Annotated in this window: 54 protein-coding genes, 1 tRNA gene and 1 other RNA gene; 54 read left to right on the forward strand and 2 right to left on the reverse strand. The window is 40.4% G+C overall.

Features of this window, described 5'->3' with window-relative positions; translation table 11 throughout:
* Positions 1–450: 450 nt before the first annotated feature.
* The 23 genes from ftsE (at position 451) to ABRT01_RS07020 (ending at position 25,492) form a co-directional block, all read left to right on the forward strand.
* The gene (ftsE, locus tag ABRT01_RS06910) at positions 451–1,137 is read left to right on the forward strand and encodes a cell division ATP-binding protein FtsE (protein ID WP_269411822.1); all 687 of its coding nucleotides are present in this window, start codon (positions 451–453) and stop codon (positions 1,135–1,137) included.
* Positions 1,127–2,020, forward strand: a complete 894-nt coding sequence (gene ftsX, locus ABRT01_RS06915) for a permease-like cell division protein FtsX (protein ID WP_367746686.1) — start codon at positions 1,127–1,129, stop codon at positions 2,018–2,020. Before ftsE ends, ftsX begins: the two co-directional genes overlap by 11 nt.
* Positions 2,021–2,160: 140 nt before the next feature.
* Complete coding sequence (locus tag ABRT01_RS06920; RefSeq protein ID WP_367746688.1) at positions 2,161–3,537, forward strand: murein hydrolase activator EnvC family protein; 1,377 nt, start codon at positions 2,161–2,163, stop codon at positions 3,535–3,537.
* Positions 3,538–3,796: 259 nt separating this feature from the next.
* On the forward strand, positions 3,797–5,251 hold the full coding sequence (locus ABRT01_RS06925) for a S41 family peptidase (RefSeq protein ID WP_367746691.1): 1,455 nt from the start codon (positions 3,797–3,799) through the stop codon (positions 5,249–5,251).
* A gap of 150 nt (positions 5,252–5,401) precedes the next feature.
* Positions 5,402–6,619, forward strand: coding sequence for a PDZ domain-containing protein (locus ABRT01_RS06930; protein WP_367746693.1), 1,218 nt, complete (start codon positions 5,402–5,404; stop codon positions 6,617–6,619).
* A 176-nt stretch (positions 6,620–6,795) separates the two neighbouring features.
* Positions 6,796–8,781: an excinuclease ABC subunit UvrB gene (gene uvrB / locus ABRT01_RS06935; RefSeq protein ID WP_269411826.1), complete on the forward strand. Its 1,986-nt coding sequence runs from the start codon at positions 6,796–6,798 to the stop codon at positions 8,779–8,781.
* Between the two features lie 288 nt (positions 8,782–9,069).
* Entirely contained in the window at positions 9,070–11,946 is a 2,877-nt protein-coding gene (gene uvrA / locus ABRT01_RS06940; protein WP_367746694.1) for an excinuclease ABC subunit UvrA, read from the forward strand.
* A gap of 154 nt (positions 11,947–12,100) precedes the next feature.
* Entirely contained in the window at positions 12,101–12,451 is a 351-nt protein-coding gene (locus tag ABRT01_RS06945) for a YojF family protein (RefSeq protein WP_269411828.1), read from the forward strand.
* A gap of 28 nt (positions 12,452–12,479) precedes the next feature.
* A complete protein-coding gene (bshB2, locus tag ABRT01_RS06950) occupies positions 12,480–13,145 on the forward strand; it encodes a bacillithiol biosynthesis deacetylase BshB2 (RefSeq protein WP_367746695.1) in 666 nt (221 codons plus the stop codon).
* Positions 13,146–13,286: 141 nt separating this feature from the next.
* Positions 13,287–13,484, forward strand: coding sequence for a PspC domain-containing protein (locus ABRT01_RS06955; RefSeq protein WP_269411830.1), 198 nt, complete (start codon positions 13,287–13,289; stop codon positions 13,482–13,484).
* Entirely contained in the window at positions 13,484–13,840 is a 357-nt protein-coding gene (locus ABRT01_RS06960) for a phage holin family protein (protein WP_269411831.1), read from the forward strand. The genes ABRT01_RS06955 and ABRT01_RS06960 overlap by 1 nt, the downstream gene beginning before the upstream one ends.
* Before the next feature lie 368 nt (positions 13,841–14,208).
* Entirely contained in the window at positions 14,209–15,144 is a 936-nt protein-coding gene (gene hprK / locus ABRT01_RS06965; protein ID WP_269411832.1) for an HPr(Ser) kinase/phosphatase, read from the forward strand.
* A gap of 11 nt (positions 15,145–15,155) precedes the next feature.
* Positions 15,156–15,995, forward strand: coding sequence for a prolipoprotein diacylglyceryl transferase (gene lgt / locus ABRT01_RS06970; protein WP_367746696.1), 840 nt, complete (start codon positions 15,156–15,158; stop codon positions 15,993–15,995).
* A gap of 36 nt (positions 15,996–16,031) precedes the next feature.
* Positions 16,032–16,670, forward strand: a complete 639-nt coding sequence (gene ppaX, locus ABRT01_RS06975) for a pyrophosphatase PpaX (protein ID WP_367746697.1) — start codon at positions 16,032–16,034, stop codon at positions 16,668–16,670.
* Between the two features lie 3 nt (positions 16,671–16,673).
* Positions 16,674–17,192 (forward strand): acyltransferase, encoded by a 519-nt coding sequence (locus ABRT01_RS06980; protein WP_269411835.1) that lies wholly within the window; start codon positions 16,674–16,676, stop codon positions 17,190–17,192.
* A gap of 435 nt (positions 17,193–17,627) precedes the next feature.
* Positions 17,628–19,289, forward strand: a complete 1,662-nt coding sequence (locus tag ABRT01_RS06985; protein ID WP_367746698.1) for a glycerol-3-phosphate dehydrogenase/oxidase — start codon at positions 17,628–17,630, stop codon at positions 19,287–19,289.
* Positions 19,290–19,470: 181 nt separating this feature from the next.
* Positions 19,471–20,472, forward strand: a complete 1,002-nt coding sequence (locus tag ABRT01_RS06990; RefSeq protein WP_367746699.1) for a tetratricopeptide repeat protein — start codon at positions 19,471–19,473, stop codon at positions 20,470–20,472.
* 84 nt (positions 20,473–20,556) lie between these two features.
* Positions 20,557–21,513: a thioredoxin-disulfide reductase gene (gene trxB / locus ABRT01_RS06995; protein WP_269411838.1), complete on the forward strand. Its 957-nt coding sequence runs from the start codon at positions 20,557–20,559 to the stop codon at positions 21,511–21,513.
* A 243-nt stretch (positions 21,514–21,756) separates the two neighbouring features.
* On the forward strand, positions 21,757–22,227 hold the full coding sequence (locus ABRT01_RS07000; RefSeq protein WP_367746700.1) for an 8-oxo-dGTP diphosphatase: 471 nt from the start codon (positions 21,757–21,759) through the stop codon (positions 22,225–22,227).
* Positions 22,228–22,244: 17 nt separating this feature from the next.
* Entirely contained in the window at positions 22,245–23,135 is an 891-nt protein-coding gene (gene rapZ, locus ABRT01_RS07005) for an RNase adapter RapZ (protein ID WP_269411840.1), read from the forward strand.
* Positions 23,132–24,091, forward strand: coding sequence for a gluconeogenesis factor YvcK family protein (locus tag ABRT01_RS07010; protein WP_269411841.1), 960 nt, complete (start codon positions 23,132–23,134; stop codon positions 24,089–24,091). Before rapZ ends, ABRT01_RS07010 begins: the two co-directional genes overlap by 4 nt.
* Positions 24,092–24,159: 68 nt before the next feature.
* Positions 24,160–25,116, forward strand: a complete 957-nt coding sequence (gene whiA / locus ABRT01_RS07015) for a DNA-binding protein WhiA (RefSeq protein ID WP_269411842.1) — start codon at positions 24,160–24,162, stop codon at positions 25,114–25,116.
* A 121-nt stretch (positions 25,117–25,237) separates the two neighbouring features.
* Positions 25,238–25,492 carry an HPr family phosphocarrier protein gene (locus ABRT01_RS07020; protein ID WP_269411843.1) on the forward strand — a complete coding sequence of 85 codons (255 nt, stop codon included), beginning with the start codon at positions 25,238–25,240 and terminating at the stop codon, positions 25,490–25,492.
* 110 nt (positions 25,493–25,602) lie between these two features.
* Here the strand turns inward: ABRT01_RS07020 and clpP are convergent, their stop codons facing one another.
* Entirely contained in the window at positions 25,603–26,199 is a 597-nt protein-coding gene (gene clpP / locus ABRT01_RS07025; RefSeq protein WP_269411844.1) for an ATP-dependent Clp endopeptidase proteolytic subunit ClpP, read from the reverse strand.
* Positions 26,200–26,989: 790 nt separating this feature from the next.
* Between clpP and ABRT01_RS07030 the strand changes: the two genes are divergently transcribed.
* From ABRT01_RS07030 to ABRT01_RS07075, 10 genes are all read left to right on the forward strand, one after another.
* Positions 26,990–27,065 (forward strand) — tRNA-Arg (locus tag ABRT01_RS07030).
* Between the two features lie 210 nt (positions 27,066–27,275).
* Positions 27,276–27,518, forward strand: a complete 243-nt coding sequence (locus ABRT01_RS07035) for a glutaredoxin family protein (protein ID WP_269411845.1) — start codon at positions 27,276–27,278, stop codon at positions 27,516–27,518.
* 135 nt (positions 27,519–27,653) lie between these two features.
* The gene (locus ABRT01_RS07040; protein ID WP_367746701.1) at positions 27,654–28,673 is read left to right on the forward strand and encodes a sugar-binding transcriptional regulator; all 1,020 of its coding nucleotides are present in this window, start codon (positions 27,654–27,656) and stop codon (positions 28,671–28,673) included.
* A gap of 37 nt (positions 28,674–28,710) precedes the next feature.
* Positions 28,711–29,718 carry a type I glyceraldehyde-3-phosphate dehydrogenase gene (gene gap / locus ABRT01_RS07045; protein WP_269411847.1) on the forward strand — a complete coding sequence of 336 codons (1,008 nt, stop codon included), beginning with the start codon at positions 28,711–28,713 and terminating at the stop codon, positions 29,716–29,718.
* 117 nt (positions 29,719–29,835) lie between these two features.
* Positions 29,836–31,017, forward strand: coding sequence for a phosphoglycerate kinase (locus ABRT01_RS07050; RefSeq protein WP_367746703.1), 1,182 nt, complete (start codon positions 29,836–29,838; stop codon positions 31,015–31,017).
* A gap of 18 nt (positions 31,018–31,035) precedes the next feature.
* Complete coding sequence (tpiA, locus tag ABRT01_RS07055) at positions 31,036–31,794, forward strand: triose-phosphate isomerase (protein ID WP_367746704.1); 759 nt, start codon at positions 31,036–31,038, stop codon at positions 31,792–31,794.
* Complete coding sequence (gene gpmI / locus ABRT01_RS07060) at positions 31,791–33,332, forward strand: 2,3-bisphosphoglycerate-independent phosphoglycerate mutase (RefSeq protein WP_367746705.1); 1,542 nt, start codon at positions 31,791–31,793, stop codon at positions 33,330–33,332. Before tpiA ends, gpmI begins: the two co-directional genes overlap by 4 nt.
* Before the next feature lie 26 nt (positions 33,333–33,358).
* On the forward strand, positions 33,359–34,645 hold the full coding sequence (gene eno, locus ABRT01_RS07065; protein WP_367746707.1) for a phosphopyruvate hydratase: 1,287 nt from the start codon (positions 33,359–33,361) through the stop codon (positions 34,643–34,645).
* Between the two features lie 130 nt (positions 34,646–34,775).
* Positions 34,776–35,729, forward strand: a complete 954-nt coding sequence (locus ABRT01_RS07070) for a nucleoside hydrolase (RefSeq protein ID WP_269411852.1) — start codon at positions 34,776–34,778, stop codon at positions 35,727–35,729.
* Between the two features lie 48 nt (positions 35,730–35,777).
* The gene (locus ABRT01_RS07075; RefSeq protein ID WP_269411853.1) at positions 35,778–36,365 is read left to right on the forward strand and encodes a nitroreductase family protein; all 588 of its coding nucleotides are present in this window, start codon (positions 35,778–35,780) and stop codon (positions 36,363–36,365) included.
* A 128-nt stretch (positions 36,366–36,493) separates the two neighbouring features.
* Here ABRT01_RS07075 and ptsP read toward each other — a convergent pair whose 3' ends face one another.
* Entirely contained in the window at positions 36,494–38,206 is a 1,713-nt protein-coding gene (ptsP, locus tag ABRT01_RS07080) for a phosphoenolpyruvate--protein phosphotransferase (protein WP_269411854.1), read from the reverse strand.
* A gap of 254 nt (positions 38,207–38,460) precedes the next feature.
* Here ptsP and secG point away from each other — a divergent pair, with 254 nt between their 5' ends.
* The 21 genes from secG (at position 38,461) to ABRT01_RS07190 (ending at position 57,512) form a co-directional block, all read left to right on the forward strand.
* Positions 38,461–38,694: a preprotein translocase subunit SecG gene (gene secG / locus ABRT01_RS07085; protein WP_269411855.1), complete on the forward strand. Its 234-nt coding sequence runs from the start codon at positions 38,461–38,463 to the stop codon at positions 38,692–38,694.
* A 306-nt stretch (positions 38,695–39,000) separates the two neighbouring features.
* Complete coding sequence (locus ABRT01_RS07090) at positions 39,001–39,747, forward strand: alpha/beta hydrolase (protein ID WP_269411856.1); 747 nt, start codon at positions 39,001–39,003, stop codon at positions 39,745–39,747.
* 61 nt (positions 39,748–39,808) lie between these two features.
* Positions 39,809–41,977: a ribonuclease R gene (gene rnr / locus ABRT01_RS07095; protein WP_269411857.1), complete on the forward strand. Its 2,169-nt coding sequence runs from the start codon at positions 39,809–39,811 to the stop codon at positions 41,975–41,977.
* A 237-nt stretch (positions 41,978–42,214) separates the two neighbouring features.
* On the forward strand, positions 42,215–42,958 hold the full coding sequence (locus tag ABRT01_RS07100; protein ID WP_269411858.1) for a metal ABC transporter ATP-binding protein: 744 nt from the start codon (positions 42,215–42,217) through the stop codon (positions 42,956–42,958).
* Positions 42,958–43,815, forward strand: coding sequence for a metal ABC transporter permease (locus ABRT01_RS07105; protein ID WP_269411859.1), 858 nt, complete (start codon positions 42,958–42,960; stop codon positions 43,813–43,815). The genes ABRT01_RS07100 and ABRT01_RS07105 overlap by 1 nt, the downstream gene beginning before the upstream one ends.
* Before the next feature lie 36 nt (positions 43,816–43,851).
* On the forward strand, positions 43,852–44,787 hold the full coding sequence (locus ABRT01_RS07110; RefSeq protein WP_483101649.1) for a metal ABC transporter solute-binding protein, Zn/Mn family: 936 nt from the start codon (positions 43,852–43,854) through the stop codon (positions 44,785–44,787).
* A gap of 119 nt (positions 44,788–44,906) precedes the next feature.
* Positions 44,907–45,374 carry an SsrA-binding protein SmpB gene (gene smpB / locus ABRT01_RS07115; RefSeq protein ID WP_269411860.1) on the forward strand — a complete coding sequence of 156 codons (468 nt, stop codon included), beginning with the start codon at positions 44,907–44,909 and terminating at the stop codon, positions 45,372–45,374.
* A 130-nt stretch (positions 45,375–45,504) separates the two neighbouring features.
* Positions 45,505–45,871, forward strand: a transfer-messenger RNA (tmRNA) gene (gene ssrA, locus ABRT01_RS07120).
* Positions 45,872–46,201: 330 nt separating this feature from the next.
* Entirely contained in the window at positions 46,202–46,558 is a 357-nt protein-coding gene (locus tag ABRT01_RS07125) for a carboxymuconolactone decarboxylase family protein (RefSeq protein WP_269411861.1), read from the forward strand.
* Positions 46,555–46,857, forward strand: a complete 303-nt coding sequence (locus tag ABRT01_RS07130) for a carboxymuconolactone decarboxylase family protein (protein WP_269411862.1) — start codon at positions 46,555–46,557, stop codon at positions 46,855–46,857. Before ABRT01_RS07125 ends, ABRT01_RS07130 begins: the two co-directional genes overlap by 4 nt.
* A 192-nt stretch (positions 46,858–47,049) precedes the next feature.
* A complete protein-coding gene (locus tag ABRT01_RS07135; RefSeq protein WP_269412496.1) occupies positions 47,050–47,154 on the forward strand; it encodes a TetR family transcriptional regulator in 105 nt (34 codons plus the stop codon).
* Between the two features lie 92 nt (positions 47,155–47,246).
* Positions 47,247–47,393, forward strand: coding sequence for an anti-repressor SinI family protein (locus ABRT01_RS07140; protein WP_269411863.1), 147 nt, complete (start codon positions 47,247–47,249; stop codon positions 47,391–47,393).
* A 104-nt stretch (positions 47,394–47,497) separates the two neighbouring features.
* On the forward strand, positions 47,498–48,553 hold the full coding sequence (locus tag ABRT01_RS07145; RefSeq protein WP_269411864.1) for a M42 family metallopeptidase: 1,056 nt from the start codon (positions 47,498–47,500) through the stop codon (positions 48,551–48,553).
* A 167-nt stretch (positions 48,554–48,720) separates the two neighbouring features.
* Entirely contained in the window at positions 48,721–49,077 is a 357-nt protein-coding gene (locus tag ABRT01_RS07150; protein ID WP_367746709.1) for a nucleotidyltransferase family protein, read from the forward strand.
* Between the two features lie 51 nt (positions 49,078–49,128).
* Positions 49,129–49,434 (forward strand): nucleotidyltransferase substrate binding protein, encoded by a 306-nt coding sequence (locus ABRT01_RS07155; RefSeq protein WP_269411865.1) that lies wholly within the window; start codon positions 49,129–49,131, stop codon positions 49,432–49,434.
* Between the two features lie 281 nt (positions 49,435–49,715).
* Entirely contained in the window at positions 49,716–50,720 is a 1,005-nt protein-coding gene (locus ABRT01_RS07160; protein WP_269411866.1) for an LLM class flavin-dependent oxidoreductase, read from the forward strand.
* 202 nt (positions 50,721–50,922) lie between these two features.
* Positions 50,923–51,120, forward strand: a complete 198-nt coding sequence (locus ABRT01_RS07165) for a hypothetical protein (protein ID WP_269411867.1) — start codon at positions 50,923–50,925, stop codon at positions 51,118–51,120.
* 653 nt (positions 51,121–51,773) lie between these two features.
* Positions 51,774–53,051 (forward strand): isocitrate lyase, encoded by a 1,278-nt coding sequence (gene aceA, locus ABRT01_RS07175; RefSeq protein WP_269411868.1) that lies wholly within the window; start codon positions 51,774–51,776, stop codon positions 53,049–53,051.
* A gap of 150 nt (positions 53,052–53,201) precedes the next feature.
* Entirely contained in the window at positions 53,202–53,786 is a 585-nt protein-coding gene (locus ABRT01_RS07180; protein WP_269411869.1) for a nitroreductase family protein, read from the forward strand.
* 139 nt (positions 53,787–53,925) lie between these two features.
* Positions 53,926–55,212, forward strand: coding sequence for a hemolysin family protein (locus tag ABRT01_RS07185; protein ID WP_269411870.1), 1,287 nt, complete (start codon positions 53,926–53,928; stop codon positions 55,210–55,212).
* Positions 55,213–55,433: 221 nt separating this feature from the next.
* Positions 55,434–57,512, forward strand: coding sequence for a heavy metal translocating P-type ATPase (locus tag ABRT01_RS07190; protein ID WP_269411871.1), 2,079 nt, complete (start codon positions 55,434–55,436; stop codon positions 57,510–57,512).
* The last annotated feature ends 159 nt before the right edge of the window (positions 57,513–57,671 follow it).

A 57,671-nucleotide genomic window follows, 5' to 3' on the forward strand; every position in this document is an offset into this window, starting at 1 on the left:
CTTTTTTAGTGTAAGCTCCTACGCCTTAATTTTTATTTACTGGAGTTTTGTCCCAGCCTCTTTTTAATTTTTTTCATAAGTTTTTAATAAATAGGTCTAATGAAGCATTGACAACAATTAAAATATGGCATTTGAAATAAAAATGTAATATTTTTTTGCCTAAAAATGTCGTCGAAAAATGTTATACTATGGAAAGTATGATAAAATACTGTTGCAAGTTACCCGATAATGAACCCCGGCACACATCCCAACTTAAAGTGCGTGTTCAAAAAGGAGGATAAAAAGGACCGAGAAGTTCAAGGCGGCGTAGCTTTGAGCACCGGAGTGTACATAAAAGGTACATGAGGAGCGGAAAAGCAAGCCAACGACGAAATTCGAAGCGTCGTTTTTACCGGACTTTTTGAACATCCTCTTAAACGAATTTAAATAATTTAAAAGGTGATTTGAAATATGATAACGATGAAAGATGTATATAAAACATATTCCAATGGTGTGACCGCACTTAATGGAATTAATGTATCGATCGACATGGGAGAGTTTGTTTACATAGTCGGTCCGAGTGGTGCAGGGAAATCCACTTTTGTTAAACTTATCTATCGCGAAGAAAAACCCTCTGAAGGATTAATCATTATCAACAATAAAAATATAGCCGAGATAAAAGAACGAAAAGTCCCCTATTTGCGCCGTGACATCGGTGTGATCTTCCAAGATTTTAAATTGTTACCCAAACTAACAGTCTATGAAAATGTTGCCTTTGCATTGGAAGTAATCGAAAAGCCGCCTAAAACAATTCGTAAACGGGTCATGGAAGTACTGGAAATGGTTGGATTGAAAAACAAAGCCAGGTTTATTCCGGATGAACTATCCGGTGGGGAGCAGCAGCGTGTATCTATTGCACGGGCAATTATCAATCAACCTAAAATAGTGATCGCAGACGAGCCAACAGGTAATATTGATCCCGACACTTCCTGGGGGATTATGCGCATTTTTGAAGAAATCAATTTGCGTGGTACGACCATTATCATGGCTACGCATAATAAAGAAATCGTCAATACCTTAAAAAAACGTGTTATAGCCGTAGAAGATGGCTTAATTGTACGAGACGAACATCGAGGTGAATACGGCTATGAGATTTAGAACATTAAGACGGCATGTTCGTGAAGGGTTTAAAAATATTTTTCGCAACGGCTGGATGACAGTGGCCTCGGTTGGTGCCGTCACAACGACATTGATTTTGGTCGGTGCCTTTCTTGCAATAATGTTCAACTTGAATAATATGGCCGATAACATTGAGGGCGACGTTGAAATTAATGTGCTGATTGACTCCACAGCAAATAAAGCTCAAATTGAACAATTGAATGGGGAAATTAAGGACATTGGCAAGGTAGAAAGTGTCCGGTTCTCATCAAAGGATGAACAGTTAAAGGAACTTATTGAAAGCATGGGAAAACAAGGAGACGCTTGGGAGTTATTTGAACAGGATAATCCGCTGAACCATGTGTTTGTGGTCAAAACAAAAGATCCAGTTGACACCATCAATGTTGCCAAAGAAATCAGCGGGTTCGATAGTGTGCAAGAAGTGAACTATGGCCAGGATGTAGTCAAGCGATTATTCCAATTTAACAAATATGCCCGGACTATTGGGATTATCTTGATTGTTGGATTATTATTTACCGCGATATTCCTAATCTCAAACACTATTAAACTCACGATTATGGCGCGCAGTAAGGAAATCGGCATTATGAAATTGGTTGGAGCGACCAATGGATTCATTCGGTGGCCATTTTTCATTGAGGGGATGTTACTAGGTATCCTTGGGGCAGTAATTCCGATTGCCGTTGTTTTAGGTGGTTATTACTACCTGGAGAATGTTCTTAGTCAGAAAATCTCATTTAGCTTTGTAACATTATTACCTTTTAACCCGTTTGCTTGGGAATTATCACTTGTTATTCTACTAATTGGTGCAGTGATTGGAATTTGGGGCAGCACAATGAGTGTCCGTAAGTTCTTGAAAGTTTAATAGCAGATGTCCTAAAGACCGATGTTAATAGAAAAAACATATCAAAAAGTTGCCAAATAAAAAAACAAATGTACAGCTGATATTTGGTGACTTTTTGAATAATGGTTGCAATTGTAGAGAGAAAGGGTAGGGTTTACGAGATGAAAAAAGTAGCACCATATATACTTACTGGAGTCCTCATGTTGGGATCAAGTTTTTCTGCGATCAGTCCTGTTCATGCAAAATCAATGGACGAAGTGAACGATCAGATCAATCAGTTGGAAAAAGAAAAAGATGAACTGACAGAAAAACAAGGGGATGTAAACAATAAGAAAAACGATGCCGACAAAAAAATGAATGATAATCTGTCTAAGCAAGATAATGTAACAGACCAGTTGAATAAGCTGGATGATCAACTTTCTGATACAAAAACCAAAATTAATGCCAAAGAAGATAAAATTGCTGAAACTAACAATGAAATCAATCAGCTAAAGGAACAAATCAAGGAATTGAAACAAGAAATTGAAAAGTTAAAAACAAGTATTAAAGAACGAGAGGCATTGCTTAAAGAGCGACTTCGAGCCATTCAACAAAATGGTGGAGATATGAAGTATATGGAAGTTATTCTTGGCTCACAAAACTTTAGCGATTTTATTAGCAGATCATCGGTAGTTAATACAATCATGGATTCCGATAAGGGAATTATGGAAGCGTTGGAAGCTGATAAAAAGGAATTGGAAAAAAAGCGATCCGACGTTCAACAGAATAAAAAAGAAGTAGAAGACAAAAAGGCTACATTAGAGGCGCAAAAAAAGGAACTGGAATCCCTGAAGAAAAAATTGAATAAACAAACGGGCGAGAAGAAAAAAATGATGAAGAAGCTCGAAAAAGAACACGATGAACTGGAAGATTACAAAATGAGTTTGGAAGAGCAGGAACGGGTAATGGATCAACAGGCCCAAGCGATTGAACAAGACAAAAAATCCGCCGCTGATCAAAAGGCCAAATTGGAAAAACAGGCAGAAGAGCGAAGGGCCAAAGCAAAAGAACAAGAAAAGGCACAAAAGACCCGGACAAGTGCAAATGCAAATACAACGAGTACTAGCAGTAATACCAGTAAGAGCAGCAGCTCTGAAAACATCCAAACTGGTGGTAGTGGCAAATTAGCGTGGCCGGCAAACGGACGGCTATCATCAGGCTACGGAGCGAGAAGTTTTGGCTATCACTACGGCGTCGATATTGCCAATTCTACTGGTACACCAATCCATGCTTCTGAATCGGGTACCGTAACCCGGGCTGAGCGTTCGGATAGCTACGGAAATGTGGTATATGTCTACCATCCACATCTTAACCTGACAACGGTTTATGCACATATGTCAAGTTTGTCCGTTAGTTATGGTGATCATGTTAACGCTGGTCAGCAGATAGGTTTAATGGGCAATACAGGACAATCGTTTGGAAGTCATTGTCACTTTGAAGTTCATGAGGGACAATGGAGCTACCGTAGCGGTGTCGACCCAATGCCATATTTACAATAACCATCTCGTTATGAATCTGGAAAACTTGTATCGAGCTCCAATCGGTGGATTTCATGATTTGACTCAATCAAGCATAGGCTATATATTAAAGGCATCGCACATTACGGTGTGATGTTTTTTTTGATAGGAAAATGAACAGGCCAATCTTGGAACGCTAATAGAATAGGTCGGCTAGTCTGTTTGACGAATGTACATGAGAATGTTTAATATTTTATAGATAAGAACCACCAATCCAAAAATGATTAATTGGGGTGAGATGATGAAGTTTAAAAAACAGCATATACTTATTTTAGCTTTAGCGCTTATTCTCGCTTTTGTCGGGGGTTTTGCAGGAGTGAAACTGGCACAACCGCATCAGGCGAAGGAAAATAGCGAAACCAATTTGGACACGCCATCTACTGCAGATGGAAATACCGAAGTACCGGAAAATATGGATAAAGTGGAACAGGCTTTTCAATTAATTAAAGAGAATTATTTAGAGGATGTAAAGGATCAAGATTTAATTGACGGCGCTGTTAAGGGAATGCTAAAAACATTGGATGACCCTTACAGTACATATATGGATGCCGAAACGATGAAAGGCTTTAACGAAACCATAGAATCATCTTTTGAGGGTATTGGTGCTGAAGTAAGCTTGAAAAATGGAAAGGTCACCATCATCGCTCCGATCAAAGATTCACCTGCTGAAGATGCTGGATTACGACCTAATGATCAGGTTTTAAAGGTGAATGATGAGAGTGTCGAAGGATTGGAACTATATGAAGCCGTGGAAAAAATACGCGGGAAGAAAGGTTCCAAAGTTGTCTTGAAAGTACAACGACCCGGTGTTTCTGACCCGTTTGATGTAACCCTTGTACGTGATGACATCCCCGTTGAGACCGTGAATGCGGATGTTAAGAAAATGAACGGAAAAAAAACCGGCATACTAGAAATTACCACATTCTCGGAGAATACAGCGAAGGAATTTGATGAGCAATTAACGAAACTGGAAAAGCAGGGAATCGAGGGTCTGGTTATTGATGTTCGGGGTAACCCCGGCGGATTATTCGATGCAGTCCAGGATATTTTGAAAATGTTCATTCCGAAAGACCTGCCATATGTCCAGATTGAGGATCAAAATGGTGAAAAGACACCATATTACTCAGATCTGAAAAAGAAAAAAGATTACCCAATTAGTGTTATAGTTGATGAGGGGAGTGCCTCAGCTTCGGAAATTCTGGCGGTGGCGATGAAAGAGGCTGGATATGATGTCGTGGGAACGAAAAGCTTCGGAAAAGGAACCGTGCAACAAGCAGTTCCTATGGGGGATGGAAGCACCATTAAACTAACCTTTTATAAATGGCTTTCCCCTAAAGGAAATTGGATTCACGACAAAGGAGTTGAGCCAACGATTAAGGAAAAGCAGCCAAATTATTTTTATTCAAACCCGATCAAGGTCAAAAAACCACTTGCCTACAACCATACGGGTGAAAACATTAAGAACATACAAATCATGTTATCGGGATTGAACTATGATACTGGCCGTGATGATGGATACTTTAATAAACAGACAGAGCAAGCAGTCAAGGCGTTTCAACAGGACAACGATTTAAAACAAACAGGCAAGGTTGATGAAAAAACCGCAGAACTGATTGAAGCACAAATTATTGATCATATTCGCGAAGGTGATGACGATCAGCAAATGAAAAAGGCCTTGCAGGAACTGTATAAATAAGATAGCAAATCCGCGGAAAAGCCCGCGGATTTGTTGTGTTCAAAATATCGTATCATGGTAAAATAAAAGGAGTATGTACAAAACAGAAATAATGCCAGTTGACATGCTTGAAAAGACGTACATAATTGTTATGTGAAGAAGGTGATTAAATTGGCTGAAGCATGGTTATTCGAATTGGTCAAGGGAATTGGCAAATTGTTTTTAAATCCGCTTCTGTATTGGGCGGTTATACTAGTTGTTTTAAGTGGAATATCCAGAGTCAAAAAGGAACGAAGCAATTTTGGTATAAAAGTATTTGATGTGTTTGCGGAATGGCAAAACACATGGCGGATATCGCTTGTATCCGGTTTGGTTGTTTCCGTAGTATGTTTAGGGTTGGGAGTAATCTTTTCTTATGAGACTGTTATTCTATTAAGTCTGGTAAGTATTGTGCTTAGTGTCGCATTAAAATTCACCTATCTTTCTCCAAGTTACACTATTGGAATAACGTTTTTATTGCTATTATTTATTCCCCTGCTAACGGACGAAATCCCGTTCATTCACGGCAACGATTTATTTTCGGCTGTAAATTTCACCGGATTAGCGCTTTTATTGGGGTTATTGTTATTGGTCGAAGGGATCCAGGTGAACCATGTAAATCGAAATGAATCATTTCCCGAGCTGGTAATGAGCAAACGTGGTAAGTGGGTAGGGCAACACCACTTGAAAAAAATGAGCATCATCCCATTCTTTGTATTAATACCTTCCGGGGCGATTACCCCATTTGCTTCATTTTGGCCGACTATTTCAATTGGCGCAGACTCGTATAGTCTATTACTGGTGCCTTTTCTACTTGGGTTTGATCATATTGTAAAAGGACATCCCCCTTATCAGGCAAAAAGAAAATTGGCCACTTCCATTGGGATGCTTGGTGTATTGGTATTATTACTTGCTGTGGGGAGTTTAGTTATTACATGGCTGTCACTTACTGCTGTTATTATAGCTATTTTGGGCAGAGAATATATTCGTTATAAACACCAAGTATATGATAATAAAAGCAATCCATATTTTCATATGGAGAAAAATGGATTAAAGGTGTTGGGAGTCATTCCTGGTTCGCCGGCTGACCAAGTTGGTGTGTTAACCGGGGAGACGATTTATAAGGTTAATGGCCAACGTGTCAATCAAGTGGCCGACTTTTATCGTGCATTACAGACTAGTGGTGCATACTTCAAAATGGACGTAATTGACGATGGCGGAGAGATTCGTTTTGTACAACACGCCTTTTATCAGCACGATCATCATGAATTGGGAATTTTGTTTGCCAAAGAAAAATATCGGCTGTCTGAGAGAAAGAGAAATAAAGACTCGAATGTGAAGCAAGAATAGAATCCATGTCATAAACCTTGATAGGCACATGTTCATGACTGGTATATCCTCAGGTTGGAAATACTAATATTAAACTTCTTAAGCAAAAAAATCGAATACTCGTTCGTTTGTATGTTAAAATAATTAAATATCTATGGTAAACTAATGAGAGAGAATATAGATCGGAGGCTTGCCTTATGGAAAATCAGTTTGATCTGGTGGCGAACTATGAGCCACAGGGTGATCAGCCAAAAGCTATTGAAGAATTAGTGCAAAAAATACTGGCTGGTCAACGGCATCAGACTTTACTTGGGGCGACGGGTACAGGGAAAACATTTACGGCATCCAATGTAATCAAGGAAATCAATCGTCCGACACTGGTTATTGCCCATAATAAAACTTTGGCAGGGCAGCTATACAGTGAGTTTAAGGAATATTTCCCGAACAACGCAGTAGAGTACTTTGTCAGTTTTTATGATTACTATCAACCAGAGGCATATGTCCCATCATCTGATACATTTATTGAAAAAGATGCAAGTATAAATGATGAAATAGATAAATTGCGACACTCTGCAACGTCGGCATTATTTGAACGAAATGATGTTTTAATTGTTGCCAGTGTATCATGCATATTTGGTTTGGGGTCCCCGGACGAATATGGCAGTCAGGTATTATCATTGCGCATGGGTATGGAAAAAGACCGCGATCAATTATTACGTGAATTGGTTGATATCCAATATGCCAGAAATGATATTGACTTTAAACGTGGGACATTTCGCGTGCGTGGTGATTCCGTCGAAGTTATCCCCGCATCGCATGAAGAGCATTGTCTGCGTATTGAATTCTTCGGTGATGAGATTGACCGTATTCGCGAGGTCGATGCCTTGACTGGTGAAATCATTGGGGATCGGGAACATGTTGCTATTTTCCCGGCGTCCCACTATGTAACCCGTGAAGGAAAACTGAAAATGGCTATGGAAAGTATCCGACAAGAACTGGACGAACGTTTAAAAGAATTACGTGATGACAATAAATTGCTGGAAGCACAGCGTCTGGAGCAGCGAACCAACTATGATCTTGAAATGATGCAGGAGATGGGTTTTTGCTCCGGTATTGAAAACTACTCCCGTCATTTGGCATTGCGGGAACCTGGATCAACACCATACACATTGCTTGATTATTTTCCCGAGGACTATTTAACCATTATTGATGAATCCCATGTTACATTACCGCAAATCAGAGGAATGTATAACGGAGACAGAGCAAGGAAACAGGTTTTAATTGATCATGGATTCCGTCTTCCATCAGCGCTCGATAACCGGCCGTTGACATTTGAAGAATTCGAAAAGCTGTCCAACCAACTCATTTTTGTATCAGCAACCCCTGGGCCATATGAAATGGAACACTCATCGGTTGTGACCGAGCAGATCATTCGACCAACAGGACTTTTGGATCCAGAAATTAAGGTGCGTCCGATTAAGGGACAAATTGATGATTTAATTGGCGAAATTAATACCCGGGCTGAACGTAATGAACGGGTGCTTGTGACAACGCTGACCAAGAAAATGTCGGAGGATTTGACCGATTATTTAAAGGAAATCGGGATCAAAGTTGCTTACCTGCATTCGGAGATTAAGACACTGGAGCGAATTGAAATTATTCGTGATTTGCGTGTGGGTAAATACGATGTTCTCGTTGGCATTAACTTGTTACGTGAAGGACTAGACATACCTGAAGTATCGCTTGTAGCTATTTTGGATGCTGATAAAGAAGGATTTTTACGGTCAGAGCGTTCTCTGATTCAAACCATGGGGCGGGCAGCCAGAAACGAAAATGGTATGGTAGTGATGTATGCCGATAACATTACCAATTCCATGCAGGCTGCCATTGATGAAACGAATCGTCGCCGTGAAAAACAAATGGCGTATAATAAAGAACATCATATTACACCGAAAACGATTCGCAAAGAAGTACGTGATGTTATTCAGGCTACAGTTGCTGCGGAAGATCAGGAAACATATAACGCAGAGGGAACCAACCTGACAAAATTGCCTAAGAAAGACAAGGAAAAGGCAATCGAGAATATGGAAAAAGAAATGAAAGAAGCTGCCAAAGCGCTTGATTTTGAAAGGGCCGCAGAACTGCGCGATATTGTACTGGAGCTAAAAGCAGAAGTATCATAAGAACAAAGGCGTAAGCACCCGGTTAGCGGCGTATGTGCTGGACTGAACCGTAGGAGATAAAGGAAACATGCCTCTGCAAAAGGGGTATGCCGACGTTGGCCGCAAAGGCCGTTTTTAGTCGGCCTTCCTTTACCCCGAGTCGATGTTGACTTATCGTACGAAGGTGAAGGAAGCACACTAGCCGCTGGGTGCTGGAGCCGGACGGGGCTCGCCTTGTCCCAAGCAGAGTAGAGCGCAAATTTTTATGCTTCTTTTCTATAATTAAAATGGAAGGATGACGAGTTCATCATGCCTAGTAAAGCTATACAAATAAAAGGTGCCAGAGCACATAATTTAAAAAACATCGACATTTCTATTCCAAAGAACAAACTTGTCGTTCTGACCGGCCTATCCGGATCCGGAAAATCATCGCTTGCCTTTGACACGATCTATGCTGAAGGTCAGCGTCGTTATGTGGAATCATTATCGGCATATGCCAGACAATTCCTGGGACAAATGGACAAACCGGATGTGGATGCCATTGAAGGGCTTTCTCCGGCCATTTCCATTGATCAAAAAACAACCAGCCGGAATCCACGGTCGACGGTCGGAACTGTTACGGAAATTTATGATTACTTGCGCTTGCTGTTTGCCCGGGTAGGACGGCCAACCTGTCCAAAGCACGGAATCGAAATCAGCTCGCAAACCGTACAACAAATGGTTGATCGGATTTTGGAATACCCAGAGCGTACCAAAATGCAGATATTGGCACCAGTTGTTTCCGGTCGCAAAGGGGAACATGTGAAAATCTTTGAACAACTAAAACAAGAAGGTTATGTACGGATTCGCGTAGACGGTGAGATGCGGGAAGTTGCTGATGAATTTAAATTGGAAAAGAATAAAAAACATTCCATTGAGGTTGTTGTTGATCGGATTGTTGTAAAAGATGGCGTGGCCGGGAGACTTAGTGATTCGATTGAAACAGCACTGGAACTTGGGGAAGGAAACATTATTGTTGATGTTATCGGTGACGAAGAACTTAAATTCAGTGAAAACCATGCCTGCCCGATTTGCGGTTTCTCCATCAGTGAACTGGAACCACGTTTATTTTCATTCAACAGTCCCTATGGTGCCTGCCCAACCTGTGATGGTTTGGGAACCAATTTGGTTGTTGACATCGATCTGGTTATTCCGGATTGGGAGAAAACACTGAATGAACATGCTATCGCCGCCTGGGAACCAATTAGTTCGCAATATTATCCCCAGCTTTTGAAAAGTGTTTGTACCCATTATGGAATTGATATGGATGTACCGGTGAAAAATTTGTCCAAACAGCAAATGGACATTATTTTATATGGCAGTGGCAAAGAACGCATCCATTTCCATTTTGTCAATGATTTTGGTAAAGTTCGTGATAACGAAATTATGTTTGAAGGGGTCGTAAACAATATTGCCCGACGATATAGGGAGACATCGTCAGACTTCATTCGAGAAACATTGGAAAAATACATGACCCACAAAGATTGTCCGACGTGTCATGGATACCGGCTAAAGGAAGAAGCACTTGCCGTATTGATTAATGGCCTTCATATCAGTCAGGTTACCGATTTTTCGATTACCGAGGCAAGTCAATTCTTTGGCACACTGGAGTTAACGGAAAAGGAAGAAAAAATTGCCCGGATGATTTTAAAAGAAATTAGTAATCGGCTGACCTTCTTGAACAATGTAGGTCTGGATTATTTAACATTGTCACGTGCTGCCGGAACTTTGTCAGGCGGAGAAGCTCAGCGGATTCGCCTGGCTACACAAATTGGTTCCGCGTTAACAGGTGTGTTATACGTATTGGATGAACCATCGATTGGGTTACATCAACGGGATAATGACCGATTAATTGGAACGTTAAAGCAAATGCGGGATTTGGATAATACATTAATTGTGGTGGAACATGATGAGGATACGATGCTTGCCGCAGATTGGCTGATTGATATTGGTCCGGGTGCAGGGGATCATGGCGGCGAGATTGTTGCAAGCGGAACACCGGAAAAGGTAATGAAGAACAAAAAGTCCCTGACTGGCAACTATTTGTCCGGTGAAAAATTTGTTTCTGTTCCATTGAAACGGCGGAAACCAACCAAAAAAAACATTGAGGTTGTTGGTGCACAGGAAAACAACCTGAAAAATGTCGCAGCGAAATTCCCAATTGGATTAATGACCGTTGTTACTGGTGTTTCCGGTTCGGGAAAAAGTACGTTGGTAAACGAAATTTTATATAAATCATTGGCGAAACAATTGAATAAAGCCAAGCTTAAACCTGGAAAGCATCAAAAGATCAAAGGGATAAATAATATCGAAAAGGTCATCGATATTGATCAATCACCAATTGGTCGAACTCCTCGTTCCAATCCGGCAACATATACGGGTGTGTTTGATGATATTCGTGATGTGTTCGCCCAGACGAATGAAGCAAAAATCCGGGGGTACAAAAAAGGACGGTTCAGTTTTAATGTCAAAGGCGGTCGCTGTGAAGCATGCCGCGGTGATGGCATTATTAAAATTGAAATGCACTTTTTGCCTGATGTGTATGTACCATGTGAAGTGTGTCACGGTAAACGGTATAACCGGGAAACATTAGAAGTGAAATATAAAGGCAAGAGCATTGCCGATGTGCTGGATATGACCATTGAAGAGGCATTGGACTTTTTTGCCAACATCCCCAAAATAAAACGCAAGCTGGAAACGATTGATGATGTTGGTCTTGGTTATGTCAAACTCGGTCAGCCGGCAACAACATTATCCGGCGGGGAAGCACAACGGGTCAAACTTGCCAGTGAATTGCATCGCCGTTCGAATGGTAAGTCATTTTATATCCTGGATGAACCGACAACAGGTCTTCATGTTGCTGACATTAAGCGATTGTTGAGTGTTTTGCAACGATTGGTTGACAATGGGGATACCGTATTAATCATTGAACACAACCTGGATGTCATTAAAACGGCTGATCATATTATTGATCTTGGACCTGAAGGTGGTGACCGTGGCGGTGAAATTATTGCCACCGGAACTCCGGAACAAATAGCAGAAACGGAAGAATCGTACACAGGACGCTATTTACGGCCGATTCTGGAACGTGACCGCAAACGGATGGAAACAATGCTTAGAGAAAAGGAAAAAGTGGCTTCAAAATAAAACTAACAACAGCAAACCCGGCTTCGGGGCTTGCTGTTGTTATTTGCCTTTCAAATCGTTCGTAAACTAACAAGGAATAGCTTGGGCAAAATTTTTGACGTGCTTTATCCTTTTCTGTAATGTAAAAGAAGAGGTTGTAAGGAGGAGTAGCCGGATGAAGCCGATAGAAATGGATGCAGTACAACAACACTTGGACCGTTTAAAAGATAAAGAGGTTTATATTCATTTGGAAACAACGAACGGTGCCTATGCAAGTCATGTAAATGAGAAGGCTTATACCGTTGGTGCATATATTCGTAACGCAAAAGTTAAATTTTCGCAAGCTAAGCTTGTTGGTAATGGTCAATCATATCGAGCAGGGTTGAAGATGGAGATTGGCTGGATTTATGCAGAAGGGTTAACCGACTGGACCATTCATGATCATCAATTACTTTTGGCGGGTCATGATCGAGAAGGTCGGCTCATGGTTGCGCTGGAATTAAGCGAAACACCATTTCGTCAGTAAGAGCGTGTTCAAAGAAAGGGTGAAAAACATGGAAAAACATGTCGTAGTAATTTACCCGCACCCAGATGATGAATCATTTGGTGCAGCGGGAACCATCACCAAGTTTCGAAAACAGGGTGTACCTGTTACCTATTTATGTGGGACGCTAGGTGAAATGGGTCGCAATATGGGGAATCCGACATTTGCCAATCGGGAAACATTACCAGATATACGCAAAGAAGAATTGATTGCTGCATGTAAGGAACTGGATATGGATTTGCGAATGCTAGGCTACCGGGATAAAACGGTTGAATTTGAGGATCGCCAACAGATAGCGGGACATGTGAAAGGAATTCTGGAGGAAATCGAGCCAAGCCTAGTCATTACCCATTATCCCGGTTATGCTGTACATCCAGATCATAATGCAATGGGTGCAGCAGCTGTGGAAGCAGTCCGGCAAATGGATGAAGCCAAACGACCGGTTGTTTGGGCTCAGGCAATATCCAATAACTATTACGATGAACTTGGCAAGCCAGACATCAACAATGATGTGACAGATGTAATCAATGAAAAAATGGCTGCAATTATGTCGCACAAATCACAGGCGAATGGTGTACTGGCACAATTTCATGACAATCAGAGTACAGCAACAGATATATCGGAAATCGCTAAAAGATCAATGGGAAAAGAGCGATTTTTTATTTGGAACTATTAGTTTGACATCATCCATTTATATAATCCCTGCCAACAAAAAGGCGGGGATATTTTATAAAAAGAGTAACATTTAGCTTTATGAATGTCGTATGATGAATATAATAGAAAAAGAATGGAATACGAAGATAAGGGAGAGAATACCATGCCCAAACGTTTAACAAGATCGATTAGAGACCGTAAAGTTGCTGGTGTTTTGGGCGGAATAGCCGAATACTTTAATATTGATTCGACTATTGTCAGGCTGGCATTTGTTATTTTGCTCATAACGAGTTTCTTTACTTTAACCCTGATCTATTTGCTAGCTGTTTTCATTATGCCCAATGATGGTGAGGTGTATTAATGTTTTTGCGGTGGATATTGTCCGTCTTCTTGAATGCGGTAGCACTCATCGTAGTAGCGCAGCTGTTTGATTCTTTTCATTTGGAGGGATTCGGTACAGCACTTCTGGCAAGTGTTATTTTATCCATTTTAAATGTGATCGTAAAACCAATTTTGATTATTTTCACCTTGCCAATTACAGTCTTATCGCTGGGATTGTTTTTGTTTGTGATTAATGCGATTACATTAATGATTACGCAAGGGCTGATGGATGCCTCGTTTGTTATTGAAGGATTTGGCACAGCTGTTATTGCCTCTATTATTATTTCCATCCTAAACCTTTTGTTGAATCAGTTGGTAAAAGATACGATACGTTAATATAGGTGCAAATCATCACAGGTTCATACCTGTGATTTTTTGTTACTCATTAATGAAAATATGCTACAATAAAGTGAAACTTCCTTCAGTGGGGTTTTCTTTTCCCCCCCACTGAAGGTTAGTTGAACCAATCAGGCCGTTACTGGCTGTTGGATCTCTCACTTAGAATTTTCATATTTTCTCTATTCTTGAAGTGAGAGTCTTACAGCCAGTTACACAGCGATAAAAAGCAGTAATTCGATTAAACAGCGTGCATATGGGAAAGTTACGCTGATGCTTAAAAAAAGAGTCTGATATTGATAACGGCTATTCTGCAAGATTTTTGAACAGCCAGGTTTTACTTTGTACCCGAACTGGAGGACAAAAACATGGAAATCGTACGGACAAAGGATCTATTAGAGAATTTTAATTTAACGCTTGTAGCGGGGAAAGACGGCATACATAGGGAAATACCAACAAGTGATATCTCCCGTCCAGGAATTGAAATGACTGGTTATTTTAAGTATTATCCCAAAGAACGTTTACAATTAATAGGCAAGACGGAAATGGCCTATTATTTAGATCTTACCACTAGTCAACAAAAAGATCGGGCGGCCAAGTTATGTACGGACATAACCCCCGGCATCGTAATTAGCAGAGGGATGGATGTTCCGCAGCCAATGCTTGATGCAGCCGATGAGTTTGGTGTGCCCATTCTCCAATCACCCAGGAAAACGAGCAGGGTTATTAGCAGGCTGACAAATTATCTGGAGGCCAAATATGCCCCATTTACAGCTATTCATGGTGTACTAGTTGACATCTATGGAGTCGGCGTGTTGATCACGGGTCAAAGCGGGGTAGGAAAGAGTGAAACCGCATTGGAATTAGTTAAACGTGGACATCGACTGGTCGCTGATGACAGTGTAGAAATACGCCAGGAAGATTATGATAGGTTAATTGGTAATTCCCCGCCATTAATTGAACACTTACTGGAAATTCGCGGATTGGGCATCATAAATGTAATGACATTGTTTGGTGCAGGGGCAGTACGCAATTATAAAAAAATCTCACTTATCATCAACCTGGAATCGTGGGATGAGGAAAAGCAATATGATCGACTTGGTCTTGACGAAGAGAAAATGAAAATTATGGATGTGGAGCTTCCAAAAGCAACGATCCCAGTCAGACCGGGAAGGAACCTTGCTGTGATTATTGAAGTAGCTGCCATGAATTACCGTTTAAAAAAAATGGGATTTAATGCAGCAGAAGAATTTTCCGAGCGCCTAACAACCATGATTGATCAAGAAAAAGATGCAACGGAATAGGAGGGGTTTTTTTGACTTGTGATGCACCGACACTTGATCGTGTGTTTATACACGTTGGATCATTTCCAATTTATTGGTATGGCGTTATTATTGCTGCTGGAGCATTTATTGGATTATGGTTGGCCACCAGAGAAGCAAACCGTCTTGGGTTAAAAAAAGATATTATGGTCGATTTGGTTGTCTTTGCTATTCCAATTGCCATTATTTGTGCCCGTATCTATTATGTCGTTTTTGAATGGGATCAGTATAAAGATGGACCCTGGTGGGGTGTGTTCGCCATTTGGAATGGTGGAATCGCCATTCATGGGGCATTGATTGGTGCCGTACTGACAGCAATAATATTTTCCCGAGTAAAAAAGGTATCCTTCTGGCAGTTGGCGGACATTGCGGCCCCAAGCCTTATCCTGGGACAGGCAATCGGGCGCTGGGGCAACTTTATGAATCAAGAGGCACATGGCGGACCAATATCGGAGGCTGCTTATCATCATTTTCATGAATATTTGCCAGATTTTATTATGAATCAGATGTGTATCGATGGCGTCATGTATCACCCCACCTTTCTTTATGAATCTGTCTGGGATATACTCGTGTTTTTATTTTTACTATGGCTGCGCAGAAGAAACCCGGCGCGTGGCGAAGTATTCCTTGCCTATGCCATGACATACTCGGTCGGCAGATTTTTTGTGGAAGGAATGCGGACGGATAGTCTGGTTTCCGAGGGTATACGAGCTGCGCAAGTTATCTCTGTCGTAATTATTGTGGTCGGTATTGTCTTAATCTTTTACCGACGGAAATCCGGGATGGCCAAATATCATTACGATGGAACGAAATTGCCTTCAAGAAAGAAATAATTGACCAGATTACAGCAAAAGCGAGGGAACAAGTGAATGAATATGGATACAATACTTTTTGATTTGGATGGAACATTAATTGATACAAATGAATTAATTATTGCTTCTTTTCAACATACATTCAAGCATTATGGAATGGCGATAACCCGGGAGCAGACGATTGAATTTATCGGACCGCCATTGAATGAATCCTTTGCGAGCTTGGTACCGGCGGAACAAGTGGCTGCCATGATTGATACGTATCGTGAACATAATTTACTGCACCATGACGATTATGTAACAGCCTTCCCTCATGTGGCGGAGACAATAAAACAACTTAAAGAGCACGGTCTAAAACTGGGGATTGTAACAACGAAAAGATTTCAATCCGTAGAAAAAGGAGTAAAATTAACGGCTCTGGAACCATTCTTTGATGTAACGATTACACTTGATGATGTAACCCATGCGAAACCACATCCAGAACCTGTTATCATGGCCATGAAGCGGCTGGGTGCACAAAGAGAATCGACGTTAATGGTTGGAGATAATTCGCATGATATCGAGGCTGGTCAGCATGCTGGTGTGCAAACGGCGGCGGTCGCATGGTCATTAAAGGGAAGGGAAAAAATGCTGGAATATAATCCAACTTATATACTTGATGATATCAGGGATCTGTTAACGATCATTGGGGTGTGACCCATGCGGAATACCAAGCGTTATCCGGTTAAACATGCTAATTCCCTATGGCAAATTTATCGGACGGTGCCTTTTTGGAAGGTTGTCAAAAATTTTATCGTCATTCAAACAGCCCGCTATACACCATTTTTGGCAATGAAAAATTGGCTGTATCGTACATTTTTACATATGTCTGTTGGGCGACAAACCGCTTTTGCATTAATGGTTATGCCAGATATTATGTTCCCGGAAAAGATAACAGTAGGTTCAAATTCTGTCATTGGTTATAATACAACGATATTGGCACATGAGTATCTGATTAAGGAATATCGGATTGGTAAGGTAACTATTGGTGACGAGGTAATGATCGGCGCGAATACGACCATATTGCCAGGTGTTACAATTGGGGATCATGCAATTGTATCGGCGGGAACACTTGTAAATAAAAATGTTCCTGCCGGCGCGTTTGTTGGCGGTAACCCCATGCAGCTGATTTATACAAAAGAAGAAATGGAACAACGACAGATGGAAGATGAAACCTAAAAAACAATATCAATTATGTGAGTAATCCTCTTTCCAAAACACCTAATATATGTTACGATACATTTAAGTTAATAAATTGGACGGAGAAAACGGAGAAACCGCAAACCATCAATGGGTAGATAATATTCATTGATGTGATTTGTGGTTTTTTTATTTGCTATATATGAACTTCTCCGTATTCGACTTTCACGTATCCGCATTTTTCCTCCGTATTTTCGTCCTGTTAAAATATAATTCCACATTTGATACATGAATTTCCATAGAAACGGGAATTGATATCTATAGATTGGTGGATTTATGATGAGCATTTATTGGCTGTAATACCCCCGCCTCCAATTTAGGAGAACGAAATGCGAAAGTAGGGGAGAAACAGCCCGTATTCCTGATTCGTTCGGGCCTGCACAATGAAGTTTTATTTTATGGGGAGTGATTGGCATGACAAATTTTTCAAGTTTTAACCGTGATCATATTTTTAAAAACTTAACAGATAAACAGCTGGATGTCCTGGTAATCGGTGGTGGAATAACAGGATCGGGTATTGCATTGGATGCTGTTACCCGAGGATTATCTACCGGAGTGGTCGAAATGCAGGATTTTGCTGCAGGTACATCGAGTCGCTCAACAAAACTTGTCCATGGCGGCTTACGTTATCTGGCACAATTTGAAGTGAAAATGGTTGCGGAAGTGGGTAAAGAGCGGGCAATCGTCTATGAAAATGGCCCACATGTTACCACGCCGGAATGGATGATGCTTCCATTTCATAAAGGTGGAACATTCGGACCGTTTACTACCAACATTGGGCTGCGCGTTTACGACTTTCTTGCCGGTGTTAAAAAAACGGAACGCAGAAAAATGTTAAGCCCGCAAGAAGCACTAAAAAAAGAGCCTTTAATCAAACGTGAAAATTTAAGAGGTGCCGGGTATTATGTGGAATATAAGACGGATGATGCCCGATTAACCATTGAGGTTATCAAAAAGGCTGTGCAAAAAGGTGCACATGCCATCAATTATGCACAGGCTACAGAATTTATATATGATAAATCCGGGAAGGTAATAGGTGCCTATGTACGTGATCAATTGACCGGAGAAATGCATGAGATTTATGCCAAAAAGATTGTCAATGCTTGTGGGCCATGGGTAGATGATCTTCGGGAATTGGACGGTTCTAAAAAAGGGAAATCACTGCATTTAACTAAAGGTATTCACCTGGTATTTCCTAAAAAACGATTTCCGTTACAACAGGCCATTTACTTTGATACTCCTGACAAACGGATGGTTTTTGCTATTCCCCGGGAAGATAAAACCTATGTCGGTACTACCGATACGAGCTATGAAGGAGATATCGCTCATCCAACTATGACTGAAGCAGATCGTGATTATTTACTTGATGCGATCAATTATATGTTCCCAACAATGGATATGAAGGCATCAGATGTTGAATCAAGCTGGGCAGGATTACGGCCATTAATTGCCGAAGACGGGAAAAACCCGGATGAAATTTCGCGGAAAGATGAAATATTTGTTTCTGATTCTGGTTTAATTTCGATGGCTGGCGGAAAATTAACCGGTTATCGAAAAATGGCGGAACAAGCGGTTGATAAGGTTGTCAAGCAATTAAAAGAAGAAGAAAACATTTTATATTCGGATTCGGAGACCCGTAATCTGCCTATTTCCGGTGGGGAAGTTGGCGGATCAAAGGGGTATCAGCAATTTAAACAGCGGAAAATAGAAGAGGCACAAGCGCTTGGTCTTGATGAAGAAACAGCATTGATGCTTGTGAAGAAGTATGGGGCAAATATTGACACCATTTTCGAAATTTATCAGGAAAAACAAGCAGAAGCCAAACAAGTTGAAATTGATCCGGTTGTTTTTGCTCAACTTATTTACGCCATGGAATATGAACTGACCTATAAACCGGTTGATTTCTTTATCCGCCGCACAGGTGGTTTATTCTTTGATATTAACTGGGTAAGAACGCACAAAGACAATGTAATTGCTTATATGGCACAGGTTTTGGGATGGTCATATGAACAGGAAACAGCTTACCGTAATGAATTGGACCAGCTGCTTCGTGAGGCAGTTACACCTGTAGGATAAGGACAAAGGTGCAAGCGTCCGGTAAATTTTTATAGTTTCTTTCTTTCAAGATAAAGAGCTCCTGTCGTAAAAGATAGGAGTTTTTGTTTCGTTACGCAAAAATAATCCCCAACCCCCCATCTTCATGATAATCTGTGTTATACTTTGTTGCGGATGATTACTAAAGAATGAGGGGAAAATTGTGCAACAACTAAAGAATATAACAAAAAGCGAGCAGGATAATATTCTACCGTTTATCCCTGAGGGTGACTTTTATTTTATGAAAGGTGTCGAAGCTTTTCGACGAAGAAAATTTGATCTTTCGTTAAAATGGTTGCAAAAAGCGGTTGAACAGGAGCCTGAAGAACCGTTATACCAATGCCAAATGTCCATTGTCTATACGGAAATAGGTGCATATGATAAGGCGAATCAGGTGCTGACTGATGTATTACAATTTACCCGTGAAGCATATACAGATTGTTATTATTTACTGGCTAACAATTATGCCCATTTAGGATTGTTACAGGATGCAAAAAAATATGCGCGCTCATATCTTGATAGTGAACCAGATGGCGATTTTAGCGAAGATGCCAAAAGTTTGCTTGAAATACTTGATATTGATGAAGACGATGGGGAATGGGCGCTTGAGGAAGAGGATGAGCTCCTGATTTATCAAGAGACAGTGTTTTATCATATGGAGAATCAGGAGTGGGAAAAGGCATTGCCGTTACTCGAAGAAATGGTCACATTGTTTCCGGAATATACTGCGGTGCATCATGATTATGCACAGGCATTATTTTATAGTGGTTCACCGAAACGGGCGATACAACTCGAACATGATCTATTGGATAAAGAACCAAATTCGTTGATTAGCCGATGTAATTTGGCAATTTTTTATTATGCTTATAATCAGCGTTCAGAAGGTGAAAAATATGTGCAGGCACTATTAAATATCTATCCTGTTCAAGAACAGCAGAAATTACGGATCGCAGTGACATTAGCAAGTGTTGGGTTGTATTCCGATGCAACGGCCCGTTTTCGCTTGCTGAAAAAAGGGATTGTAAAAAATCACCCTTCGTATTATCGGTGGTATAGTACAGCGTTGTTTAAGTCCGGTAATGCAGCAAAAGCGCTGGAACTGTGGAAGGAAGGTTGCAAAAAACACCCAAAGCTGGCATATGAAGATGTACAATGGATGTTGTGATTGAGCAGAATAATAGACGAAAGTACCTAATTCTTATACCATTAGGTTGGCTTAATCAAAATAGACAAAAGGGGCTGAAATTACATGTCCGAAGAACGTATTTATGATGTTATTATTGCTGGTGCCGGTCCCGCTGGCATGACAGCTGCGGTATATGCATCACGGGCAGATCTGGACACACTAATGATTGAACGAGGAATTCCCGGGGGGCAAATGGCCAACACGGAAGATGTGGAAAACTACCCGGGTTTTGACAATATATTAGGTCCGGATTTGTCGAATAAAATGTTTGAACACGCAAAGAAATTTGGTGCAGCATATGCATATGGTGATATTAAAGATGTAGAAGATCATGGTGAATATAAACTGATCAAAGCGGGCAAGCATGAATACAAAACTCGTGCCTTAATCATTACAACCGGGGCACAATATAAAAAATTGGGCGTACCAGGTGAAGAAGAACTTGGTGGTCGCGGCGTATCATATTGTGCCGTTTGTGATGGAGCTTTCTTTAAAGGAAAAGATCTGGTCGTCATCGGTGGTGGTGATTCCGCGGTAGAAGAGGGGATGTATTTAACCCGGTTTGCCAACAAAGTTACGATCATTCACCGCCGTGATGAATTGCGGGCACAAAAGATTATTCAACAGCGTGCATTTAATAACGATAAAATTGATTTTATCTGGAATACTGTTGTGGACACGATCAATGGTCCAGATGGTAAAGTAAGTAGTGTATCACTGCATAACAAAGAAAATCGGGAAAAAAGTGAATTCCCTGCCGATGGAGTATTTATCTATATTGGGATGGTCCCATTAAGTGAACCGTTTAAGTCACTTGGCATTACGAATGAGGATGGTTACATTCCAACTAATGAAAACATGGAGACAAGTATACCAGGTATTTTCGCTGCCGGAGATATTCGGGAAAAGGAACTTCGCCAAATTGTGACAGCGACAGGCGATGGCAGTATTGCTGCAGAAGCGGCACAAAGTTATATTGATGATTTAAAGGAAGAATTAAACACAGCTAAATCATCGTAAAAAATGAAGTAATTGCATTTTAACGTCACTGTAACACGCGCGAAACATTGAGGGGGTATAATAAAACATAACTAATTGACCCCCTTTTAATAGATAAATTAGTTTTTGACACAGGCACTTGTTGCCTGTGTATTTTTTTGTGCAGCCTCTATATCTAATCATATATTTGTTGCTCTCTGGGTTTTTACTGTATAATAGTAATGATGAATTAAAATGAATTCCTCGCTAGAAAGAGGTGTACATATGCAGCGGGTTACAAACTGTATATTAATACATGATGATCACGTATTAGTCATAAAAAAACCAAGACACGGGTGGTATGCGATCCCAGGTGGAAAGATGGAACAAGGCGAATCCATTAAGGAATCTGTTCAAAGGGAATATTGGGAGGAAACGTCATTAACGTTAAGTCATCCACGTCTGACAGGGGTTTTTACATTTAACATTTTTGATGGAGAAGATGTTATTCAGGAGTGGATGATGTTCACCTTTGTTTGTCATCATTACACGGGTGAGATGACAACGTATTGTCGGGAAGGGGAGCTTGAATGGGTTCCACTTGGTCGTGTGCATCAATTGCCAATGGCTGAAGGTGACCATAAGATTTTTCAACATGCTTTCACGTCAAATAAATTATTATACGGCACATTTCAATATACAAAAGCGTACGAGTTGCTTGATATGCGGCTAGATCCGGCTGATTCCGCCATATAGGGCGAGGAGGATGTATAATGAGCGAAATGGAACAGGAAACGAAATTAGTTATTATTACCGGGATGTCTGGCGCAGGAAAAACCGTTGCCGTACAAAGTTTTGAGGATCTTGGTTATTATTGCGTAGATAATCTCCCTCCAGCACTGTTGCCAAAATTTTTAGAGCTTATGCGAGATGCAACAAATAATATTAGACGGGTTGCTCTAGTAATGGATCTGCGTGGGCGTGAATTTTTTGATTCGCTGTTTGAGGCGCTTGATGTGTTGGGTGAAGCGGATTGGCTTGAGGAACACATTATCTTTTTGGATGCTAAGGACGAGACCCTTGTGACAAGATATAAAGAAACGCGGCGTTCCCACCCATTAGCAGTTGGTGGTCTGCCGCTTAAGGGGATTAAGCAGGAGCGGAAAATACTGGATGAACTAAGGGGGCGGGCGCAACGGATAATTGATACAACAAATCTGAAACCACGTGAACTGCGTGAAAAGATTCTAAAGGCTTATGCAGAAGATAAACAAGAGATTTTTTCTGTTCATTTGGTCTCATTTGGTTTTAAATATGGGGTACCGATTGATGCGGATTTAATGTTCGATGTCCGATTTTTACCAAATCCGCATTATGTTCCACATTTACAGCCTTTAACAGGACTGAATCAGGATGTTGCATCATATGTATTTAAATGGACGGATACACAGAAATTTAGCGAAAAAGTTCTTGATTTACTGCAATTTATGCTGCCACAGTATAAAAAAGAAGGGAAATCCCAATTGGTCGTGGCGATTGGATGTACGGGTGGGCAACATCGCTCGGTTACGTTGGCAGAATACTTTGCAAAGCAATTATCAACCGGGTATATTACGCATATTACGCACCGGGATATTGATAAACGGAAGGGAAATCGTATATGAACAGCAAAGCCCGAGCAAACGTAGTTGTAATTGGTGGTGGAACAGGAATGCCGGTTCTTCTGCGTGGCTTAAAGGATTTACCAATTCAGCTAACAGCCCTGGTAACTGTTGCCGATGATGGTGGCAGCACCGGCAGATTACGGTCGGAAATGGCTATGCCTGCCCCGGGGGATATTCGTAATGTCATCGCTGCTTTATCAGATGCAGAACCAATGTTGCTTGACCTATTCCAGCATCGATTTGCCAATGGAAATGGGTTGTCCGGCCATTCGATGGGCAATCTTTTGCTGGCTGCTATGACATCAATAACAGGAGATTTCTATACCGGAATTAAGGAAATCTCACGTGTGCTTAATGTAAAAGGAAAAATTTATCCAATATCCAATGAAAATATGTCACTTCATGCGAAAATGACCGATGGTTCGATTGTTTCGGGTGAATCAGCCATTCCAATGGCCCATAAACGAATAGAACGGGTATTTTTAAAGCCCCAGCCAATTAAACCATTACCAAATGCGGTAAAGGCCATTGAACAGGCAGATCTGATTGTCATCTCCCCAGGAAGTTTATACACGAGTATTATGCCAAACTTGATCATTCCACAAATTGATATGGCCATCAGGGAAGCGAAAGGTCGTGTGGTTTATGTATGTAATGTCATGACCCAGGCAGGGGAGACAACTGGATATACAGCCAGTGATCATGTGAAAGCCATTTATGATCATGTCGGTGAAGGCTGTATAGATTCAATTATTGTTCATAATGAACCAATCAGCAAGTCCGTACGAAGTGTTTATGCCGAAGAAAACGCGGACCCGGTAGTTTACGACATAGATCAGCTGCTTGCCATGAATTTACAAATCATTGAAGGCGATATTATCGACCATTCAAAAATGACATTGCGCCATGATACGCAGAAAATTGCCAAACTGCTTTATTCTATTATTGATCAATGAACAGAATGGCCTGCTAATTATTTCTGTTTGTTTCAAATTCGATGAAACGATAAGGGGGGTGTGAAGGGATGTCTTTTGCTTCAGAAATAAAGAAAGAGCTGACTTCCATAGAGGTGGATGAATGCTGCAAGACTGCGGAATTGGCAGCATTAATCCGTATGAATGGTGCTATCTCCCTTTCCAGACAGGCATATTTGCTTGATGTGCAAACAGAAAACGCCGCTATTGCCCGCCGCATTTATACATTAATTAAATCTTCCTATCCGCTGCCAGTGGAATTGCTTGTCCGTAAAAAAATGAAATTAAAGAAAAATAATGTATATATCGTTCGTTTAAAAAAGGATGTACGCAAACTGTTGGTTGATCTTGATATTCTTGAGGAACCATATACATTTGTGCGGACAATTTCCAACCAGTTTTTAAATCAAACCTGCTGTCAGCGGGCCTATTTACGTGGCGCTTTTTTAGCTGGAGGATCCATTAATAATCCGGAGACTTCCTCTTACCATTTGGAAATATTCAATTTTTATCAGGAACATAACGATGCCCTATGTGACCTGTTAAACAGCTTTGACCTAAAAGCACGTAAACTGGAACGGAAGAACGGCTATATAACGTATATTAAGGAAGCCGAAAAGATTACCGAGTTTTTAAATTTAATTGGGGCACATAATGCTTTATTTAAATTTGAAGATGTCCGGATTGTTCGTGATATGCGAAACTCCGTTAATCGTCTAGTGAATTGCGAGACAGCAAACCTGAATAAAACAATTGGTGCAGCTTTCAGACAAATTGAAAATATTAAATTTATTGAACAAACAGTCGGATTGGATGCATTGCCGGAAAAACTTCGTGAAATTGCGATATTACGCATTCAATATGAAGATGTCTCATTAAAGGAATTAGGGGAATTGGTTAAGGGCGGCAAGATCTCCAAATCTGGTGTAAATCACCGTCTAAAGAAGATTGATGAGTTTGCCGATAAATTACGCAACGGCGAAAAGTTGGGCGCATTAAAAGAGTAAATACGATGCAATTACCATGTATTTCATGGTATACTATAAACTATTAGAAAGCACCTCCTGTTTAAGGAGGTTGCTTCGATTAAATGTATGACAGCGTTTACAAAAAGGAAGGATGATGGTAGTGGTTGAGAGGTCTGTGACAGTGGAGCTTGAGACAGGATTACAGGCAAGACCAGCAGCACATTTTGTACAGGAGGCAAATCGATACGGTTCTCATTTATTTTTGGAAAAAGATGGGAAACGAATTAATGCCAAAAGTATTATGGGATTGATGAGTCTGGCGATAGGAACTGGTGAGACCATTACATTAATTGCCGAGGGTGCTGATGAGGAGGTTGCCATTAATCATTTGGCTTCGTTTGTTACAGAAACATAGAAAAATGGAGACTAGTTACCAGAGCTGGACATGACTTGTGTTACAGCAATACATTCTATAAAACAAATGAGGCAGATCCCGCAAGACCCGCCTCATTTATTTTTATTTTCTTATCTATCTTTTTCATTGTTTCGTTCCAGCACTTTATCGATCAAACCATATTCTGCTGATTTTTGCGCGGACATGAAATTATCACGTTCCGTATCGTGTTCGATTACCTCCAATGGTTGACCAGTACGTTCAGACATAATACGATTCATGCGTTTTTTGATTTCAATGATCCGTTTAGCATGAATTTCAATATCTGTTGCCTGACCTTGGGTGCCTCCTAATGGCTGGTGAATCATAATTTCACTATTTGGCAGAGCATAACGTTTACCTCTTTCGCCGGCGGTTAATAAGAATGCTCCCATGGACGCGGCCATTCCGGTACAGATCGTTGATACATCGGGTTTAATAAATTGCATCGTATCATAAATAGCCATACCAGCTGTGATGGAACCACCTGGCGAGTTAATGTAGATGGAAATATCTTTTTCCGGGTCCTCGGCTTCCAGGAAGAGTAATTGGGCAACAATAGAGTTTGCCACATTGTCATCGATGGCACTGCCAAGCATAATGATTCGGTCTTTAAGTAGTCGTGAGTAAATATCATATGCCCGTTCTCCGCGATTGGTCTGTTCAATAACTGTAGGGATTAAATTCATGGTTAGTTCCTCCTTCTTTCAATTGATCCATTTAAGAGGATGTTCAAAAAGTCCGGTAAAAATGACGTGCCCCTGCAAAAGGGGGATGCCGACGCCTGAGCGCAAGCCCGTTTTTAGTCGGCCTTCCTTTGAAGCTCGTATTGGCTTGCTTTTCCGCTCCTCATGTACCTTTTATGTACACTCCGGTGCTCAAAGCTACGCCGCCTAGAACTTCTCGGTCCTTTTTATCCTCCTTTTTGAACTCGCACTTTTAGATTGGATAGTTTCATCATACCTAATAGGTCAAAAAAGGTCAAACAAAAACGATCGACATGAACCGCAACCTTTTAAAACCAGCCCTAAAACCGTCTGCAATCCAGGGTGTTTCTTGTAACACGAAATTCCGCTTCTTCCATCATTCCCTATTATACAGAATATAAACTTTATTTATTGAACTTCCAAATTCATTATGTGGAGCACCATTTTTACCAGATCCTTTGTACATTCTCTTTTAATGGTTTTTTAGTTGCTTTTGATGTATTGGTTTGCATCGTGGGAATTCCGACCTTTGATATTTTGATTTTCAGGATGAATATGATACATGGGTGGTGACCTGCTTTGGGGGATTTTCTCTCTTTTCCCAAATTTAGTGGAAAAAATTTGTTATGTCAATGTCAAATGAAACTTTTTCTGTGAAGAGATGATTTTCAGTGGTTTGCAAGGGAAGAGAAAGAATAAATTTGTAAAAAAAGGCTTGTATTTGTAAACTAAAGAAGTTATAATGTTCATTGTGCGTTAATTAATCCGAAATGCGCCCGTAGCTCAGTTGGATAGAGCGTTGGTTTCCGGTACCAAGTCTGCCGGGGGTTCGAATCCTCCCGGGCGCGCTTAAATAAAGCGGCAAGGAAGTAAACATTTGCTTACTCCCTTGCCGCTTTTTCATTGCTAATAGACTTCTAACATCAGAATTTCGCGTGAAGTAATACATACCACAAAAGGACTTAAGCATATCATTATAAAATTTCCCGGGATTATGGCACAATTACAGATAAGGGTTATGGACATGCTACACCATAACAGAATAATGGAGGTTCCGGATGATTAACGTTATTTTTTACACGAAGGAAAATTGCCCATTATGCGAGAATGCGTTGGCTCTTTTGAAACTTTTGCAACAAGATTATTCATTTGATATTGATACACGGGATATCTATAGCAATGACAACTGGCTGGAAAAATATCAATTACTTATCCCATATGTCAAAATAGGTGCAGTTGAACTTGATTGTGAACAAATAAATTTGGCTACCCTTGAAGACGCAATAAAAATGGCAAATTGATATTTATAAGTTGAAATTATCCTGCACTATGATAAAATAAAATTATACAAAGATTCTTTGTGTAATTTTTTTGCTCCAATCGGGACATATTATGACCTATCGGGACATTATTGATCCAGCAAAAGGGGCTTGTCGATGCGAGCTTTAATTGATTTACAAAAAAAATTATTCCCAGATTTGCTGCAAATCATGCAACAACGCTATACCGTATTGAAAAGTGTCAGCATGTTTCAGCCGATTGGCAGGCGAGGTCTTGCGGAACAGGCGGGTATGACTGAACGCTCGGTTCGTGGTGAGGTAGATCTACTGCAGACCCAAGGGTTGTTGGATGTAACCCCAAAAGGAATGCTTATTACGGATGAGGGGAAAGTAGTAGTAAAGCAAATGGCTGCTTTTATGAAAGAAGTCATGGGAATAACAGTTTTGGAAGAACAACTGCAGGATATATTACATGTAGAAAGAGCGATTGTTGTTCCTGGTAATAGCGATGATGAGGATTGGGTAAAACTAGAAATGGGCAAGGCGTGTGTATCGTTTCTCAAAACGATTGTGGCGGACAATCCGACGCTTGCTGTAACCGGTGGGACAACGATGGCTGCTGTGGCACATGCGATGTATCCTATCGGCGATGCTGTGCCATGCCTGTTTGTGCCAGCAAGGGGCGGCATTGGTGAAAAAATGGAGAATCAAGCGAACACAATTGTTGCTGAAATGGCACAAAAGGCAAAGGGGGCATATCGTTTGTTGTATGTTCCCGACCCATTAAGCGAATCATCATATCAATCAATGATTCAGGAACCATCCATACAGGAAGTTTTACAACTGATCCGTAATGCTGACATTGTCTTGCATGGGATTGGTGATGCGCTAACGATGGCCAAACGGCGGAAAACAACTGATCAGGTTATCCGGCAGCTAATCGATCATAAAGCAGTTGGTGAGGCATTTGGTTATTATTTCAATAATCAAGGTGACGTCGTTCACAAGGTACGTACAATCGGCATGCAGATGGAAGATCTGACAAAAGCAAACTATGTCATTACAGTTGCTGGTGGCGCCTCAAAGGCACAAGCTATTACATCTTATTTTAAATGGGGTAAAAGTAATTTGTTTATCACCGATGAAGCCGCGGCAAAAAAGATTTTAAGGGAATAATCTCTTTAAAATATTAAGTTCATGGGAGGACTATCAAATGACAGTAAAAATAGGTATTAATGGATTTGGACGTATTGGACGTAATGTATTTCGCCAAGCATTAAAAAATGATGCAGTAGAGGTTGTTGCAGTGAATGATTTAACCGATGCTGACATGCTTGCACACTTATTGAAATACGATTCCGTACATGGGAAATTGGAAGAAGAAGTTACTGTAAATGGTTCTAATTTAGTTGTTGGCGGCAAAGAAATCAAAGTATTGTCCGAACGTGATCCAGCGGACTTGGGCTGGGGAGACCTCGGTGTACAGGTAGTTATCGAATCAACCGGTCGTTTCACCCATCGCAACGATGCCCAAAAACACTTGGATGCCGGTGCCAAAAAAGTAATCATTTCAGCACCAGCTAAAGAAGAAGATTTAACAATGGTAATGGGTGTCAATGAACAAGATTATGATCCGGCAAAACACCATGTATTATCAAACGCATCATGTACAACTAATGGCATTGCACCACTTGCTAAAGTATTGCATGAAAAATTCGGTTTAAAACGTGGTTTAATGACTACTGTTCATTCCTATACCAACGATCAGCAAATTCTTGACCTGCCACACAAAGATTACCGTCGTGCCCGTGCAGCTGCACAAAATATTATTCCAACAACAACCGGAGCGGCAAAAGTAGTTGGTAAAGTATTGCCAGAACTTAACGGTAAATTGAACGGTATGGCCATTCGTGTACCAACACCAGATGGTTCAATCATTGATTTAGTTGCTGATCTTGAGCAAAATGTAACTGCTGAAGACGTCAATGAAGCATTCAAAGAAGCTGCAAATGGTGATTTGAAAAATGTCTTGGAATATACCGATGAACCGCTTGTTTCTTCCGATATTGTTGGCAACAGTCATTCCTCTATTTTTGACAGTTTATCAACAATGATTTTGGAAGATAACATGGTGAAAGTTGTTTCCTGGTATGATAATGAAATGGGCTATTCAACCCGTTGTGTAGATATGGCCGCATTCATAGGTGAACAAGGACTATAAGGTAGAATTAGGGTATAATGGGGGAGGATGGCTATTCCTCTCCCTTTTTCATTAGATTAGAAATGACAGATAAAGGGAACAACAAAACCGTACATACTTTTCAGGGAGGCTCTTTATATGAATAAGAAAACATTGACAGACCTTGATGTGAAAGGTAAGAAGGTCTTTTGCCGTGTCGATTTTAACGTGCCAATGAGCGATGGGAAAGTGACTGATGATACCCGCATTAAGGCTGCATTGCCGACCATCGAGTATTTAACGGAACATGGTGCGATTTTAATCCTGGCAAGTCACCTTGGCCGTCCAAAGGGGAATGTGGTAGAAGAACTGCGCTTGGATCCAGTTGCTAAGCGATTGAGTGATCTAATTGGTAAGGAGGTCACTAAAACCGATGCTGTTTATGGGGAAGAAGTGAATCAAGCCATTTCCCAACTTGAAAATGGGGATATATTACTGATTGAAAATGTCCGTTTTGAGCCCGGTGAAGAAAAAAATGATCCCCAACTGATTGAGGCGTTTGCGTCCATGGCAGATTTATATGTGAATGATGCATTTGGTGCCGCCCACCGTGCCCATGCATCTACAACAGGAGTGGGCGAGAAACTGCCTGCTGCGGCCGGTTTTTTAATGGAAAAAGAAATCCGTGTGCTTGGCAATGCCTTAGAAAATCCCGATCGTCCGTTTACAGCGATCATTGGCGGGGCAAAGGTGAAGGACAAAATTGATGTCATTGACCATTTGCTGGATAAAGTTGACAACCTAATTATTGGTGGCGGTCTTGCTTATACGTTTATTAAAGCGAAAGGATATGAAATTGGCAAATCATTGTTGGAGGAAGATAAACTTGATTTGGCCAAGCAATTTATGAACAAAGCTGATGATAAAGGCGTACGCTTTGTCCTGCCAGTCGATGCGGTTGTTGCTGATGATTTTTCCGAAGATGCTAATACCAAAATAGTTGCAATTGATCAAATACCTGCTGATTGGGAAGCGCTCGATATTGGTCCAAAAACACGGGAACTTTATCAAGAGATAGTTGCTGATTCCAAACTAATTATCTGGAACGGACCAATGGGAGTATTTGAAATGAATGCATTTGCTGGCGGAACAATGGCAGTTGCCAAAGCATTGGCTGAAACCGATGGCTATACCGTTATTGGTGGTGGCGATTCCGCTGCAGCTGTTGAGAAATTTGGCTTTGCTGGTGACATGGATCATGTATCGACCGGTGGGGGGGCATCACTTGAATTTATGGAAGGAAAAGAACTTCCAGGTGTCCAGGCACTTGATGATAAATAAAATAGATGAGGTGATAGGATGCGAAAAACTGTAATTGCCGGTAATTGGAAGATGAATAAAGTTTTATCAGAAGCGGATCAGTTCATGGAGGAGATTACGGGCAAAATAACAAATAATGATAATACAGAAGCAATTGTATGTGCACCATTTCCATTCTTGCCTTCCCTTGTGGAAAAAGCAAAAAGATCCAACGTAAAAGTTGGAGCACAAAACATGCACTATGAAGAAAATGGTGCATTTACGGGAGAAGTTAGTCCTGTCATGTTAAATGATTTGGGCGTAACGCACGTTGTTTTGGGGCATTCGGAACGTCGGGAATATTTTGCCGAGACCGATGAGACTGTGAACAAGAAAACCCATGCTGCCTTTCAACATGATCTGATTCCGATAGTCTGCGTTGGCGAAACTTTGGAGCAACGGGAAAACAATGAGACTATGGATCATGTCAAAAATCAAGTGCAAAAGGCATTGGCCGGTCTGACCAATGACCAGGTTGAGCAAACAATGATTGCTTATGAACCGATTTGGGCAATTGGTACAGGAAAAACAGCCACAAGTGACCAGGCTAATGAAGTTTGCAGTCATATTCGTAAAGTGATTGGAGAATTGACATCAACAGACGTAGCGGAAAACGTAGTCATCCAATATGGCGGAAGCGTCAAACCAGCAAATATCGATGAATTACTGGCTAAATCGGATATTGATGGTGCCTTGGTCGGCGGTGCAAGTCTCGAAGCCAATTCATTCCTGCAACTTGTGGAGGCGGGTACGAAATGAGTAGTAATAAGCTAGCAGCAATTATTATTCTTGATGGATTTGGAATTCGTCAAGAGAAACAAGGAAATGCAGTAAAGCAGGCCAATAAGCCAAACTTTGACCGGTATTGGGAAAAATACCCTCATAATCAGTTACAGGCAAGTGGAAAAGCGGTTGGACTTCCTGAAGGACAAATGGGAAATTCCGAAGTTGGCCATTTGAACATTGGTGCAGGAAGGATTGTTTATCAAAGTCTGACCCGCGTTAATTTGTCAATTGAAGAAGGAGACTTTTTCGAAAACAGTGCTTTTGTTAAATCGGTGCAGCATGCCAAACAACACGACAAAGCATTGCATATCTTTGGCTTGTTGTCAGATGGTGGGGTTCATAGCCATATTAACCATTTGTTTGCTTTACTAAAATTAGCCCAAAAACAGGGTCTTGACAAGGTTTATGTTCATGCATTTTTGGATGGGCGAGATGTTGGTCCAAAAACAGCGAAAAAATACATCAAGGAAACGGAAGAAAAAATGAAGGAATATGGTGTCGGTGAATTTGCCACGATTTCCGGCCGGTATTATTCCATGGATCGGGATAAACGCTGGGATCGGGTGAAAAAAGCTTATGATGCCATGGTTTATGGGGAAGGACCAAAATACCAGGATCCGTATACATTGGTTAATGACTCGTATGAAAATGGAATTTATGATGAGTTTGTTATTCCATCCGTTTTAACAGATGAAAATGGAAAACCGAAAGCAACCGTCCAAGATGGGGATTCAATCATTTTTTATAATTTCCGTCCAGACCGAGCCATTCAGATTTCAAGAACCTTTGCCAATGAAGACTTTCATGACTTTGATCGTGGTGATAAGGTGCCACAAGATCTTGACTTTGTGATGCTGACCAATTTCAGTGAGTCTGTTGATGGCTATGTCGCTTATCAGCCGGTAAATCTTGATAATACGATTGGCGAAGTATTATCTCAGAACAATATGAAACAACTGCGGATTGCCGAAACGGAAAAATATCCGCATGTTACCTTCTTTATGAGTGGTGGCCGTGAGCAGGAATTTCCGGGTGAGAAACGGATTTTGATTAATTCACCAAAGGTTGCGACGTATGACTTGAAACCGGAGATGAGTGCGTATGAGGTGACCGACGCATTGCTTGAGGAGCTTGATAAAGGCGAAGAGAATGCGATTATCTTAAACTTTGCCAATCCTGATATGGTTGGTCATTCAGGTAAATTGGAGCCAACGATAAAAGCAATTGAAGCGGTTGACGAATGTCTTGGTAAAGTAGTAGATAAAATCACGGAACTTGGTGGTCATGCGATTATTTTTGCGGATCATGGCAACTCGGATGAAGTGGTCACACCAGATGGTAAACCGATGACGTCGCACACAACAAATCCGGTTCCGGTAATTGTGACCAAAGAAGGTGTTGAGCTGCGAGACGGTGGCATTTTAGCAGATGTTGCTCCGACATTGCTTGACCTGTTAGATGTTGAGAAACCAGAAGAAATGACTGGTGAATCATTGATTACAAAACAATAGATAATAAATATAAAGGAGTGTTTTTAATGCCATATATTACAGATGTTTATGCACGAGAAGTATTAGATTCCCGCGGTAACCCAACTGTTGAAGTGGAAGTTTTTACGGAGTCAGGAGCATTTGGTTCCGCAATCGTTCCAAGCGGTGCCTCTACAGGTGAGTACGAAGCTGTAGAATTACGTGATGGAGATAAAGATCGTTATCTTGGCAAAGGGGTCACACAAGCAGTCAAGAATGTCAATGAAACGATTGCTCCGGAATTACTTGGTCTGGATGTTACCCGGCAAAATGTTATTGACCGGTTAATGATTGAGCTGGATGGTACAGAAAACAAAGGAAAATTGGGTGCTAATGCAATTTTGGGTGTCTCAATGGCAGTAGCCCATGCAGCGGCAAGTTATTTGGAAATGCCATTATATAATTACTTAGGCGGCTTTAATGCAAAAACACTGCCAACACCAATGATGAACATTTTAAATGGTGGTGAACATGCAGACAACAATGTTGATATCCAGGAGTTCATGGTCATGCCTGCTGGTGCCCCATCATTCAAAGAAGCACTGAGAATGGGGGCGGAGGTTTTCCATTCCCTGAAGAATGTGCTGAAGAAAAAAGGCTATAATACTGCTGTTGGTGATGAGGGTGGATTTGCGCCAAACCTTGGTTCCAATGAAGAGGCTTTGCAGACTATTGTTGAGGCCATTGAGGCAGCCGGTTATAAACCTGGTGAAGAAGTGAAACTTGCGATGGATGTTGCCTCATCCGAAATATATGAAGATGGCAAGTATAACCTCAAAGGTGAAGGTGTGGTTCGTACTTCAGAAGAAATGGTCGATTGGTACGAATCATTGGTTGAGAAATATCCAATTGTTTCCATTGAGGATGGATTGGATGAAGATGACTGGGAAGGCCACAAAAAATTAACAGACCGTTTGGGCAGCCGTGTTCAATTAGTTGGGGACGACCTGTTTGTTACCAATACCGTACGCTTGGCAAAGGGTATTGAACAGGGTGTAGGAAACTCCATCCTTGTTAAAGTAAATCAAATTGGCACTTTAACGGAGACATTCGAAGCGATCGAAATGGCTAAACGTGCTGGTTATACGGCAATTATTTCTCACCGTTCAGGAGAAACAGAAGATGCCACCATCGCTGACATCGCAGTTGCTACCAACGCAGGTCAAATTAAAACAGGCGCACCTTCCCGCACGGATCGTGTAGCCAAATATAATCAGCTCTTGCGTATTGAAGATGAGCTAGCCGGTATGGGTGAATATGCCGGAGAGACAGCATTTTATAACCTGAAAAAGTAAATAGGTTCCGTTCATTTTACACCACTTACCCGAACAGCGGGATAGTGGTGTTTTTCTTTTGGTCTAGGACAATGCAGGTGGTTAATAAGGTATAAGGAAACATACTTTTTACAAAAACAGGAGGAATTGCATGGCGGTAAAAGTGCTACTGTTTGGGGATATTGGAATTGATGATACGGTTGCACTTATGTATGGTTATTTTAAAGATGAAATTGATATCGTGGGGGTCGTGGCCGATTATGGCAATATACCACGAAAAAGAGCGGTAAGGAGTGTTCGTTACTTGTCCCGTTTATTGGGAATATCCGAAGATGAAGTCAAAATTATTGGGGGTGCAGAACTCCCCTTAACAGGTACCGAGCCAACATATTTTCCGGAAATCCACGGGGAATATGGATTGGGACCGATTATCCCACCTCACCTTCCTGATGGGACGATTGAAAATTTTTTTGAAATCATCGATATCATCAAAAAGTATCAAAATGAATTGATTATCGTCAACATTAGCCGGTTAACATCGTTGGCGACTATGTTTGTTTTATACCGTCATTTAATGCAAAAAGTTCAATCAATCTATATTATGGGTGGGGCATTTTGGGTACCGGGGAATGTGACCGCTGTATCAGAGGCGAATTTTTACGCTGATCCTATTGCTGCAAAAACGGTGCTGAATCATGCCCAACGTGTTACCATCATTCCTTTAAATGTTACCCAAAAGGCCGTCATCACTCCGCAAATGGTTGATTACATTGCCCATAAAGGAAAAGCGAAGATCATAAAGCCACTAATGGATTATTATTACAACTTTTATAAAAAACGTAATCCACTTATCCAAGGGAGTCCTGTTCATGATGCTTTAACCTTAATGGCAACTGTTCATGAAGAGATGTTTGGCTTTAGTTATCTTCCGGTTGAAATTGTTCAGGATCCACATGGAGTTGCCAAAGGTCAAAGTCTCGCGGATATTCGACCATATTTAAATCCGAAAAACAAAAAGGGAAAGATACATCGAATTGCTTTTACACTCGATTATTCAAGATTTTATAATGATTTTATGTCGGTTATGACCGGAGAGCGTTTTTAATGGGTATCCAAATGTGCTAATCTAGAAAAAGAATTATAGATTAGCGGGGTGGTTACCATCGATATATTCGAGGCAATCAAGGGGAGAAGAAGTACACATAGTTTTTATCCTGACGAAGTAAATATATCGATTTTAAAAGAAATTTTTACATATGGGTCATGGGCTCCGACACACTATATGAAAGAGCCGTGGAACATAAAACTGTACCAGGCCAAGGGAAAAGAGAAACTGGTGGATGCCATTATTGCGAGTTACCAGCGGATAGGTATGCTTAAGCAAGATAATGACCCAAAAACAGTAAAGATGATTGCATCCATGAAACAATTTTTATTGGAAATTCCTCATCATGCATTGATATACTTTACCATTAACCCGGAGCCAATTCGTTATGAAGAGGAATACGCTTCTGTTTGTGCTTTTATTCAGAACATGCAATTGGCGGCATGGTCGTTTGGAGTGGGCATGTTATGGACCATTACGCCATATATGCATGATCCCGGATTTGCCGAGGACATTGGGTTGGATAGTGATCAAGTGAAGATTGCTGCGGTTATGCAGATTGGCTATCCAAAACAAATCTCAAGGAATAAAGGGAGGACAGCGATTGAACAAAAACTTGAAATTATTTCGGAATAAATAGACCCAAATGGAATATTCCGGATAGGGCGATTATATATCGACAAAACGTGCAGATGTATCAGCCCAGGACGATCAATAATAACAACCCGCTTGACCAGATTGTCCAGGCGGGTTGTTGCTGTTTCCTATTCTGTTTTTTCTTTGATGAATTCCACAACTTCTTCAGCGGTTCCCATGCTAAGAATTTTTTCTTTATAGGAGGCGAGTTTTTCTTTTGATAGATGCGAAAGCTGTGTTCTGGCTGGTAGAATTGATGTAGCACTCATGCTAAACTCATCAAGACCTAACGCCAATAGAATCGGAATTGCAATTGGATCACCGGCCATTTCCCCACACATGCCAACCCATTTATCTTCACTATGAGCAGCCTCAATTACATTGTTCACCAGGTTCAAAATTGCCGGATTGTATGGCTGATACAAATAGGAGACACGTTCGTTCATCCGATCCGCTGCCATGGTGTATTGAATCAAATCGTTGGTTCCTACACTAAAAAAGTCTACTTCCTTAGCGAACTGTTTAGCAATGACAGCTGTTGCAGGAATTTCTACCATGATACCAATTTCAATATGATCGGAGACCTCTTTTCCTTCTTTTTTCAGGTCTTCTTTTTCATCGAGCAAGATGGCTTTTGCCTGGCGAAATTCTTCCAGCGTAGCAATCATCGGGAACATAATTTTTAAATTTCCATGGGCACTGGCACGTAATAAGGCGCGCAATTGCGTGCGGAAAACTGATTCATTTTCCAGGCAGAAACGAATTGCACGAAAACCAAGGAATGGATTCATTTCTTTTGGTAAATCCAAATAGCTGATTTCCTTATCCCCGCCGACATCAAGTGTTCTGACTACAACCGGCTTGTCACCGAATTGCTCCAGCACTGACTTGTAAGCCTCATATTGCTCTTCTTCGGTTGGAAGTTCGGATTTCCCCATGTAAAGAAACTCGGTACGATAAAGTCCTACACCTTCTCCACCGTTTTCCAAAACTCCTGTAACATCTTGAGGTGTGCCGATATTGGCAACCAATTCGACTTGCTCCCCATCAGAAGTCATTGTAGGCTCATTTTTTAATTTTGCCCATTCTTCTTTCTGCTTAGCAAAATCTTCCTGTTTTTTTCTGTATGCTGTCAGTTCATCATCTGAAGGGTTAACAATAACTTGTCCTTTCAGACCATCAACAATTACGGTATCATTGTGGGAAACCATATTCGTGATTTCTTTTGTTCCGACAACGGCTGGAATTTCAAGTGATCGCGCCATAATCGCGGAATGAGAGGTGCGGCCGCCAATATCTGTGGCAAACCCTTTGACAAATTTGCGATTTAATTGCGCTGTGTCGGATGGTGTTAAATCGTGAGCAATTACAACCACTTCTTCATCTATCAAAGCGGGGTCGGGAAATGTTACACCAAGCAGATGAGCCATAACCCGTTTGGTAACATCCTGAATATCCGCAGCACGTTCCCGCATATATTCATTGTCCATGTTTTTAAATATCTCGATAAATGTGTTGGCTGTTTCTTCCAAAGCGGCTTCGGCCATGACATTATCAGTGGTGATCTTGTCCTTGATCGGATTAATCAATTCAGGATCACTTAGTACAAGCAAATGGGCGGAAAAAATTTCGGCATGCTCGTCACCAATTTCTTGTTTGGCGTGGGCTTTGATTTTTTCTAATTCTTGTTTAGATATTTCCAATGCCTGATCCAGACGTTTTATTTCTTCGTTTGGATTATCGATTGGTTTTTTGCCAAATGATAAATCGGGAGTAACAAGTTGATAGGCTTTTGCAATGGCAATCCCATTTGCAGCAGCAATTCCATCTATAAATGACATAATGTTTACGACCAGCCTTTCTTGTAAAAAAAATGTATATAACCATCTATTATTTTAACTTTTCCACAAGCCAGTTTCAAGTTATAGTGCGTAATTGCGGGCATTTTGTCGAAAACGTGACACTATCTTCCAATTCTCGGTCGCTATTTTACGTATACCGTAAATGTCTGCCTTCGCTTTCCACTTGCTATTGGAAATAAGATTATGCTAAAGTATTATTAGGTAATTGTACGTTACAGGAGGTGCCATACGTAATGTTAGGGGTCGTACACATTTTGTTAGTGATCGATGCAATCATAATGATCGTTTTAGTTTTATTACAATCGGGTAAAAGCGAAGGCTTATCCGGTGCTATATCGGGTGGTGCGGAACAGTTATTCGGGAAACAAAAAGCCAGAGGAGCCGACCTGTTCCTGCATCGAAGTACAATTGTGACAGGAGTCATTTTCTTCGTCTTAGCTTTTTTAAGTGCATACGTATTACAATAAAGTGAAACTTCATTTCGTAGAGTGATCTTCCTCTACGAAATGTTAGTTAAGCAAATCAGGAATTTACGGGATGTTTATCCCCCGCCTGCTATGTTTTTGGTTTATTAATGCTAAGCGGTGGGGATTCAGAACGTTCATTCGTGATAATCAATAGTTGTTAACCCTACTGTAAAAAGAACAGTGGGGATTATTTTTTATTTGGGAGGAAAAATGGAATAATGTAAACAAACAACATTTACGTCTTTTTTCCTCGAATCATGTACAATAGAATAATATGGTAAGCATTTTAAAGGAGTTTGAACACGTATGAAAATAAAACAACCAGAACCGTTTACGTTTGAAGCTGGTCAACGTGCGGTATTATTATTACATGGGTTTACCGGTCATTCGGCAGATGTACGCATGTTGGGACGATTTTTAGAAGGAAAAGGCTATACCTCGCATGCGCCAATATACCGTGGTCATGGTCTCCCCCCCGAAGAAATAATAAAAGCAAATCCGGAGCAATGGTGGGAAGATGTCCAAAATGCACTTCAACATTTACGTGATCTTGGCTATGAGGAGATTGCTGTTGCCGGTCTATCACTTGGCGGGGGGTTGGGGTTGAAACTGGCCTATTCAGAAAATATAAAAGCCATCATTCCCATGTGCGCACCGATGTTTTTTGATAATACAACCCAGTTAACTCAAGGGTATAAAACATTTGCGAAAGAATATAAACAACTGGAAGGAAAAAGTGATGATATCATTAAGCAGGAAGTAAAAGAATTACTGGAAAATTCTACGGATCTGTTTGCACAGCTAGGATCGTTTATTACGGAAGTGAAACATAATGTCGATACGATATATACACCAACCTTTGTCGTTCAAGCGCGAAAGGATGAAATGATTAACACGGATAGTGCCCAATTCATTTATGACAATGTGGAAGCAGAAGATAAATATATAAAATGGTATGAGGAATCAGGTCATATTATTACGTTGGATAAGGAAAAGGATAAATTGCATCACGATATTTATCAATTCCTCGAGTCGCTCGATTGGCAGCGATGATCGTGTGTTTTTAAAAATAGGCAAACAGGTAAATAATAATGTAGGAAAGAAGGTGAAACGTATGGAAGAAATAAAGCAGCGTATCCTCGATTTTTTTCATGAAAATGGGACAAGACCATTATCTGTAGAAGAAATAGAACAATCATTAGAGCTTGAGTACTCCGAGGATTTTAAGGAACTAATTAAATCACTAAATGCGTTGGAAAATGAAGGTGAACTTGTCAGAACCAGAAAAAACCGTTTTGGCTTACCGGAAAAAATGAACTTGATCCGTGGCTGTATTCAAATGCATGCAAAGGGATTTGCTTTCTTAATCCCGGACGATGATAATCAGCGGGACATTTATATCCATTATTCTGATTTGGCATCAGCGATGAATGGTGATAAAGTTTTGGTTCGGTTGGAGAAGAAGAGTGAGGCTGGACATCGACCAGAGGGGAAAGTAATTCGTATCCTTGAGCGGGCCGTACATACGGTTGTAGGCACGTTTGAAAATAACCGGTCATTTGGCTTCGTTATAGCAGATGATAAGCGCATACCTAACGATATTTTCATTCCCAAGAACATGACACAGGGTGCAGTGACCGGTCATAAAGTGATTGTTTATATTACAAAATATCCGGAGGGCAGGAAAAGTGCGGAAGGGGAAGTTATCCAAATTCTTGGACATAAAAATGACCCCGGAATCGATATTCTTTCCATTATCTATAAACACGGCATTAAAATAGAGTTTCCGGAAGAAGTATTATCGCAAGCTGCAGAGGCACCGGAGAGTATCAGGGAGGATGAAAAAGCGTTACGTCGCGATTTGCGTGATGAAATGATTGTGACCATTGATGGTGCTGATGCCAAAGATCTTGATGACGCTGTTTCCGTTAAGCAATTAGACAATGGAAATTATCAACTCGGTGTCTATATTGCAGACGTCAGTTATTATGTTAAAGAAGGGACCCCTATGGATAAAGAGGCTTATGAACGGGGCAACAGTGTCTATTTGGTAGACCGGGTAATCCCGATGATTCCACACCGACTGTCCAATGGCATCTGTTCATTAAACCCAAAAGAGGACCGATTGACGTTGGGTTGTTCAATGGAAATTAATTCCAAAGGGGAAATTGTTAATCACGAAATTTTTCAAAGTGTCATTAATACAACGGAACGAATGATCTATCGCGATGTCAACAAGATTTTGGTCGAAAAAGATGAAACGGTACGCAACCAATATGAATCACTTGTACCAATGTTTGAAAAAATGGAAGAGCTGGCGGTCATCTTAAGGAAAAAGCGGATGAGCCGGGGAGCGATTGATTTTGATTTTAAAGAGGCCCAAGTACTTGTTGATGAAAACGGCAAGCCGGAAGATGTCGTATTACGCGAACGTTCGGTTGCTGAGCGATTAATTGAAGAATTTATGCTGGCGGCGAATGAAACCGTTGCGGAACATTTTCATTGGATGGACGTACCATTTATCCACCGTATCCATGAAAATCCAGATGAAGGAAAATTACAAACCTTTTTCGACTTTCTTGCGGGTCTTGGTTATTCTGTAAAAGGAACTGCCAATGACATTCATCCACGAAGTTTGCAACAAGTACTGGAGAAGGTGAAAGGCAAGCCGGAAGAGATGATTGTATCCAAGTTGATGCTGCGTTCCATGAAACAGGCGAAATATGATCCGCAGAGTATCGGTCATTTTGGTTTGGCAACAGAATTTTATACCCATTTCACCTCTCCAATTCGACGTTACCCGGATTTAATCGTACACCGGTTAATTCGCACGTACTTGTTGGAGAATCATTTGGATAAACCAACTCTGAAAAAATGGAAAGAACGCATGCCGGACATTGCCAAACATACATCGGCGACCGAGCGTGCTGCGGTTGATGCAGAACGTGACACAGATGATTTGAAAAAAGCAGAATATATGAATGATCGGATTGGTGAGGAATATACGGGTGTGATCAGCTCCGTAACCAATTTTGGCATGTTTGTCGAGCTGGAGAATACGGTCGAGGGACTTATTCATGTCAGTACCTTAACCGATGATTATTATCATTATGATGAACAAAATCAAGCTCTAATTGGTGAGCGAACGGCTAATATTTATCGGATTGGTGATGAAGCAGAGGTTCGAGTTACAAGTGTGAACCTTGATGAACATACGGTTGATTTTGAAATGATTCAACCCATCCGTAAACGGCGCAAGCAAAAAAAGCATAAAAATAAATAGGTTGTTAAAGAATTGTTCAAAAGGGTATCTAAAATAACGGATACCCTTTTTTGAACCGAAAACAGTAGAGATGCATATTTTAAAGTAAAGTTGCATGGGGGAAATTTAATTGTTGACAACTAATTAAATGTCATTTATACTACACAATATAACAAATTCAATTAAAATGCATGTACACAAAATGATGATAAAAATGAGAAAAAGACAGGAGAATAATAAAGAAAAGAAGGGACGAGAATGGAAAATTCAATTACGGTCAAGCAGTTGAATGTATCCTATAATGGTATACCGGCCATTACAAATATATCTTTTCATATGAGCGGAGGAAAGCTTGCAGGCATCATTGGACCCAATGGTGCAGGAAAGTCCACTTTGATGAAGGCAATCCTGGGCTTAATACCAAAAGATAAGGGTGAAGTATCGTTTGCCGGTAAATCGATTAAGGAAGTCCGGAAAAAGATTGCCTATGTTCCGCAGCGAAATGATATCGATTGGGATTTCCCGATTACAGTCCTTGATACGGTTGTACTTGGTACTTATCCCAAACTCGGTATATTTCATCGCCCAAAAAAGCAGGATAAAGAATGGGCTTACGAATGTTTACAACAAGTCGGCATGGAGGACTTTGCTAAAAAACAAATTGGTGAATTGTCGGGCGGTCAGCAGCAACGTATCTTTTTGGCAAGGGCGCTCGCGCAACAGGCATCCTACTTTTTCCTGGATGAACCATTTGTTGGTATCGATATTTCGAGTGAAAAAACAATTATTGCCATTTTAAAACGACTTCGTGATGAGGGGAAAACTGTATTTGTCGTTCACCATGATTTAACGAAGGTTGACGACTACTTTGATGATTTATTATTAATTAATCAGGAATTAGTTCAGTACGGATCGGTTCAGACGGTGACACAACCCGAGTTAATGTCCAAGGCATATCGAACCAACTTTTCAACGTTGAATAAGTTGGGGGTTGGTGTCTAATGGAATTTATCTCGGATATAATGAACTATGGTTTCCTGCAAAAAGCATTATTTACTTCGATCATGGTCGGCGTGATATGTGGCGTGATTGGCTGTTTTATCGTTTTGCGGGGCATGGCACTAATGGGTGACGCCATCTCCCATGCGGTTCTTCCAGGTGTAGCAATTTCTTATATGCTGGGGATTAATTATTTTTACGGCGCTGTTCTGTTTGGTATATTAACCGCACTTGGAATTGGTGTTGTCAGCCAAAATAGCCGAATCAAAAATGACTCATCGATCGGGATTGTATTTTCTGCATTTCTTGCGTTAGGGGTTATCTTGATTTCCAAAGCGCAAAGTGCCACTGATTTAACACAAATCCTGTTCGGGAACGTGTTATCGGTCAAATCATCTGATATGTGGATGACGCTTATTGTTGGCGGTATTGTATTACTTGTTGTCATCCTGTTTTATAAAGAACTTTTAATTAGCAGTTTTGATCCAACCATGTCGGCTGCCTATGGTTTACCAATTCGCGTTATTCATTATACGATCATGATTTTACTGACCATGGTCACGGTAGCCTCTCTACAAACGGTTGGGGTTATTTTGGTTGTTGCAATGCTGATCACACCTGCATCAACGGCTTATTTGTTAACAAACCGACTATCAACCATGATCGTTTTGTCATCACTATTTGGCGCTGTTTCTGCCATGGTTGGTCTGTACTTTAGTTTTGTTTATAACTTGAGCTCTGGAGCGGTAATCGTACTTGTCACGACATTGCTCTTTATCCTTGCCTTCATCTTTGCTCCTAAGCAAGGGATACTATGGCGATTTATTCGAACGCATAAAAATAGAACGGCAGCTGAATAGGTTTAATGCCGCTAAAGAGAGGTGAGAAAAGGCATGATGAAAAAATTGGGTAAAATGATAGTTGTTTTTCTCGGGACTATCTTCATATTAGCTGCATGTGGCACAAATTCCTCCGGGAAAGATAATTCGGACGGAAAAATCCAGGTCGTTACCACATTTACGATCTTGGAGGACATGGTCAATGAGATAGGCGGAGACCAGGTTGAAGTTTATAACCTTGTCCCGATTGGAACGGATCCACACGAGTATGAACCACTTCCGGAAGACATTAAAAAAGCATCCGATGCTGATGCCTTATTTTATAATGGGCTGAATTTGGAAGGCGGTAAACACGGGTGGTTCTTTAAATTAACCGACTCTGTTGAACAAGACGAGAACCGCATTTTTAAATTAACAGATGGTGTCGAACCAATGTATTTAACAGGTGAAAAGGGAAAAGAAGAGGAAATCAACCCTCACGCCTTTGCGAACCCGAACGTTGGCATTAAAATGACCGAAAATGCCCGTGACGCATTAATTAAGGTGGATCCCGAACATAAAGCGGAATACGAAAAAAATGCGGATGCTTATTTAGATAAGCTAAAAGAAATTGATCAGGAATACCAGGATAAAATTGCAGATATTCCTGAAGAAGATCGTGTGCTGGTAACCAGTGAACGTGCCTTTCAATATTTGGCCGATCAATATGGTCTGAAAGAAGGTTATATCTGGGCGATTGATACAGAAGAAAATGGTACACCAGAACAAATTAAATCGTTAATCCATTTTGTCAAGGGAAACGATGTACCCGGATTATTTGTTGAATCTAATGTGGACACCCGGCCGATGGAGACTGTTTCTAAAGAGACCGGGGTGGAGATTGCCGGAACACTTTATTCTGATGAAATAGGAAAACCGGGTGAAGAAGGAGATACGTATCTTTCTTACTTGGAATATAACATTAATGAAATACACGATGTATTAGCAAAGTAATGATTGTAAGGGGCATGGTTTTTCGCACATGAAGAGAAATCATGTCCATTTATTTTAGTTGGAATTATACTATTTTTTTGCTAAAATAAGGCACATGTAAATAGTAGGAGGATACCGGTATGCCAAAAGGAACTGGGAAAACACTCGCGCAAAATAAAAAAGCATCCCATGATTATTTTATTGAAGAAACTTATGAGGCGGGGATTGTGTTGCAAGGTACGGAAATTAAATCTGTCCGTGCAGGTCGTATTAATTTAAAGGATGCTCACGCACGAATTGACCGTGGGGAAGTCAAGCTTATTAATATGCATATCGCCACATACGAACAGGGAAACCGATTTAATCATGATCCAACCCGAACCCGAAAATTGTTGCTTCATCGCAAGGAAATTGATAAATTAACTGGATTAATTCAACAACAGGGTTATGCACTTGTACCGCTAAAAGTTTATATAAAAAATGGTGTTGCGAAAATCCTGCTTGGTCTTGGTCGTGGAAAGAAAAAATACGATAAACGGGAAGACCTGAAGCGGAAACAAATGAAATGTGATGCTGATCGTGCAATAAAAGAACATAACCAAACGTAAAGTTTTCCAGCACTTGATTTTATGATGATCTGTGATATAATTATATTTGTCGTTAGGGAGTTATTGACTTCATTTAATGACATGTTAACTTCATAACAGCTCAATACATCCTCGAGCGTTACTCTTTTATGGGGACGTTACGGATTCGACAGGGATAGATTGAGCTCAGGTTGCACGTCGAGGTTACGGCTCGTAAAACGTTATTCGCCTAAATATAACTGGCAAAACTAACAATCAACCAGCTTTAGCTGCTGCGTAAGTAGTACTAAAGCGATCCTTCCTGCCATCGCCCGTGTGGCAGATTGAAGGGTCTCAAATGAAGCGGGCTATACTGTCATTCGCCGTCTGAGGATGATAGTTGAAACCAATCAGACTAGCTACTTGAGAAGCCTGTTGGTAGGCTAACGATGTAGCGAATGATAATATACCAACTACGCGTGTAGAAGCCTGAGTGGCGATATCCCTGGACGTGGGTTCAACTCCCACCGTCTCCACCAATACATAAGTTGGTGGTTTTTTTGTGTTTTGATAAATCCGTTTCAAAATATTTATGATTTACAATGCTTAGTCATAGCACGAAGAACTTTGCTTCAAATAACCTCTTTTCATTTAATAATTCACTACTATATTTTCCATTCCTGGGAGTAACCAAGTTGTACTTGCTAAGGATCCATTCAGCGCGTTTCCTCTTTTGTTCTATTCTTAAAAAATATAAACACTCTCCAGTGTAAAAAATACATCTTCTTTCTTTTTTATGTACAGATTACTGAATGAAGTTTCACTTTAAACGGAAAGGGAAATGTAAATTGTAGAAAGGGTGTTGAAAAATGACTAATTTATATCAAAAAGAAAACATGAATCATTTAAGTCAGTTAAAGGATTTCGCTCCGGAACAAATGCATGCTTTCTCTGAGTATAATGAAGCCGTTTTTAAAGAGGGAGCATTAACGAAAAAAGAAAAAGAGATCATTGCCGTTGCTATTGCCCATGTGACTGAATGCCCGTACTGTATTGATAGTCATACGCGCAATGCCAAGGCAGCTGGAGCCTCGTTAAAAGAATTGGTTGAAGCTATATTTGTCGTTTCTGCAATAGAGGCAGGAGGTGCAGTGACACATAGTACCAATATGCATAATGCAAAGGACTCGGATTCCTCGGATACCCTTTATGCACGATCCATTTGAAAAAACTGAACCAATTAGGAAAAAGTGCTCCGGATGGCTTTAGGGGATATTCCAACTTCAGTGCAACAGCCATGAAGGAAGGAGAACTGGATGCTAAATTTAAGGAGATTCTCGCAGTAGCTGTTGGACATGCTACATTATGCCCGTATTGTATCGATGTGCACACGAAAAATGCAGATAAAGCCGGAGCTACCGATGAAGAACTATCGGAGGCTGTATTGGTAGCATCGGCATTGCTTGCTGGCGGTGCATATGCGCATATGGCGAATATGATACAAAGCTACAATGATGAGGTATAAAGTAAACTTCATGGTAAAATAAAGCTGTAACCTTGGAAGGACTTCCTTTTTTGGAGGTCTTTTTTGTATAGATAGATCATAACTACTTAAACTACTTAAGAGTAACAAAGAGTGTATTGAATTTAGGAAATATTCTTCATTTATATCTTGACGATAGTGAAAAAGTATTAGATAATACTTGTGAGTAATATAATGAATACGATTGTTAAACGGGCCGGGTTAACGCAACCGACTTTTTATCTATATTTTAAAGGTAAGAAGATAATTGCGGAACTGGTCCGTTTATTTTGTACGTAATTGTCGAAGCTGGTTACGAACATAATAAATAAAAATGGAAGAATTTGTAATTGAACGCTGCTTTTCATAAAATAAGGGGGTTGATTATTATCATGGAAGTGGTGGGGGGAAAGAAAGAAGGAAAAGTTAGGGAAGAATGGGTTTCATTGATCTTAATGGCAAAACAATTGGGAATCAAACCAGATGAGGTCAGAAATTTTATAAAGAAAAATTCGCGAGTTCATACGGATAAGAATTAGAATAAAATGGTGAACTTGGCCATTCGATGGCTGAAAATCCTTTTGTTTCATTGGCTTTAACGATAGAATATATGGTGAAAACTATTTTTTAAAGGAGTTATATCATGACTACATACCCAAACATAAATGAAACAAAAGAACGGATTAAGCAATTGGTATCGATTCCAAGCCCATCCGGTAACACGGGAAAAGTAATGCAGCATGTAGAAGATATGTTAAAGAATCTGCAAGTGGAAACAAAGCGTAATCATAAAGGTGGACTAATCGCAACATTGCCCGGGAAAAACGATCAAGAACACCGCATGTTAACTGCCCATGTTGACACGCTGGGCGCGATGGTCAAGGAAATAAAAGATAACGGACGGCTTCGTCTTGACCTTATTGGCGGGTTTAAATATAACGCCATCGAAGGGGAGTATTGTGAAATTGAGACAGCAAGCGGAAAAACTTTTACCGGGACCATACTGATGCACCAAACATCAGTCCATGTTTATAAAAATGCGGGAGAGGCGAAACGCAATCAGGAAAATATGGAAGTCCGGATCGATGCAAAAGTGGAAAATGCAGAAGATATTCGCAATCTGGGAATTGAAGTTGGTGATTTTGTTTCCTTTGATCCGCGTGTTCAACTAACCGGTAATGGGTTCATTAAATCACGCCATTTGGATGATAAAGCAAGTGTTGGTATTTTATTGCAATTGATCAAACGATTAAAAGAAGAACAAGCAACATTACCATATACAACCCATTTTTTGATTTCCAATAATGAAGAGATTGGTTATGGCGGTAATTCGAATATACCAGCAGAAACGGTAGAGTATTTGGCGGTGGATATGGGCGCTATGGGTGATGGACAATCAACGGATGAATATACAGTTTCTATTTGTGTAAAAGATGCCAGCGGACCCTATCATTATGGGCTGCGTAAACACCTGGTGGATTTGGCCAAAACACATAACATCGGATATAAATTGGATATTTATCCGTATTATGGATCAGATGCTTCAGCAGCAATCAAGGCAGGAAATGATATTGTCCATGGGTTGATTGGGCCTGGTATTGATTCTTCGCATGCGTATGAAAGAACGCATGAGAGCTCTTTGGATTGTACAGAGCAATTGTTGTATCATTATGTGCTTTCCGAAATGGTCATTCACTAAACTATTATAATAAATGAAGCGAACTTACCTTTGCTTGTTAAGGATTTCCTTTCTCACTTTTTTTCATACGCCTTATCCAATTGGCAAAAACTATTGTATTTTGGAGGTGAGAACGCAAGGTGAGTCAGGCGAATATGTTATCATGAAGGGATTCAAAAATATAGTGGATGGTGATCTTTGTGTCCAAAAACAGGCAAAACAGAGACCAAATATTGAAGCATTTAAAAAGTATTATTATCTCTACATTAAATGATACCCCCACAAATGTATATCTATTTGGTTCATGGGCTCGAATGGAGGAAAAAAGAACCTCGGATATTGATATTGCACTACTGTCACCGGAGGGAATTCCAGACTATAAATGGGCGGAACTTCGTGAACGTATTGAGGAGTCAACATTGCCATATCATGTTGACTTAGTTGATTTATCAAAAGCGGATCATGAATTTGTAATCAAGGTTGAAAAGGAGGGAATAAAATGGAAAGATTATTCGAACGTATTCAGGTCGCAAATCGGGCGTTGAATACACTTGTAGAACTGATTCATATAAAAGATATGACAGATATTGAACGTGATGCAGCAATTCAACGTTGAGTATAGTTTTGAGGCATGCTGGAAGGCGGGTAAACAATATTTGTACGATGTGGAAGGTCTTGATATTGGTTCACCTAAGGGGGTGATCCGCTCGTTTCGGGAAGTCGGCGTCTTTACGGAGGAAGAAACCGTTTTGGGCCTGAAAATGGTGGATCATCGTAACATGACAGTACATACATATAACGAATCGATATCCATTGAAATAGCCAGTATGCTTCCACAATATTGTCAATTCTTGCAACATTGGATCGAACGGATCAAAAACCGGTGCGATGAAGAAAAATAGGAGGAGGATTAGAATATTTTTCTTTGATTTAATTGCTATCATACTGGTTTTAATCGGCATTGTACATTTGTACCAATCCATCAAATATTGCTTTTTGGGCGTATTTTACCCTGGGGAAACGGAACATGCCTTTTTGGCTTTGTAAATGGTATTGGGAATTTACGTTTTAGTCACGAATGTGTGAAATGACTTAATCGACTGTGATTAGGTCATTTTACTTATGCCAGGTAAAAGACATATACTTAAGTTATATCAATTTTGAAAGGAAGCAGGGATATATCGTGAAACTAAGTATTCTCGATCAAGCACCAATTTCAGCCGGAAAGACAGCACAGGAAACGTTACAGGATTCGATAAAACTTGCCCAAACGGGAGATCAGCTTGGCTATACGCGCTATTGGATTGCTGAACATCACGATCTGACCGGTCTCGCCTGTCCAGCTCCAGAAGTGATGATCGGTATCATTGCGGCACAAACGAAAAACATCCGGATTGGCGCCGGTGCCGTATTATTGCCGCACTATAAACCATTTCGGGTGGCAGAAAACTACAATTTGTTAGCAACCTTATATCCGGATCGTATCGATTTAGGCATTGGCCGGGCACCAGGCGGATCTGCGGAAGTAACGATGGCATTGTCTGATAATTTTCTGGAACAGGTACGAAAAGTTCCAGAAAAACTGGATGACCTATTACGATTTTTACATCTGGATTTTCCCAAAGATCATATGTATGCCAAGATAAAACCGACGCCAGTTCCGGAGATTTCACCGGAGCCATGGATGCTCGGGACAAGTGGAAAAAGTGCTGTATTAGCCGCTGAGAAAGGGATGGCCTATACATTTGGCCATTTTATGAGTGATGCAGATGGTCCGGAAGTTGTCAAGAACTATCGACAATTGATGACGGAAAAATATCCAGATCAGGTCGCAAAAGTAATTGTGACCATTACAGCTGTTTGTGCAGAAACTACGGAAAAAGCAGAAGAACTTGCGATGAGCAACTTGTTATGGAATGTACTACAGGCAAAAGGGGAAGGTGAAGAAGGGGTACCTACAGTAGACGAAGCGTTATCCTATCCATTTTCAGCGGAGGAACAGGAAATGGTGGACAAAGCTAAAGAAAAAATGGTGATCGGAAATCCCCAGGAAGTAAAGCAACAACTTGAACATTTGCAGCAGGCTTATCAGGCAGATGAATGGATGATTGTCACGATAACACATGACCATGAGGCGAGAATAAAATCGTATGAATTAATTGCGAATGAAATTTTTCATCAATCCTGATTATTGAGCTAACTAAAGAAAAAGATTATTGGTTCCATGGTCGCATATCAAATGTAGGAAATTTAAATAGACAAAGGAGAGAGGGCAGATAAACAGCTTCTCTCCTTATTTTTGTGTTAAGGTATGCAGCATCCCAAATCCAGGATGAACGGACTGAGGTTAAACAGATCTTTCCGATGCAGAGGCGAAAATTGCCGACGTATTGCTTGATCTGAAGGATTTGAATAAAGAGATTGCCAGAGTAGATAATGCATTGGCGAACAACAAAAAGCAAATGAAAAACACAGAGGGCAACATTACAGATCAAAAGAAACAAGTTGATAAACTCGAGATTGTCCGCTTTTGGTTTAAAAAAAGCGGAGGCGTGATCAAATACTTATCACTTCCAATTAAAAGATGATACATTGATCCGCCCCTGTAGTTAATTTATTAAAGGCGCTGTATGATGCAAATCCCCAGCCAATGTTGTTAACTTTAGTACTGCTGCCAAATCATTTCGGTGGTTTTCCTCGAAAATCTACATGAATAATTGTTTATCACGCATTAACTGTCAGTAATACCCCACTGATTGAAGTTTTACTTTATTAAATAGCATGTCCCGCTCTGTTTCTATTACTATTTTCCTATTTTAAAAATTATTAAATGTTTTTTGAAAAATGGGTTGTAATTTTAACGAGGAGTCTATATACTGTATTATAACAGAAATACAAAATTAAATCTGTTATATAAAAAGGAGAGATGTTGTATGAAAAAGACTACACATGTTCACTGTCAACAATGCGGAAAGCCGATGAATGCGAAAGGTTATTTGCTTGAGTGTGATTATTGCTTGTCAAAAAAGAACGAGGACTAATTTTTTGCCCAAATTGTTATATAACAATATAATAATTTATTTGTTGTATTATAACAAAGGGAAGCCAGATAGACAGGATGCTGTTAAAGTGGTTGGTCAGGCATCAAAAACATTATTTGGCAAACTGAAGTAGCAAGCTGATTTTGTGAGTTTCTTAACATACCTGTATACAACTATTTATTTGAAAGGGGAAATAACAAATGAGACAAAAGCGAATCGAAAATTTAAAAAAAGAGTGGGAAACAGATTTACGCTGGGTCGGAGTGGAACGGCCATATTCAGCTGAAGATGTGATCCGGCTACGAGGGTCAATCGATGTAGAACATACTTTGGCGACAGTAGGAGCAAAGAAACTGTGGAAACAAATTCATGAAGAAGATTATATCCACGCCCTTGGAGCATTGACAGGAAATCAAGCGGTACAACAGGTGAAGGCAGGTTTAAAAGCCATTTATTTAAGTGGCTGGCAGGTTGCAGCAGACGCGAACTTGTCGGGGCATATGTACCCGGATCAAAGTTTGTATCCGGCAAACAGTGTACCGAATGTTGTGAAGCGAATTAATCAGGCGTTACAACGCGCCGATCAGATTCACTATTCGGAAGGTGTCGAGGAGATTGACTGGTTTGCGCCGATTGTGGCTGATGCCGAGGCCGGATTTGGTGGACAGTTGAATGTTTTTGAACTCATGAAGGCAATGATTGAAGCAGGAGCATCTGGGGTTCATTTCGAGGATCAATTATCTTCGGAGAAAAAATGTGGACATTTAGGTGGGAAAGTGTTATTACCAACACAAACAGCCGTCAAACATTTGATTGCTGCCCGATTTGCCGCCGATGTGATGGGGACACCAACCATCATTATTGCCCGAACCGATGCCAATGCAGCAAACCTGATTACCAGTGATATCGATGACTATGATGCACCATTTATGACCGGGGAACGCACGCCAGAAGGATTTTATAAAACGAAAGCAGGGATAGATCAGGCAATCAATCGAGGCATCGCTTATGCCCCATATGCTGATTTGATTTGGTGTGAAACCTCTGAACCAAACATTGAAGAAGCGCAGCAATTTGCCGATGCCATTCATGCCAAATATCCAAATAAGCTGCTGGCGTATAATTGTTCACCATCGTTTAACTGGAAACGGAAATTGTCTAATGATGAGATTGCCAGTTTCCAACAACAAATTGCTAAAATGGGATATAAGTTTCAATTTGTAACCTTAGCTGGATTCCATGCGTTAAATCATAGCATGTTTAACCTGGCCAAGAACTATAAAGAACGGGGAATGGCTGCTTACTCTGAACTGCAGCAAGCGGAATTTTCCAGTGAACCGGATGGATATACTGCAACCCGACATCAGCGTGAGGTTGGTACCGGTTATTTTGATGAAGTAGCACAGGTGATATCAGGTGGAACCTCCTCAACTGCAGCATTAAAAGGGTCAACCGAAGAGGAACAGTTCACCGAGTAATCCAATTTCAATTGTAAAAAACTAACCAGTCATGTTGGCTGGTTAGTTTTTTTGCAAAGGACTGCTTATAAAAAGTAAAATGGTTTTAAAAAGTAAGTGATTCATGTATAATGATATGTAATCTTAATCTTTTAGGAGGAAAATCTTTAAATGTTGGAAGTAGAAGAATTTCGTAAGGCGTCATATGATATTGATCCGATTTATGTGAATCGCTGGTCACCAAGATCCTTTATGGATAAGGATGTACCAGATGACACTCTTTATAGCGTTTTTGAAGCTGCGCGTTGGGCTCCATCTGCGGCAAATAAACAACCATGGCGATTTGTCATTGCTCGTAATCAGTCGGATCGGGAAAAATTTTTGACGTTCATTAATGAGAGTAATGTTGTGTGGTGTAAGAAAGCTCCTGTGCTTGTTGCATTACTATCGAAAACAGATAATGAAGATGGAGGAAAAAATCCAACACACGCATTTGATGCCGGAACTGCCTGGGGATTTTTAGCATTGGAAGCATTCCGCAAAGGGTTGATTACACATGCAATGGGTGGTTTTAATCGGGAAAAGGCAAAAGAAGTACTATCCATTCCGGAAAACTATGATGTCCATGCGATCGTTGCTTTAGGATATAAAGGTGAAAAAGATTTATTAACTGATGCTTATCGCGATCGGGAAAAACCTTCGATGCGAAAAGATTTGTCAGAATTGATGTTTGAAGGAACATTTGTAAAGGAATAGTTTTAGTAAATAAAGATGACCTCTTCAAATACGGGGAGGTTATTTTATTTGCATTGCATGCCGATAAAATAATGGGTGAAAATAAGAGTTGAAATATGCATGAACGGAGGTGAGACCCTGCATCCTCGCGGGAAATGATATGGAAATAATATATTTATTGTTGGTTATTATACTAATTATCTTGACCGCATTTTTTGTTGCAACCGAGTTTTCCATTGTTAAGGTGCGTCCGACCAGAATTGATCAGTTAATCGTGGAGGGAAGTAAGCAAGCCGTACACGCAAAGAAAATAATTGATAATCTTGATACATACTTGTCGGCAAGTCAATTAGGAATTACGGTGACGGCATTAGGTTTGGGGTGGCTCGGGGAACCAACGATAAAGGCATTCATTGATCCACTTTTTACGAAATTGGGGCTTAGCTCGGGTTTTGCTTCTTTGCTATCTTTTATTATTGCATTCATCATCATCACCTTCTTGAACGTTGTAGTTGGTGAATTGGCGCCCAAATCAATTGCGATTCAAAAGGCTGAAAAAGTTACCTTGATGTTTGCCAAACCGCTTATCTTATTTTATAAACTTATGTTTCCGTTTATTTGGGTGTTAAATCATTCTTCCAGGTTGATTATTCGCTTATTTGGTTTTAAGCCCGTTAGCGAAAATGAAGCTGCGCTAACGGAAGAAGAGTTGCGATTAATCTTGTCGGAAAGCTATGAAAGTGGGGAAATCAATCAGGCGGAAATGACATATGTGAATAACATCTTTGAATTCGATGAGCGGGTCGCCAAAGAAATTATGATACCAAGAACGGAAATGGTTTGTTTTTTTAAAGACAGTGATGCTGAACAAAATGCAGCAATTGTCCATGAAAAACAATTTACGAGATATCCAGTGGCGGAAGAAGACAAGGATCATATTGTTGGATTGGTGAATATTAAGGAATTATTCACCAATCGTCTCAATGATGGCAGTGAATCCATTGTTCCCCTTATTAGACCGATTCTTTATTTTTCCGAATCCACACCGATTAAACAAGCCCTTATCACAATGCAAAAGCAACGCATTCATATGGGGATTGTTATTGATGAATATGGTGGTACAGCGGGATTATTAACAGTTGAGGATATTTTGGAAGAAATTGTTGGAGAGATCCGTGATGAATTTGATGTGAATGAAAAACCAATGTTGGAGCAAGTCGATGATCAGACAACCATTGTTTCCGGGAAGTTATTATTGGAAGAAGTAAATGAATTATTTCAAATTGACCTCCAAGATGATGAGGTCGATACAATCGGAGGCTGGATCATTACAAATCATATGGATGCTAAACAGGGAACAACAATAGAGTACGGTGGGTATCGATTTGTTGTCGAGGAAATTGATGGCCACCAGATTAAAAAAGTTAAAATTGAAAAGATCGAATAAAAAGACAAGCGTTCCATCACGTTTGTCTTTTTATTCATCGATATGAAGGTATCGTAACGGGAATAGTTGGTATATTTGCCGATTTGCTGAATTTGCCGGAAAAAAAGTTACGTTTAACATATACTATACTGGGGTATTGTATAATGAATGTTTAAATAACAAATCCAAGGAGTAAATGTCTTTTGCAAGGAGACATTAATACCCGAAAAGGAGAAATCTGTATGGAAAATCATGACAAGAAACAGCATAACCACAATTTCCATCATGAACACGGTTCACATAAGTATCATAACCATGATGAGCATTATGTACATGAAGAGCATGATCACGAAAGCCATGGCGGCGGTCATAACCACCATGATCACGGGGGTATGGTGAAAGATTTTAAGAAGCGCTTCTACATTTCCTTAATCGTAACGATTCCAATTCTTATTATGTCGCCAATGATTCAAAGTTTTATTGGTGTTGATTGGCAGGTACCGTATAACCAATATATTTTGTTTGTGCTTGCTACCTTTATCTTCTTCTATGGAGGATGGCCATTTATTACCGGTGGGATCAGTGAGTTAAAAGACAAAAACCCTGGCATGATGACGCTTATAGGTCTTGCTATTCTAGTTGCATATGTATATAGTTCCCTTACTGTATTTGGACTGGAAGGAAAGGACTTTTTCTGGGAACTGGCTACATTGATTGACATTATGTTACTTGGGCATTGGATTGAAATGCGTTCAGTAATGGGGGCATCTAATGCACTTGAAGAACTTGTCAAACTAATGCCTAGTGAGGCACATAAGTTGGATGAAAACGATGAGGTACAAGACATTCCGGTATCCGATTTAAAAAATAATGATCGGGTGCTTGTGAAACCAGGTGAAAAAATTCCTGTAGATGGAATAATCATTGATGGTAAATCAGCAATAGATGAATCAATGTTGACTGGAGAATCTGTACCCGTAGAAAAAAATAAAGACGATGAGGTAATTGGTGGTTCAGTTAACAAAGAAGGGTCACTTACCATCCAAGTTGAAAAAACGGGAGAGGATTCATATCTTTCCCAGGTTATAACATTAGTAAAAGAAGCTCAGGAATCAAGGTCCAGAACACAGGATGTTACAAACCGGGCAGCAAAATGGTTGTTTTATGTTGCCTTGGCATCAGGTTTTATCACACTGTTCATCTGGTTAATTCTAGGGTACCCATTCGATGTTGCCCTTGAGCGAATGGTTACCGTGATGGTTATTACCTGTCCACATGCACTTGGTTTAGCGGCACCACTTGTTATAGCAGTTTCGACATCGATTTCGGCAAAACATGGTTTACTGATCCGCAATCGTGCCAATTTTGAAGGTGCAAGAAACTTGAATGCAGTTGTTTTTGATAAGACAGGAACGCTAACAAAGGGTGAGTTTGGTGTTACAAATATTGTACCAAATGAGGGTTATCAAGAAGATGAAGTCCTGATATGGGCAGCGAGCTTGGAACAAAATTCTGAGCATCCAATCGCCACGGGCATCGTAAAATCGGCAAAAGCAAAAGAGATAAAGCTGAAAAAGATTTCCGATTTTGAATCCATCACTGGTAAGGGAATCCAGGGAATAATTGATGGGAAAAAAGTGAATGTTGTTAGCCCCGGTTATGTTGCTAGTCAAAGCATGGCATATGATGAAAAGCTATTTAATGAAATGTCGGAAGAAGGAAAGACAGTCGTATTTGTTTTACTAGACGATGAATTGGTTGGTATGATTGCCTTGGCAGATATCGTTCGGGAAACGGCGAAAGAAGCAGTTGCTGCGCTTAAGGAGGACGGTATACATTCGATCATGTTAACCGGTGATAATAAAAAGGTTGCAAACTGGGTTGCCAAACAACTTGATATTGATGAAGTGTATGCAGAAGTTTTACCGGATAAAAAGGCAGATCAAGTGAGGGAAATTAAAGAAAAAGGCTGGAAAGTTGCGATGACGGGAGACGGAGTAAATGATGCACCCGCATTGGCAACTGCTGATTTGGGTATCGCAATTGGCGCAGGTACCGACGTAGCTATGGAAACAGCTGATGTCGTCCTGGTAAAAAGTAACCCAAAAGATGTTGTCTCGTTGATTGATCTATCGAAGAAAACATATAGGAAAATGATCCAGAATCTATGGTGGGCAACAGGCTATAATATTTTGGCAATACCGCTTGCGGCAGGAGTATTAGCACCTATTGGTATTGTATTAAGTCCAGCGGTAGGAGCTGTATTGATGAGTCTGAGTACGATTATTGTTGCGGTTAATGCAAAGTTGTTGAAGGCGTAAATTGAATAGATCTTTGTAAAGAGAAGTGAACCAAATCACCGGTTCGCTTCAATTTTATCCGCACCTTTATTGCATAATGTACCGATGAAAATTTTTTGTTCATTTTCATTGCGATATTTCTGAATATAACTTATACTAATAACTAGATGGATAGGGAAC

It is taken from the genome of Lentibacillus sp. L22, from assembly GCF_040812445.1.
Classification (GTDB): Bacteria; Bacillota; Bacilli; order Bacillales; family Amphibacillaceae; genus Lentibacillus_C; species Lentibacillus_C daqui.

Excerpts from the sequence above, each read along its gene's own strand:
- ftsE (WP_269411822.1), top strand. The coding sequence starts at position 451 with ATGATAACGATGAAAGATGTATATAAAACATATTCCAATGGTGTGACC.
- ftsX (WP_367746686.1), top strand. The coding sequence starts at position 1,127 with ATGAGATTTAGAACATTAAGACGGCATGTTCGTGAAGGGTTTAAAAAT.
- ABRT01_RS06920 (WP_367746688.1), top strand. The coding sequence starts at position 2,161 with ATGAAAAAAGTAGCACCATATATACTTACTGGAGTCCTCATGTTGGGA.
- ABRT01_RS06925 (WP_367746691.1), top strand. The coding sequence starts at position 3,797 with ATGAAGTTTAAAAAACAGCATATACTTATTTTAGCTTTAGCGCTTATT.
- uvrB (WP_269411826.1), top strand. The coding sequence starts at position 6,796 with ATGGAAAATCAGTTTGATCTGGTGGCGAACTATGAGCCACAGGGTGAT.
- uvrA (WP_367746694.1), top strand. The coding sequence starts at position 9,070 with ATGCCTAGTAAAGCTATACAAATAAAAGGTGCCAGAGCACATAATTTA.
- ABRT01_RS06945 (WP_269411828.1), top strand. The coding sequence starts at position 12,101 with ATGAAGCCGATAGAAATGGATGCAGTACAACAACACTTGGACCGTTTA.
- bshB2 (WP_367746695.1), top strand. The coding sequence starts at position 12,480 with ATGGAAAAACATGTCGTAGTAATTTACCCGCACCCAGATGATGAATCA.
- ABRT01_RS06955 (WP_269411830.1), top strand. The coding sequence starts at position 13,287 with ATGCCCAAACGTTTAACAAGATCGATTAGAGACCGTAAAGTTGCTGGT.
- ABRT01_RS06960 (WP_269411831.1), top strand. The coding sequence starts at position 13,484 with ATGTTTTTGCGGTGGATATTGTCCGTCTTCTTGAATGCGGTAGCACTC.
- hprK (WP_269411832.1), top strand. The coding sequence starts at position 14,209 with ATGGAAATCGTACGGACAAAGGATCTATTAGAGAATTTTAATTTAACG.
- ppaX (WP_367746697.1), top strand. The coding sequence starts at position 16,032 with ATGAATATGGATACAATACTTTTTGATTTGGATGGAACATTAATTGAT.
- ABRT01_RS06980 (WP_269411835.1), top strand. The coding sequence starts at position 16,674 with ATGCGGAATACCAAGCGTTATCCGGTTAAACATGCTAATTCCCTATGG.
- ABRT01_RS06985 (WP_367746698.1), top strand. The coding sequence starts at position 17,628 with ATGACAAATTTTTCAAGTTTTAACCGTGATCATATTTTTAAAAACTTA.
- trxB (WP_269411838.1), top strand. The coding sequence starts at position 20,557 with ATGTCCGAAGAACGTATTTATGATGTTATTATTGCTGGTGCCGGTCCC.
- ABRT01_RS07000 (WP_367746700.1), top strand. The coding sequence starts at position 21,757 with ATGCAGCGGGTTACAAACTGTATATTAATACATGATGATCACGTATTA.
- rapZ (WP_269411840.1), top strand. The coding sequence starts at position 22,245 with ATGAGCGAAATGGAACAGGAAACGAAATTAGTTATTATTACCGGGATG.
- ABRT01_RS07010 (WP_269411841.1), top strand. The coding sequence starts at position 23,132 with ATGAACAGCAAAGCCCGAGCAAACGTAGTTGTAATTGGTGGTGGAACA.
- whiA (WP_269411842.1), top strand. The coding sequence starts at position 24,160 with ATGTCTTTTGCTTCAGAAATAAAGAAAGAGCTGACTTCCATAGAGGTG.
- clpP (WP_269411844.1), bottom strand. The coding sequence starts at position 26,199 with ATGAATTTAATCCCTACAGTTATTGAACAGACCAATCGCGGAGAACGG.
- ABRT01_RS07035 (WP_269411845.1), top strand. The coding sequence starts at position 27,276 with ATGATTAACGTTATTTTTTACACGAAGGAAAATTGCCCATTATGCGAG.
- ABRT01_RS07040 (WP_367746701.1), top strand. The coding sequence starts at position 27,654 with ATGCGAGCTTTAATTGATTTACAAAAAAAATTATTCCCAGATTTGCTG.
- gap (WP_269411847.1), top strand. The coding sequence starts at position 28,711 with ATGACAGTAAAAATAGGTATTAATGGATTTGGACGTATTGGACGTAAT.
- ABRT01_RS07050 (WP_367746703.1), top strand. The coding sequence starts at position 29,836 with ATGAATAAGAAAACATTGACAGACCTTGATGTGAAAGGTAAGAAGGTC.
- tpiA (WP_367746704.1), top strand. The coding sequence starts at position 31,036 with ATGCGAAAAACTGTAATTGCCGGTAATTGGAAGATGAATAAAGTTTTA.
- gpmI (WP_367746705.1), top strand. The coding sequence starts at position 31,791 with ATGAGTAGTAATAAGCTAGCAGCAATTATTATTCTTGATGGATTTGGA.
- eno (WP_367746707.1), top strand. The coding sequence starts at position 33,359 with ATGCCATATATTACAGATGTTTATGCACGAGAAGTATTAGATTCCCGC.
- ABRT01_RS07070 (WP_269411852.1), top strand. The coding sequence starts at position 34,776 with ATGGCGGTAAAAGTGCTACTGTTTGGGGATATTGGAATTGATGATACG.
- ptsP (WP_269411854.1), bottom strand. The coding sequence starts at position 38,206 with ATGTCATTTATAGATGGAATTGCTGCTGCAAATGGGATTGCCATTGCA.
- secG (WP_269411855.1), top strand. The coding sequence starts at position 38,461 with ATGTTAGGGGTCGTACACATTTTGTTAGTGATCGATGCAATCATAATG.
- ABRT01_RS07090 (WP_269411856.1), top strand. The coding sequence starts at position 39,001 with ATGAAAATAAAACAACCAGAACCGTTTACGTTTGAAGCTGGTCAACGT.
- rnr (WP_269411857.1), top strand. The coding sequence starts at position 39,809 with ATGGAAGAAATAAAGCAGCGTATCCTCGATTTTTTTCATGAAAATGGG.
- ABRT01_RS07100 (WP_269411858.1), top strand. The coding sequence starts at position 42,215 with ATGGAAAATTCAATTACGGTCAAGCAGTTGAATGTATCCTATAATGGT.
- ABRT01_RS07105 (WP_269411859.1), top strand. The coding sequence starts at position 42,958 with ATGGAATTTATCTCGGATATAATGAACTATGGTTTCCTGCAAAAAGCA.
- ABRT01_RS07110 (WP_483101649.1), top strand. The coding sequence starts at position 43,852 with ATGAAAAAATTGGGTAAAATGATAGTTGTTTTTCTCGGGACTATCTTC.
- smpB (WP_269411860.1), top strand. The coding sequence starts at position 44,907 with ATGCCAAAAGGAACTGGGAAAACACTCGCGCAAAATAAAAAAGCATCC.
- ABRT01_RS07125 (WP_269411861.1), top strand. The coding sequence starts at position 46,202 with ATGACTAATTTATATCAAAAAGAAAACATGAATCATTTAAGTCAGTTA.
- ABRT01_RS07135 (WP_269412496.1), top strand. The coding sequence starts at position 47,050 with ATGAATACGATTGTTAAACGGGCCGGGTTAACGCAACCGACTTTTTAT.
- ABRT01_RS07140 (WP_269411863.1), top strand. The coding sequence starts at position 47,247 with ATGGAAGTGGTGGGGGGAAAGAAAGAAGGAAAAGTTAGGGAAGAATGG.
- ABRT01_RS07145 (WP_269411864.1), top strand. The coding sequence starts at position 47,498 with ATGACTACATACCCAAACATAAATGAAACAAAAGAACGGATTAAGCAA.
- ABRT01_RS07150 (WP_367746709.1), top strand. The coding sequence starts at position 48,721 with ATGGTGATCTTTGTGTCCAAAAACAGGCAAAACAGAGACCAAATATTG.
- ABRT01_RS07155 (WP_269411865.1), top strand. The coding sequence starts at position 49,129 with ATGCAGCAATTCAACGTTGAGTATAGTTTTGAGGCATGCTGGAAGGCG.
- aceA (WP_269411868.1), top strand. The coding sequence starts at position 51,774 with ATGAGACAAAAGCGAATCGAAAATTTAAAAAAAGAGTGGGAAACAGAT.
- ABRT01_RS07180 (WP_269411869.1), top strand. The coding sequence starts at position 53,202 with ATGTTGGAAGTAGAAGAATTTCGTAAGGCGTCATATGATATTGATCCG.
- ABRT01_RS07185 (WP_269411870.1), top strand. The coding sequence starts at position 53,926 with ATGGAAATAATATATTTATTGTTGGTTATTATACTAATTATCTTGACC.
- ABRT01_RS07190 (WP_269411871.1), top strand. The coding sequence starts at position 55,434 with ATGGAAAATCATGACAAGAAACAGCATAACCACAATTTCCATCATGAA.